The sequence below is a fragment of the Ramlibacter rhizophilus genome, assembly GCF_004681965.1.
GTDB classification, from domain to species: domain Bacteria; phylum Pseudomonadota; class Gammaproteobacteria; order Burkholderiales; family Burkholderiaceae_C; genus Ramlibacter; species Ramlibacter rhizophilus.
Map to the genome: position 1 here is coordinate 226,207 of NZ_SMLL01000007.1, position 53,642 is coordinate 279,848.

Here is a 53,642-nt window from a genome sequence, read left to right on the forward strand (position 1 = left end):
ATCAACGGCGCCTGCTTCGCCGCCGGCTTCGAGATCATGCTGGGCACCGACATCCGCATCGCGGCCGCGCATGCGAGCTTCTGCCTGCCCGAGGTCAAGCGCGCGGTCATCCCCTTTGCCGGATCCATGGCGCGGCTGCCGAGGCAGGTGCCCTACGCGCTGGCCATGGAGCTGATGCTCACGGGCGACCCCATCACCGCCGCGCGAGCGCAATCGATGGGGCTGGTCAACGAGGTGCTCCCCGGCCCCGAGGTGCTGCCGCGGGCCCTGGACATCGCGCGGCGCATCGCACGCAATGGGCCGCTGGCCGTGCAGCAGCTCAAGCGCACGGTGGCCGAATGCAGCGGTCGCCCGCTGGAGGAGGCCTTCCGCATCGAGGACGAGACGCGGCGCGTGGTGCTCGCGAGCGAGGACGCCCGCGAAGGCCCGCGGGCCTTCATGGAAAAACGAGAGCCGAACTACCAGGGGCGCTGAGCCATCGACATGAAAGCGATCGATCTGAACGGCCAGGTGGCCGTCGTCACCGGCAGCGGCCGCGGCCTGGGACTGGCCTTCGCCCATGCGCTGGCCCGCGCGGGCGCGCGGGTGGTCGTCAACGACATCGACGCCGACACCGCGCAGGCGGCGGCGCAGGCCATCGTCGCCGAAGGCGGCGAGGCGGTCTGCGAAGTCGCCGCCGTCGGCAGCACCGACGCCGCCGAGCGCCTGGTCGCCCGCGCGGTGGACACCTGGGGCCGCCTGGACGTGATGTGCGCCAACGCCGGCATCCTGCGCGACAAGGTGCTGTGGAACATGAGCGACGAGGACTTCGACGCCGTGATCCACACCCACCTGCGCGGCACCTTCACCTGCGCCCGCGCCGCGGTGCGGCAGATGCGCGCGCAGGGGCAGGGCGGCCGGCTGGTGCTGGTGGCCTCGCCGGCGGGCCAGCGCGGCAACTTCGGCCAGGGCAACTACGCGGCGGCCAAGGCGGGCATCGCGGCCATGGCGCGGACCTGGGCGATGGAGTGCGCGAAAAGCGCCATCACCGTCAACGCGATGGTCCCGGTCGCCTGGACGCAGATGGTCGCCAGCATCCCGGCGCTGGCGCCGGTGGCCGAGGCCCTCGCGCGCGGCGAGCCCTTGCCGGCGGACGTGCGCCAGCGCCTGGGCATGGGAACGCCCGAGGACGTCGCACCCTTGCTGGTGTTCCTGGCCTCGCGGCAGGCGGTCGACGTCACCGGCCAGTGCATCGGCATCGGCGGCGACAAGCTGGCGCTGTGGTCGCATCCGCAGGAGGCGGCCGTGGCGTACCGCGAGGGCGGCTGGACGGCCGAGGCCATCGCCGCCCACTGGCGCGGCGCCGTGGGCCTGCATCCGCAGAGCATCGGCATGCCGCCGTTCTGAAGCCGTGTAGGCGTCGGCTGACGCGCCGGTAGGCTGATGTCCGATAGTCGCGTCGGAGACAGTCGCTATCGTCTCATCCATGAACAAGGAATCCGTCCCCCTGGCCCAGATGATCGGCGAAAGCTTTGTGGACCGCGCCGGCCAGCGCTGGTGGATCAAGGGCCGCCGTCCGCAGTCCAGCGACCAGTTCGTGGTCGAGGCGGAGGTCAAGGGCAGCTACCCCCGGGTGGACCTGTACGTGATGACGGAGCGCGAGTTCCAGGCCCGCGCGCGCAGCGAGAACCTGCGGCCCGATCGGCCGAGGTAAAGGCTCCCCCCGAAGCGGCCTGCGGCCGCTCCCCCCTCAAGGGGGCGCCACCAGCGGCCCGGCAAAGCCGGTTCCGCGGTGGCCGCTGAAACAAGCCCGGTCTCCGGCCGCATGGGGGGCGGCACCAGCGGCCCGGCGAAGCCGGTTCCGCGGTGGCCCTGGACTAAGCACTTCGCTCGCGGGTGTCCTCAGTTCGCTGCCTGAAATCCCGTTTGCTTCACCAGGCGGGCCCAGCGGGCTGTTTCCTTGTTGATCGTCTCGGCGAAGGCCTGGCCGGATTCCTGGGGGACGTCGAAGCCCTGGGCCTGGAGTTTCTTCTGCAGTTCCGGGGCGGCCTGGGCCTTGAGGGTGGCCTGGGTGATGGCGTCCAGCACCGGCTTGGGCGTGGCGGCGGGGGCGGCCAGGCCGAACCAGACGGTGCTGCTCAGGTCCGCGTGGCCCAGCTCGGCGAGCGTGGGGACGTTCGGGAGGAAGGGGGAGCGCTGCGGCCCGGTCACCGCCAGGGCCTTGAGCTTGCCGGACTCCACGTGCTGCAGTGCGGCCTGCTGCTGCGTGAAGCCCAGTGGCACCTGGCCGCCGAGCAGGTCGGTGATCTGCGGTGCGGATCCCTTGTAGGGCACGTGCACCATGTCCAGCTTGAAGCGTTCGTTGAACTGGAAGCCCAGGAAGTGCGAGGGCGTGCCGGGGCTGAAGGAGGCGTACGAGACGCTGCCCGGCTTGCCCTGCACCCACTTGACCAGCTCGGGCACGGTGTTCGCCGGCACGGACGGGTGGGCCACCAGCACCAGGGGGCTTTCGATGCCCTTGGCGATGGGAACGAAGTCGCTCTGCTTCCAGCGCAGGGCGGGGTAGGCCGAGGGGTTGATGGTGAACATGGCCTGCGTGGTGATCCACAGGGTGTGGCCATCCGGCGCGGACTTGAGCACGTGTTCGGCGCTGATGTTGCCGTTGGCGCCGGCCTTGTTGTCCACCAGGAAGGTGCCGCCGGTCTGCTTGGCGAGCTGGTCGGCCAGCGCGCGGGCGTAGGCATCGACCGAGCCACCGGGGGGCGTTCCGACCACCAGCGTCACCGGCTTGGCCGGCCAGGTCTGTGCAAAGGCGGGGGCGAAGGCGGCGACCGCCGCGAGAGCGGTCAGGCCGGCGGCGAACTGGCGGCGATGGACGGGCATGCTTGTCTCCTGGGCGCCCGGCGGGCGCATGGCATGCCGGTCACTGTAGGCAGCCCGGATTGCTTCACCAAAACAAGTTTTCTCAGGGATTTCCCCGCCTCGGGGCGCCACCGGCGGCCGCGCGGCTGCGGTTGGCCTTGGGCAGCGCGAGGTCGGCGCGCCAGGAGCCCAGGTGGGCCTCCAGCTGGTCGAACAGCGCTTGGAAGTCCTGGCGCTGCTGCGGCGAGAACACGCCCAGCAGGCGCTCGTCCAGCGCGAGCACGGTGGGGTGGAGCTCGTCGAAGATCGCGCGTCCGCGCTCGGTCAGGCGGATCTCCACGCGCCGGCGGTCGTTCGGACGCGGTGCGCGAACGACCAGCCCCTTTTCCGCCAGCACGGTGACCGCGCGCGAGGTGCGCGCCGGCTCGATGCGTGCGCGTTCGGCGAGCTGGGTGGACAGCATGGGCCCGCCGAGCCCCAGGGTGAGGATCAGGCGCCACTCGCGGCGGGTGATCCCGTGGCGGCCTTCGCACAGGCGCACCAGGGGTTGTCCGGCCAAGGCGGCCATGCGGTGCAGCCTGAAGAGGAAGAGGTCGTTCATGGAAGGGCCGGTCGGTTGGGAAATTCTAGTGAGCGCACCCGTGCGGGCCTCGTCGCATCCGGGCGGCAGAATCGGCCCATGACCTCTTCCGAGCCACTGCGGCCCATCGACCTGCTGGCCATCGCCGCCGTGGTGCTGATCTGGGGCTTGAACTTCGTGGTCATGAAGTTCGGCCTGCAGTACTTCACGCCCTTCCAGCTCGGCGCCGGGCGCTTCGCCTTCGCCTGCCTGCCGCTGCTGCTGTTCATCCGGCCGCCGGCGGTGCGCGCGCGCTGGCTGATCGCCTTCGGGCTGACGCAGGGCGTGGGCCAGTTCGGCGCCCTGTTCCTGGCCCTGCAGGTGGGCATGACGGCCGCGCTCGCCTCGGTGCTGATGCAGACCCAGGTCTTCTTCACGGCCCTGTTCGGCGTGCTGCTGCTGCGCGAGCGCATCGGCGGGCCGCTGAAGGCGGGAATGGCCTTCGCTGCGGTGGGCCTGTCCTGCTTCGCCGCCCAGATCCTGATGGCGCAGGGCGCGGGCGCGGTGACGGCCTGGGGCCTGGCGCTGAACCTGCTGGCGGCGGCCTTGTGGGCCGCTTCGAACATCCTGGTGCGCCAGGCCCAGCGCGAGGCCGTTCACTTCGATCCCCTGGCTTTCGTGGTCTGGGGCAGCGCCGTCGCGCCGCTGCCCTTCCTGGCCTTGAGCCTGCTGGTCGATCCGCCGGGCGCCCGGGCGAACTGGGTCGCCGCACCGTGGGCGGCGTGGGCCGCACTGGCGGTGCTCGGCTGGCTGGCCACCACCCTGGCCTATGGCGCCTGGGCGGCGCTGCTGCGGCGCTACCCGGCCAGCCGCGTGGCGCCCTTCAGCCTGGCCGTGCCGCTGGTGGGCCTGTCGGCCGGGGTCCTGCTCCTGGGGGAGCAGGTCACGGCCCTGCAGTGGATCGGGGCGGCTTTCGTCCTGGGGGCCTTGCTCTCGGTGCTCTTCGGCGCCAGGCTGGGCGCCCTGGTCGCGGACCCGGCGCGGGCCCGCCGGTGGGGCGAGTGATGCGCGCTCAGTGCCCCAGGCTCACGAGCCACGCCACCGCGCCGCCACAGGCGCCCAGCAGCAGCGCGGCCAGCGTGCGCGTGGCCGCGTCGTCGCGGGAGGCCGGCACGGGCGTGGCGACCGGCTTGTCGCCGGTGAGCATGGGCCGCACCAGCGTCTGCTTCCTGCCCAGCGTGTAGAAGAGGATGGCCGCCAGGTGCAGCGCCACCAGGCCCACCACCAGCCACTGCCCCACGTTCTTGTGCCAGGAGGTCGCGGCCAGGCCCTGGGCCGACGCCACGAAGCGGTTCAGGGGACCGGTGAAGGCGATCTCGTCGTCACCGACGAGGCCCGTCGCCACCTGCGCCAGCAGCGCGATCACCATGGCCAGGATGGCGAGGGCGCCCAGCGGGTTGTGGCCGACCAGGTGGTCGGGGTGCCGCTGGCCGCGCAGGTAGGCCAGCACGGTGCGCGGCGAGCGCACGAAAGCGGAAAAGCGCGACCAGCGCCCGCCGACGAAGCCCCACAGCAGGCGGAACAGCAGCAGCGAGAGCACGGCATAGCCGAAGCGCGCATGCCACAGCATGGCCGCGCCGCCCTGGTAGCCGGTGATGAAGAGGCCCGCCAGGCACGCCACCAGGGCCCAATGGAACACGCGCGTGGGCAGGTCCCAGACGCGAACGAGCTGGCTCATGGCAGGTGCGGGGGCTTGGGAAGGAGGACGCCCGCCGGCCCGTGCGGGCCGGCGGCGCGGTGCATCAGTCGCGACGGAAGTTGTCGTGGCAGGCCTTGCAGGTGCCGGCCGTGGCCGTGAACGCGGCCTTGAGGTTGTCCAGGTTGTTGGTCTTGGCGGCGGCCAGCAGCTTCTGGGTTTCGCCGACCAGCTTTTCGTTGTGCTCGCGGAACTTGGCCTGCTCGGTCCAGATTTCCGGCTTGGCGCGGGTGGGGGACACCTTGTCGTAGCCGGGACCGAAGCCCACCCAGGGCAGGCGGGCCATCTCGGCCACCACCTCGGCGTTCTCCACCGCCACCTTGGCGTCGTAGGGCACGCGGCCATTGGCCATGGCGCCGATGCGACCGAAGTGCTGGCCCATGATGAAGAGGGCGCTCTGGCGGTACTTGAGCGCGTCTTCGGGCTTGGCGAACTGGGCGGCAGCGGGGCTGCAAAGGGCGATGGCCGAGGCGGCCAGGGTGAGGGAGGCGGCGAGCTTCATGAACACGGTGCTCCAGGGATGGTTGCGTTCCGGCCCGGGATCCGGGCCGGCGACGATTCTGTCAGAGCCGGGAATTTTTCGCCCAGGCCCCGGCATGCCGGCGTGGCGCCGGGGCGGCAGAATGCGGCGGCCATGGCCAAGAGCGTTTCCTGCGGTGTTCTCCTGCTGAACGAGCACGGCCAGGTACTGCTCGCCCATGCGAGCGGCCTGCGGCACTGGGACATTCCCAAGGGGCTGCCGGACCCCGGCGAATCGCCGCGGGAGGCGGCCCTGCGCGAGCTGCGCGAGGAGACCGGCGTCGCGCTGCACCCCGAGGCGCTGCGCGAGCTGGGCCTGTTCGCCTACCGGCCGGTGAAGGACCTGCATCTCTTCACGGCGCAGGTCGATGCGTCCTCCGCGGCCGCCGAGCACTGCCGCTGCACCAGCTTCTTCACCGACCGCTTCGGCCGCCAGCGGCCCGAGGTGGACGCCTTCCGCTGGGCCGCGCCCGAAGCGCTGCCGTCGCTGTGCACGCCCCGCATGGCTGGCGTGCTGGCGCAGGCACTTGCGCGACTGGATGCGAGGCCTTAGTCCGCCAGTTCCTCGTGGAACTCGGCCGCGCCGCGCTTCCAGTAGGCGGCGATGCGCGAGGCGGTGCGGGGATGCCCCTTGTCCACCAGCAGGAGCTTGCGCAGCGCGGCCATGTCGGCGGCCTCGCCTGCGCACCAGATGAAGCCGTCGCCGGGCGGCAGCACCACGGCCTCCAAGGCCGCGTACTGCGCCGCCGCGTCATCCGTCCATTCCAGGCAGAGCGAGGCCGCGCTGGCCAGCGGCCGGCGATCCGCCGCATCCACCTGAAGCAGCACCATGGCCCGCGAGCCGGCGGGCAGCTCCTCCAGGCGGCGGTGGATGGCCGGCAGCGCGCTGGCGTCGCCGGCGAGCAGGTGCCAGTCGTAGTCCAGCGGCACCAGCATGGAGCCGCGCGGGCCGGCGACGGTCACGCGCTGGCCGGGGGCGGCCTGCCGGGCCCAGTCGCTGGCGGGGCCCTGTTCGTGCAGCGCGAACTCGATCACGAGCTCGCGCCGCCCGGGGTCGAAGCGGCGCGGCGTGAAGTCGCGGCGCACCGGGTCGGCGCCGCCCGGCGGCGTGAACATGAACTTGAGGTGGTCGTCGAAGCCGGGGGAATGGAAGCCGTCCAGCGCCTCGCCCCCGAGGGTGATGGCGGCGAAGCCGGGGCTGGGCTGCTCGGCGCGGACGACCTCGAGCTCCCGGCGGCGAAGTTCGTGGCGCACACGCTGGATGCGACGGGCGGGCAAAGTGTCTTGCATGGCGGGCAATTGGTTGATACTGTCATCGATCATGCGCAAATCAGTTGATACGGTCAACCACATCGGGGTCAAGACCCCCGGCGACGTGCTGGAATCCGTGCACCAGCTCATGCACCTGGTGCGTGCGCACCGGCAACGCGAGGCGGGCGGCCTCGGGCACATGGAAGGCAAGGTGCTCGCCTACTTCGCGCGGCACCCCGGCAGCACGCAACGCGACCTGGCCGCCCAGATGCAGCGCGACAAGGGGCAGCTCGCCCGGCTGGTGGCGGGCCTGCGCGAGCGCGGCCTGCTGGAGGCCTCGCCCGACCCCGGGGACCGGCGCAGCGTGCTGCTCGCGCCCAGCGACGAGGGCAGGCGCCTGCTGCAGTCCCTGCGCCGCCACGCCGGGCGGCTCTCGGCCGCGGCGGTCCGAGGCCTCGGCGCCGACGAGCAGGAAACCCTGCTGGCGCTGCTCGCGCGGGTGCGCGCCAACCTCGAAGCGGCGGACTGATCAGGCATCCGCTGCCGGGAAGGGTATTCCCGACAAACCAGCCGACGGATTGCGGAACATTCGATTCGCGACGTAATATCGATTTTCCAGCCTGCAGACCCCTTTCGTAAGGACCCCGTCATGCCAGACCTGCACCGCTCCCGCCGGGCGCTCGTGCGCCTTGCCGCCGCCCTGCCCATCGCCCTGTGCGCCTGGGGCGCCGCCGCGCAGTCCTCGTTCCCCAGCCAGCCGATCCGTTTCATCGTCCCCTATGCGGCCGGCGGCCCCGCCGATGCCATTGCCCGCTCGCTGCAGCCCAAGCTGCAGGAGAACCTGGGCCAGCCGGTCATCATCGAGAACAAGCCGGGCGGCTACAGCAACATCGGGCACGAGATGGTGTCCAAGGCCACGCCCGACGGCCACACCATCGTCTACGTGGTGCCCAACGTGGTCACCAACCCGCTCCTGTACAACAACATGGTCGACCCGGTGAAGGACCTCGCCCCGGTGTCGCAGCTCACCTCGCAGGCCTACCTCATGGTCGCCCGGCCGGACTTCCCGGCCAAGACCCTGCCGCAGATCATCGAGCGGGCGAAGAAGCAGGGCGTGAACTGCGCCTCCGGCGGCGGCCTGCCAGCCTTCGGCTGCATGTGGCTGAAGTCGCATACCAAGGCGGACTTCACGCACATCCAGTTCAAGGGCAACGCCCCGGCCATGAACAACCTGCTGGGCGGCCAGGTGGACCTGCTCATCGACCTGTACAACACGGCCCTGCCGCAGGTGAAGGCGGGCAAGGTGCAGCCCATCGCGATCACCGCCAGCAAGCGCGGCATGCCGCTGCCGGACCTGCCCGTCATCAACGAGACCATTCCGGGCTTCGTGCTCGAAGGCTGGCACGGCGTGATGGCCCCGCCCGGAACGCCGGCCCCGGTGCTCGACCGCCTGAGCCAGGCCTTCCGCGCCGCGCTCAAGGACCCGGCCGTGGCCGAGCGCCTGAACGCCAGCTTCATCGAGCCTTCGCCCAGCACGCCGGCCGAGTTCGGCAAGGTCATCAAGGACGACTGGGCCAAGTACTCGCGCATCACCCGCGAGGCCGGGATCAAGCCCGAGTGAGCGGCGTGCTTCGGGCCGACCGCGTGCTGCGCGGCGGCCGCGTGATCACCCTCGCGGGGGGACGCATCGCGCAGGCGCTCGCCCTGCGCGGCGACACGATTCTTGCCGTGGGCGACGACCGCGAGGTCTCCTCGCTCTGCGGTCCGGACACCGCGATCGTCGAACTGCAGGGCCGCAGCGTCATGCCCGGCCTGATCGACGGCCATGCGCACGTCGATCGCGAAGGCCTCAAGGGCCTCCTGCCCTCGCTGTCGGGCTGCCGCTCGGTGGCCGAGGTCGTGGAGCGCGTGCGCGCGCTCGCGCAGGACACGCCGCCGGGCCGCTGGATCGTCACCCTGCCGTTGGGCGAGGCGCCCGAGTTCGCGGTGTCACCCGCGCTCTTTGCGGAAGGGCGCCTGCCCGACCGGCACGACCTGGATGCCGCGACCGGTGCGCACCCGGTCCTGATCCGCTGCGCCTGGGGCTACTGGCCGCCGAGCCTGCCCACGGTCTCCATCGCCAACACCGCCGCGCTGCGGCTGGCGGGCATCGACCGCGACACGCGCTCACCCTCGCCCAAGCTGCAGATCGAGACCGACGCACAGGGCGAGCCCACCGGGCGCTTCTTCGAACAGGCCTTCCAGTCGCTGGCCGAGTTCACGCTGTTCCGCCAAGCACCCAACTTCACCGCCGATGACCGCCTGCGCACGCTGGAGGCTTCCATGCGCGCCTACAACGCCGTCGGCACCACGGGCGTGTTCGAGGGCCACGGGGTGGCAGGCGAGGTGATCGACGCCTGGCGTGCGAGCCGCGCCGCCGGCCGCAGCACGCTGCGCGCGCAGCTCCTGGTCAGCCCGTCCTTCGCGGGCGCGAGCCTGGCCGACGCGGTGCAGTGGGTGCAGCGCGAAGCGCGCCGCCTGCGCGCCGACGCGCAGGGCGACGACTGGCTGCGCCTCCAAGGCCTCTTCGCTGAACCACTGGCCGAACCCACCGAATCGCGCCTGCGCGCGAGTGCCGCGCCCTGCACCGGCTGGGCCGGTTTCAACTTCGACGCCGGCCTGCCGCCCGAGGCCCTGCGTGCCCTGTTGCACGCCGCCGCCTGCGAGGGCCTGCGCGTGGCCGCCATCCAGTCCGCCATGGCCGACGTCTTCCTGGAGGTGGCGCGCGAGACGCCCATCGACGGCCTGCGCTGGGTCATCGCGCACCCGGCCACGCTGGACGCGCGCCAGGTGCGCGGCATCGCGGACCACGGGATCGTGGTCACCACGCACACCAACAACTACCACTGGCGCAGCGCCTCGGCGCTGCTGGCGCGTGTCGGCGCCGCTCGCGAGAACGAGATCAGCCCGATCCGCTCCCTGCTCGATGCCGGCGCCGTGGTGTCCCTGGCCACCGACAACGTGCCGGTGAGCCTGTGGCCCTGCATCTGGCAGGCCTGCGAACGGATCGACCGGAGCACGGGACAAGTCATCGCGCCCGGGCAGCGCATCACGCGCGAGGAGGCGCTGCGCTGTGCCACCACGCACGGCGCCTGGCTGTGCGGCGACGAGGACCGCCGCGGCACGCTGGAGGCGGGGAAGCTGGCGGACCTGATCGTGCTTGTCGACGATCCCCTCTCGGTGTCTTCGGAGCGCCTGCCGGCGCTGGCGCCGCAGCTCACGGTCGTGGGAGGTCGGACCGTGTGGGACGCCGGCGCCTCGGGCCGCTGACTCAGTCGAACAGGCCGCTGTCGTGCACCGGCCGGGCGCCCAGCAGTGTCGCCAGCACCTTCGTCTTCGGAATGTCATCCAGGGGCACCTGCATGATGTCCTGCGACAGCACCACCAGGTCCGCGTACTTGCCCGGTTCCAGCGAGCCGGTCACCTCGTCCCAGAAGGCCGTTCGGGCCCCGTTGAGCGTGTAGGCCCGCAGCGCCTGCGCGCGGGTGAGCCGCTGCGCGGGGTCGCCCAGGGGCTGGCCTGAGACGGCGTCCTGGCGGGCCAGCAACTGCCAGAAAGCGAACATGGGCTCGAAGGGATTGCCGTCGGTCGATTGAGCCACCGGCACGCCGGCCTCCAGCCAGCTCTTGAAGGGAATGGCCTGCTCGGCGAGCTCCTCGCCGAAGGCCTTGCGGTACACGGAGCCGTACATCCAGAGGAAGTTCGTGGTGGTGGTGGGCAGCACGCCCAGGCGCCGGCAGGCGGCCATGTTCTCTGCGGTGGGGAACTGGCAATGCTGGATGGTCCAGCGCTTGCCCTCGATGGGGATGTCGCGGTCCACCTCCTCGTAGGTGCGCAGCACCTTGTCGATGGCGGCGCCCCCGGAGCACTGCACCTGCACGCGCAGCCCCGCCTCGGCGCAGCGCCGGACGATGTCGCGGAAGGTCTCGTCGTCGGCCAGCTGCACGCCGTGCCAGGGGGTGCCGGCGGCGCCCACGTAGGGCTGGCGCATCAGGCAGGCGCCCATGGCGGCGGCGCTGTCGAAGGAAAAGCCCAGCCCGCCGAACTTGAGCAGGTCATCGCCGAAGCCGTTGCCGCCGGCGTAGCGCGCGGTCTGCTCGATCAGCCGCTGGCCCTCGTCGCGGTTCCGGTACAGCGGGATGGGATAGGAGACCACGAAGTAGGTTCGCACGGTGAGCTGCTTGCGCGCCCACAGGTCCATGTAGGCGCGCTGCGGCCCGGTGGGGATGCCGTGGCCTTCGTAGATGGTGGTGATCCCTGCCTGGTTGAAGGCGCGCACGCCCGCCGCGACCGCCGCGAGCGTCTCGGCCTCGCTCAGCTCGGGCATGGCGGGGAACAGCGATTCGCGCGCGCGGAAGGCGCCGTCGCGCACCGGCAGCCACTTGGGGAAGTTGATGTCGCGGAAGACGCCCGTGGGCTCGCCCTGCGCATCGACCTCGATGGTCACGCCCGGTGCCACCGCGCTCTGGCCCGTGATGCCGCACAGGCGGATCGCCGCGCTGTTGGCGAAGGCCATGCCGGGTGCCACGAGCGAGGGCGGCTCGATGTAGACGGGGTTGTCGGGGGAGACCGTGTCCAGGTCGTGGCGGCTGGGCCAGCGGCCTTCGGCCAGGGCGGCCGGGTAGCCGAACACGTCCGGTTCGTGCGCGAGCGGATTGCACACGATCCACTCGCCCGGCTTGCGCCGCGCCACTTCGGCGCGGATGACGTCCAGCACCTCGCCGATGCGCCGGGGGCGGCCGAAGGACGGCTTGGTCAGGCGCAGTCCCACCGTGTCCAGGTGCGGGTGCGCGTCCACGAAGCCGGGCACCACCGCGCGGCCCTGCAGGTCGATGCGGCGGGTGTGCGGCCCGCAATGGCGCTCGGCGTGTTCCAGCGTGCCGACGGCGAGGATCCTGCCGTTCGCAATGGCCACCGCCTGGGCCACCGAATCGCTGGCATCGACGGTGTAGATGCTGGCGTTGTGGATCAACAGGTCGGCGAGTGGGCCGGGGGCGGTGTCACTGGGCATGCGTGTGTCTCCTCGCGTTTTCGGTCAGGGCTGCACCCATCCGTTCGCCCTGAGCTTGTCGAAGGGCTTGCGTGATCGCCTCGCTAGGGGCTTCGACAGGCTCAGCCCGAACGGTGGTAGGGGGCGATCCGGACACATCCGTTCGCCCTGAGCCTGTCGAGGGGCCTGCGCCGGCCTACCTCAAGCTGCTCCACTTCTGCCCTTTGGCCTGAAGCACGGTGGGGACCAGCACGGCGTCACCCTGCTCGTTGAAGCGGATCGGCCCGGTGATGCCGTCGTGCGCCGGCATCTTCTCCAGGCAGCCGCGGATCTTCTCGCGGTCGGCGGCCAGATCGGATTCCTTGTTGGTCACGCCGGTGGACTCGATGCACTTCTTGAGGATGAAGACCGTGTCGTACATCAGCGAGTCGGTGTTGTTCGGCGTGGTGCCGGCGCGCGCGCGGTAGTCCTTGACCCAGCTGGCGATGCGCGCCTCCGGGTTCTCGGGCCAGAAGGGCATCACCACCATGGTGCCTTCGGAGGCCGGTCCGGCGATCTCCAGGAACTTGGGCTCTGACATGCCCAGTGCGCCCACCACGGGCTGCTTGAGGCCCTGCTTGCGGATCTCCCGCACCACGTTCCCGCCTTCGTTGTACAGGCCCGCGACGACGATTCCATCCGGGTTCAGCTGCTTGGCCTTGGTGACCTGCGCGGCGTAGTCGATGTCGGCGGTCTGGAAGGAGATGTTGTCCAGCACCTTGATCCCGCGTTCCTTCAGGATGGCCGGGAACACCGCGGTGCCGTCGATCTTGGTGAAGGCGTCCTTCACGTCCGTGAGGATCACCACCGACTTCACCTCCGGATGCTGCTTGAGCCAGGCGTCGATCAGCTTGCCGTTCATCTGGTCGGAGGCCAGCGCGTTGCGGAAGGCCCAGGGCCGGTTCTTCGCCGCGATGCCGGGCTTGGCGGCCGATGCCGTGATGATCGGCGTCTTGCCCTGCACGGCGATCGGGAAGGCCACCTCGGTCTCGGCGCTGAAGAAGGGGCCGATGACGGCCAGCACCTTGTCACTGTGGATGAGTTTGCGCGTCAGGCTGATGGCCTCGGCGTTCTCCCCCCGCGTGTCGTAGGTGATGAACTGCACTTTCTCGCCCTTGATCCCGCCGGACTTCTCCAGCTGCTCCTGGGCCATCTTCAGGGCCACCTCCTGGTGCTGCCCGTAGGAAGCGCCCTTGCCGCTCAGCGGCATGAGCACGCCGATCTTCACGTCGGCCCAGGCGCTGCCCGCAAGCAGCGCGGATGCCGCGGCGACGATGCCGCAGGCGACGTTCAGGCGCCGCATGCGGCGCGTCGTGGCAATCGAAGGGAATGGCATGGAAGCACCTCCTGGAGTTGCGGTGGTTGGAAAACGGGGAAGGCGGTTCAGGCCAGCAGCGAGGCGTGGCCCTCGGCCAGCGTCACCTCGATGAAGGCGGTTCCCTCGCGCCGGCCGCTCGGGTGGCGCGTGAACAGTTCGATGTCGTGGCCCGGCACCAGGCGCTTGAGGTCCTCGCCGGCAACGGCCTTCATCTTCTGGAACTCGCGGATCATGTTCCAGCTGTTGCCCTGCGTGTACCCGGGCGGCCACATGCGCTCCAGGTTGAAGTAGGTGTAGCAGCAGTCGCCGGCGATCGCGTAGGCGCCGCGGGGCGTGCGCACCTCCAGCCACTGGCTGCCGAAGGTGTGGGTGTCGCGCGCGAGCCGGCACCACAGGCCGGGCGCGACTTCGGCGTCACCGTCCAGGAACTCGACGCGGCCTTGCGCCATCGCGCGCTCCAGCGCATCGAAGTCCGGCACGTTCAGCGAGGAGAAGGCCCAGTGGTCCTTGGACTGCGGCTGGCCGCCGAATTCGGCGATCACCTCTTTCCAGGCCTCGTACTCGTAGCGCTGCAGGTAGATGCGGGCGTTCGGGAACGCGTCCAGGTTCCCCGCATGGTCAAAGTGCATGTGCGTGAGCACCAGGGTGCGGATGTCGGCCGGGTCGGTGCCGAAGCGGCGCAGCAGTTCGTCGCTGCGCACGAAGTCGTCGAAGCGGCGGCCGGTCATGGACTCGCCGGCGGCGAAACCGGTGTCCACCAGCACCTGCTCGCCGTCGGAGGACTTCAGCAGGCTCACGATCATCGGCACCGGCACCGTCCCCTTGTTGCTGCTCACGGGCGAGCCGCTCAGGAAGTCGTAGGGCAGCCGGCCGGTGGCGTAGCAGAAACTCCAGATGCTCCAGTCGTTCATGTCCTGATTCCTTCAAACGCCCAGATAGGCTTGGCGCACGCGCTCGTCCCGTGCGAGATCGGGGCCCTCGAGCACCACGCGGCCCGTCTCCATGACGTAGGCGCGGTGCGAGAGCTTGAGGGCCTGCCGTGCGTTCTGTTCGACCAGCAGGATGGTCAGCCCCTCGCGATTGAGTTCGCGGATCAGGCGGAAGATGTCCGCCACCACCAGGGGGGCGAGCCCGAGCGAGGGCTCGTCGAGCATCAGCAGGCGCGGACGCATGAGCAGCGCGCGGGCGATCACCAGCATCTGCTGCTCGCCGCCCGAGAGCGTGCCGGCCGCCTGCTTCAGGCGCTTCTTCAAGGCCGGGAAGCGACCCACCATGCGCTCGACGTCGGCCTCGAAGCCGGCGCGATCGGAACGCATGTAGCCGCCCAGCACCAGGTTCTCCTGCACCGTCATGTGCTTGAAGGTGGAGCGCCCCTCCAGCACCATCGCGATGCCGCGCCGCGCGACTTCGGGCGCGGCAAGGTTGTGCACCGGCGCGCCCTCGAAATGGATGCTGCCGGCCTGCACCCGGTTCAGGCCGGCGATGGCCCGCAGCAGCGAACTCTTGCCGGCGCCGTTCAGGCCGATCAGGGACACCACCTCGCCCGCGTTCACCGCCAGGTCCACGCCCTGCACCGCGCGCACCTTGCCGTAGGCGATCTCCACGCCGCGCACCTGGAGCATCACTGCAGCACCTCCTCGCGCGACGATTCGTCCTCGTCATCCTCGCGGCCGAGGTAGGCCTCCAGCACCAGCGGATCCTCGCGCACTTCGCGCGGGCTGCCTTCCGCAATGCGGCGGCCGTGGTTCAGGACGGTGATGCGGTCGGAAATGGCCATCACCAGACTCATGTGGTGTTCCGTGAGCAGGACCGTGATGCCGCTGTCGCGGATGCGGCCGATCAGCTGCGCGGCCTCGTTCACTTCCACGGGGTTCATGCCCGCCACGGGCTCGTCCAGCAGCAGCAGGCGCGGCTCGGTGGCGAGCGCCCGGGCGATCTCCAGCCGGCGCTGGTCGGCCAGCGCCAGGTCGCTGGCGCGCGCGGCGTGCTGGCCGGCCAGGCCCACCATGTCGAGCAGCTCCATGGCCCGCCGGCGCGTGGCACCCTCCTGGCGCGACTCGCGGAAGGGCAATCGCAGGAACATGGCAGCCAGGTCGCTGCGCGTGCGGATGAAGCGACCCGTCTGCACGTTCTCCAGCACGCTCATGGCGCCGAAGAGCCGCACGCCCTGGAAGGTGCGCACCAGCCCCAGGCGGGCGATGCGGTCCGGCCGCAGCCCGGTGAGTTCGCGGCCCTGCAGCCGCACGCGGCCGGCGCTGGGCGGCAGCACACCGCTGACGATGTTGAACAGGGTCGTCTTGCCGGCGCCGTTGGGGCCGATGACGGCATGGATGGTGCCTGGCTGCACCTGCAGGCTCACCTCGCTCACGGCCTGGTAGCCGCCGAAGCTCCTGGAGAGGTCCTGCACTTCCAGCAGGGCAGGCGCGTGCGTCATCGGCGCGCCCCCACCAGGCCCCATGGCCGCACGATCATCATGACGACCAGCAGGCTGCCGAAGAAGACCATGCGCCAGTCCTCCAGGCCCCGCAGCAGCTCGGGCAGCAGCGTGACGGTCACGGCCCCCACCGTGGCGCCGATGAAGTTCCCCATGCCGCCCAGCAGCACCATGATGAAGATCTCCGCGGAGCGGTGGAATCCGAACTGCGCCGGATCGATGAAGGAGGCGAAGTGCGCGTACAGCCCGCCACCCAGCCCGGCGATGGCGCCGCCGATGGCGAACAAGGCCACCTTCACGCGCGTGAGGTTCACGCCGATGATCTCGGCCGCAAGCTCGTCTTCGCGCACGGCGGCGATGGCGCGCCCGATGCGCGAGCGGCGCAGCTGCCAGAACCCCAGAAGCAGGAGGGCGACCACCGCGGCCAGCAGCGGCAGGGTGGTGTGCATGGGGATGCCGCCCAGCCCCGAGGCGGCTCCGGTCGGCTCGAAGTTCAGGAAGAACACCCGCACGATCTCCCCGAAGCCCATGGTCAGGATGATCAGGTACACGCCCCGGATGCGAAGCGCGGGAAAGCCCACGAGGGCCCCCACCACCGCGGCGGCCGCGCTACCCGCCGCCAGCGCGGGAAGAAAAGGCCAGGCCGCCTCGACCGTGAGCCAGGCCGAGGTGTAGGCCCCGATGGCCATGAAGCCGCCCTGGCCCAGCGACAGCAGCCCCGCAGAGACCGGCAGGTACAGGCTCAGGGCCAGGATGATGTTGATGCCCATGAACACCAGCACCGATTGCGCGTACGGGTCCAGCAGCATGTCCATTCAGCCCTCCACGTGGTGCGTGGAGCCGAAGATGCCGCGCGGTCGCAGCAGCAGCACGGCGATCATGATCAAGAAGGCGAAGGCGTCGCGATAGGAGGATGCGAGGTAGGCCACGCTCAGCACTTCGGCCAGGCCGATGATGAGTCCACCCAGCATCGCGCCGTAGATGTTGCCGAGGCCGCCCAGCAGCATGGCGGCCAGGCCCTTGATGCCCATGTCGATGCCCATGAAGGGCGAGATCGCGTTGAAGGACAGGCCCACCAGCACGCCGGCCGCACCGCCCAGCGCCGAAGCGACGACGAAGGTGAGGAGCACGATGCGCTCGGAGCGGATGCCCAGCGTGTGCGCGATGCTGGCGTTCTCCGCCGTCGCGCGCATGGCCATGCCGGCGCGCGTGCGGGTGACGAACAGGTGCAGCGCCACCATCAGCACCACGGACACGCCCAGGATCACGAGCTGCACGGCCGTCACCGTGACGCTGCCGATCTGCCAGGAGGTGGCGCTCATGCCGTGCGGGAAGCCGACCTGCTCGGCGCCGAAGGCATGCGCCACCAGTTCCTGCAGCACGATGCCGGCGCCGATGGTGCTGATCATGGGGGCGAGCTCGTGGCCCTTGCGCTGGCGGATCGGCCGCACGGCCAGCAGATGCACCAGTGCACCCACCAGCGCCGCCGCCAGCATGCCGAAGAAGATCGCGAGGAACATGTTGCCACCGGCCAGGCCCACGGCCGCCAGGCCGGCGAAGGCGCCCACCATGAACACCTCGCCATGGGCCAGGTGAACGAGGTGGAGCACGCCGAAGACCAGGGTGTAGCCGATCGCGATGAGCGCGTAGGTGCTCCCCAGCATCAACCCGTTCAGGAGCTGCTGTTCCAGCATGGGCGCTCAGGCCTGCTTCTGCGCGTCGCGCGCCTTCAGCAGGTCCAGCGCGACGTCCACGATCATGTCCTCCTGTCCGCCCACCATCTTGCGGCGGCCCAGCTCCACCAGGATGTCCACGGTCTTGAGGTCGTAGCGCTTGGCCGCGGCCTCGGCGTGGCGCAGGAAGCTGGAGTACACGCCGGCGTAACCCAGCGCCAGCGTCTCGCGGTCCACGCGCACGGGGCGGTCCTGCAGCGGGCGCACGATGTCGTCGGCCGCGTCCATCAGCTTGTACAGGTCGGTGCCGTGCTTCCAGCCCAGGCGGTCGATGGCGGCGATGAACACCTCCAGCGGTGCGTTGCCCGCGCCCGCGCCCATGCCGGCCAGGCTGGCATCGACGCGATCGCAGCCTTCTTCCACCGCGATGATGCTGTTGGCCACGCCCAGGCTCAGGTTGTGGTGCGCGTGGATGCCGGTCTCGGTCTCGGGCTTGAGCACCTCCTTGAAGGCGCGGAAGCGCTCGCGCACGTCGCGCATGCCCAGGGCGCCGCCGGAGTCGACCACGTAGATGCAGGTCGCGCCGTAGCTTTCCATCAGCCTGGCCTGCTGCGCCAGCGCGTGCGGCGGCGTCATGTGGCTCATCATGAGGAAGCCCACGGTGTCCATGCCCAGCTCGCGCGCGTACTCGATGTGCTGCCGGGACACGTCGGCCTCGGTGCAGTGCGTGGCCACGCGCACGATGCGCGCCCCCGCGTCGTAGGCGTTGCGCAGGTCGTGGATGGTGCCGATGCCCGGCAGCAGCAGCGTGGCCACCTTGGCCGTCTTCACCGTCTCGGCCACCGCGCCGATCCACTCCAGGTCGGTGTGGGCGCCGAAGCCGTAGTTGAAGCTGGAGCCCTCCAGGCCATCGCCGTGGGCGACCTCGATGCTGTCCACCCCGGCCGCGTCGAGCGCGGCGGCGATGGCGCGCACCTGCGGCACGCTGTACTGGTGGCGGATGGCGTGGCTGCCGTCGCGCAGCGTCACGTCGGAGATGTAGATTTTCTGGTCCTTCATCATGCTGCGCTCCTGTCGGCCCGCGTGGCCTTCTGTTCGATGCGGCGGCGCGCGATCCGTTCGCCGCAGGCGAGGGCCGCCGAGGTCATGATGTCCAGGTTGCCGGCGTAGGACGGCAGGTAGTGCGCCGCGCCCTCCACCTCCAGGAAGATGGAGGTCTTCAGGCCGCTGCGCGGGCCCACCTTGGGAACGTTCAGCGGCGCGCTCTCGGGGATCACCTCGAACTGCACCTTCTGCTTGAGGCGGTAGCCCGGCACGTAGCCCTGCACGGCCTTGACCATGCGCTCGATGCTCGCCTCGACGGCGGCCTGGTCGGCCGCCTCGGACAGCACGAACACGGTGTCGCGCATGATGAGCGGCGGCTCGGCCGGGTTCAGGATGATCACGGCCTTGCCGCGCTCGGCCCCGCCCAGCTTCTCGATGGCCAGGCGGGTCGTCTCGGTGAACTCGTCGATGTTGGCGCGGGTGCCCGGGCCGGCCGATTTGCTGGCGATGGAGGCGACGATCTCGCCGTAGTGCACCTTGGCCACCTGCGACACGGCCGCCACCATGGGAATGGTGGCCTGGCCGCCGCAGGTGACCATGTTGATGTTGGGTGCGTCCACCTCGTCCAGGTTGATGGACGGGATGACGTAGGGTCCGATGGCCGCGGGCGTGAGGTCGATCACCTGCACGCCGTGCGGTCGCAGCACCTCCTCGTGCTTGTGGTGCGCGGCCGCCGAGGTGGCGTCGAAGACCACGTCGATCTCCTTGAACACCGGCAGCTTCAGGAGCCCGCCGATGCCTTCGGCGGTGGTGGCCACGCCCAGGCGCGCGGCCCGGGCCAGGCCGTCGGAGGCGGGATCGACCCCGACCATGGCACCCATCTCCAGGTGTTTCGCGTTGCGCATCACCTTGATCATCAGGTCGGTGCCGATGTTGCCCGAGCCGATGATGGCGACCTTGAGCTTGCGTTGCGCGTTCATGCTCATTCCCCCATGTGGAAGCCGCAGCCGCCCAGGCCTTCCATCTCCAGCGAGACGTACTGCCCGGGCTTGATCCATTCGGCGGCGGTGGCGCCGCCGGCCATGACCACCCAGCCGGCCTGCAGCGGCTCGCCCGCGGCGGCCGACAGGCGCGCGGCGGCGACCAGCGAGCGCAGCGGGTGGGCCAGGATGGCCGCGGTGGAGCCCACCTGGACCACGCGCCCGTCGATGGACAGGGTCAGGCCCAGGTTGGCGAAGTCCTGGTGCGGGTCGCACCAGGGGCCGATCACGAAGCCGCTGGACGAGGCGTTGTCGGCGATGACGTCCGGCAGCGTGAACTTGAAGTCCTTGTAGCGCGAGTCGATGATCTCGATGGCCGGCGCAACGGCTTCGACGGCGGCCAGTGCCTCGACGGCCGTCACCGCGCCGTCCAGCGGCTTCTTCAGCACGAAGGCGATCTCCGGCTCGGCGCGCGGATGCACGTAGCGCGAGAACGAGGTCTTGCCGCCTTCCTCCACGCGCATGCCGTCGGTCAGGCGCCCCCAGATCACGTCGGACAGGCCCATCTGGACCATCTTGGCGCGGCTGGTGAAACCCATCTTCACGCCCACGCGCTTCTCGCCGCGTTCCAGGCGTCGCGCGATGGAGGCCTGCTGCACGCGGTAGGCGTCCTCGAGCGACATCTCGCTCTTGGGGTCGATCTGGTCCACCTCAGTGGCGGTGCGCGCCGCCTCGTCGAGCAGGCGGGCGAATTCGGTGATGTTGCTCATGCCTTGGCTCCCTCGAACACGGCCTTGACGGTGCCCAGCCCGTTGATGCGGGTCTCGAAGATGTCGCCGGGCTTGACCGGCGCCATCGGCCCCAGCGCGCCGGAGAGCACGAGGTCGCCCGCCTTGAGGGGCGAGCCCAGGCGCGCCATGGTGCGCGCCAGCCAGAGCACGGCGTTGAGCGGGTTGCCCAGGCAGGCCGCGCCCGCGCCGGTGGAGACCGGCTCTCCCCGCTGCAGCATGGCCATGCCGCACAGGCGCACATCGAACTGCGACAGCTTGCGCGGCGAGCTGCCCAGCACGTACGCGGCCGAGGAGGCGTTGTCCGCCACCGTGTCCACGAACTTGATGTTCCAGCCGGCGATGCGGCTGCCCACGATCTCCATGGCCGGAAGCGCGTAGTCGATGGCGCGCAGCACGTCCACGCCCGTGGGCTCGGCGGCTTCGATGTCGCGGCCCAGCACGAAGGCGATCTCGGCCTCGATCTTGGGCTGCTGCAGCATGGACAGCGGCACCGGCTCGCCGTCGCCGAAGCCCATGTCGTCGAACAGGCTGCCGAAGTCGGGCTGGTCCACGCCCAGCTGCGCCTGCACGGCGCGGGCCGTGAGTCCGATCTTGCGGCCCACGATGCGCCGGCCCTCGGCCACGCGCTGCTCGGTGTTGATCTTCTGGATGGCGTAGGCCCCTGCGTTGTCGAGTCCGGGGTAGGTCTCGCGCAGCGGTGGGATCCATTGGCCAGTCTTCGCGGCCTCGCGCAGGGCGCGAGCCGCTTCCTGGAGTTGCTGGTGGTTCATGGGGTGCGTGTCTCTCTCTTTGTTGAACAGCGAAGCGCGCAGCTTAGCGGGCGAGGCGCGCCGCGATCGCGTCGGCGGCGATGGCCGCGGCCGACTTCAGTGTGCGCCGGCCCTCGTCCGCGCTCGCGGCGGCCGGGTCGCCGAAGTAACCCAGCGGCGTGGTGCGGCGCGCATCCTCGAAGCCCTTGCGCCAGACGGCGAGGTCCTCCGGGCCCAGGTCGGTGGACCGGAGCGTGCGGCGCACCTCGTCGCGCACCAGGCCGGCGCAGCTCGCCAGCATCATGGAGGACTCCCAGCGTCCGGCGTGCACGTCGATGTAGCGCGGCGGTGCTTCGCCCGCCTCGGGTGCCGAGGGCGAGGACGAGTTCACCTGGAAGAAGCGGATGCCCCCGGCCGGCTTCTCCTCCCCGGGCGGCAGCGTCAGGTGCGGGTCGTCCAGCGGGATGGACAGGCGCGTGGCGAGCGCGGCGTCGATGACGAAGCTCAGGTCCAGCTTCGTGCGGCTCGCCCCCAGGCGGATGCCCTCGTGGATGGTGCGGTTGTGGAGCGCATCGCCGTGGCCGGAGAAGCAGAACACGCGTTGGAAGCCGTCGCCCTCCAGGCTCTGGAACACGTCGGCCATCAGCTCGCGGATGATCTCGGGCCGCACGCGGTACGAGGCGGGAAAGGCCCCCGAGACCACGTTCACGCCCCAGTAGTAGGGCGGCACGATGAGCGCGGGGATGCCGCGCTCCTTCAGTTCGCGCTTGACCTCGCGCAGGCGCGCCTGCGGGATGTACACGTCGGTGCCGGTGGGCAGGTGCGGCCCGTGCTGCTCGATCACCCCGAAGGCCCACAGCAGCACGGCGCCGTCACGCGCGGCCTGCTCGACCTCGTACCAGGTCATCTCGGCGAGCGTCTCGGAGAAGATGTCGGTGCTCATGGCGACCCTGTCCAATTCGTTCACGGTTTCCTAGAGCTTGATGCAGACGTTGCGCAGCTCGGTGTAGAACTCCAGCGAGTGCACGCCGCCCTCGCGGCCGATGCCCGACTGCTTGCTGCCGCCGAAGGGCGTGCGCAGGTCGCGCAGGAACCAGGCGTTGATCCAGCAGATGCCCACCTCCAGCTGCGCGCCGACGCGGTGCGCCCGCGCGAGGTTGGTGGTGTGCAGCGCGGCGGCCAGGCCGTAGGGCGTGTCATTGGCCAGGCGAATGGCCTCTTCCTCGGTGTCGAAGGGCCGCACGTGGCAGCAGGGGCCGAAGATTTCCTCCCGCACCACCGCGCTGGTCTCGGGCAGGCCGGTCCACACGGTGGGCTCGATCCATGCGCCCTCGGCCAGTTCGCCCGGCATCTGCGGCACGCTGCCGCCGGCAACGAGGGTCGCGCCCTCGGCCTTGGCCTTCTCGTAGTAGGAGAGCACCTTGCGCCGGTGCTCGTGCGAGATCAGCGGCCCGATCTTCGTGGCCGGGTCGTCGGGGCGGCCGGGCTTCATGGACCGGGCCGCCTCGCCCAGGCGGCGCACGAACTCGTCGAAGATCGGCCGCTCCACGTAGATGCGCTCGGTGCCAAGGCAGACCTGGCCGCAGTTGGCGAAGGCCGAGCGGGTGGTGGTCTCTATGGCCTGGTCCATGTCGCAGTCGGCGAAGACCAGCGCGGCGTTCTTGCCGCCCAGCTCCATGGAGGTGGACTTGATGCCGTCGGCCGCCGCCTTCAGGATGGCCGCGCCGGTGCGCGTCTCGCCGGTGAAGGTGATGGCGTTCACGTCCGGGTGGGTGGTGAGGAACTCGCCGGCCGAGTCCGGCCCGAAGCCGTGCACCACGTTGTAGACGCCGGGCGGGATGCCCACGGCGTTCATCACCTCGCCCAGCAGCGTGGCGGTGGAGGGCGTCTCTTCCGAGGGCTTGACCACCACCGTGTTGCCGCAGGCGAGCGCCGGCGCGACCTTCCAGGTCATGAGCAGCAGCGGCAGGTTCCAGGGGCAGATGGCGGCGACCACGCCCTTGGGCACGCGCAGCGCATAGTTGATGGCGCCCTTGCCGTCCGGCGTGGGCGTCTCGAAGAATTCCGTGGCCACGCCCTTGATCGTGTCCGCGAAGATCTTGAAGTTCGCCGCGCCGCGCGGGATGTCGATATGGGAGGCGAGCGACACGGGCTTGCCGGTGTCGGCGATCTCGGCCTGCAGGAACTCGTCGAAGCGGCGGTTGATCTCGTCGGCCACCGCGTGCAGCAGCTGCGCGCGCTCGTCCGCGGTCATGCGGCCCCAGGGACCGGTGAGGGCGGCGCGCGCGGCGCGCACGGCCGCATCGACCTCGGCGCGGCCGGCCTCGTGCACGCGCGAGACCAGGCGGTTGTCCAGCGGGCTGCGGTTGTCGAACAGGCGGCCGCTCTGGCCACCGACGAACTGGCCGTTGATGAAGTGCAGGGTTTCCCGGGTCATGGCGCGGCTCCCGTGGTGCCCGCTTCCTCTTCCTCGCGCGCGGCGATGTTCGCCAGCAGCTCGGCGCCGCGGTTGGCGGCCGAGAGGCCGCGGAACAGGAAGCAGAGGTTGACCGTGTCCTGCATCTCCAGCCAGCTCGCGCCGGCGCGGCGGGCCGCGATGCCGTGCAGGACGGCGGCGTCGCTGCCGTCCATCAGCAGCATGCCGAACAGCATGAGCTGTGCGGTCTTGACGTCGAAGCTGCGCGGGTACATGGCGTGCTCGCGCATCTGCTCCTGCAGGTCCACCATCTTGGGGTCGAGGGCGCCGGTGACGTTCAGGCGGGCTTCGATGCGCGGCGGCACGAAGCCGATCAATTCTTCATAGATCTTGCCGCGCTGCTCGACGCTCTCGTTCGCGTCCGCATACGGGCCGATGCGCTTGCGGACCGCGGTGAGGTTGATTCGTTTGGGCAGCATGGTGTGTCTCCTAGCGGGAAGGGGCTCGTGAGTCGGTGTTTGAAGGGGCCTGCCAGGCCGAGAGCACCTCGGCGCTGCTGCAGACGTCCCCGAAGAGAAAGCGCACGTTGTCCAGCGTGGCCGCGTGCAGGGCCGGTGTGTGCGAGCCCACCGCGTCCTGCACGGCGAAGCAGAAGTAGCCGTGGGCGTGCGCATCCCGCAGCGTGGACTCGACGCAGACCTGCGTCTGCACGCCGCAGAACACCAGCGTTCTGCGGCCCAGCCGCGCCAGCTGCGCCTGCATGTCGGTGCCGATGAAGCCCGAGTAGCTGTGCTTGGTCACCACGGCTTCCTCCGCCTGCGGCGAGAGGCCCCCGAACCAGTCGAAGCCCCAGGTGCCGGGCTTGCAGCATTCGGCCTCGATGCCGCGGGCGGCGAGCTTCAGGGCCATGGAGTCGGGGATGCGGTCGTGCGAATAGTCCGCCCGCAGCCACAGCACCGGAACGCCCGCCTCGCGCGCGCCGCGCACCAGCGCCTGCACCTGCGGCAGGATGGCCGCGCCGGCGGACACGTCCTTGCCCATGGTGCGGTCGATGTAGCCGCCTTCGGCGCAGAAATCGTTCTGCATGTCCACCACCACCAGGACGCTGCGGGCAGGCGACAGGCGCTCGGGCAGCCCGAGCGGAAGCGCGCGGCCGGCCAGGCTCATGAGAGGTCCCAGTAGGAGCCGCCCATGCCGCAGCGCATGGGAACGGAGGGCACGTAGAACACGCTCTCGGCCTTCGGGCGGCCCAGCTCGGCGGCGGCGCCCATGGCCACCACCCAGGACAGCAGCTCGCCTGCGCCACCGTCGCCGCCGGAGAGCAGCTTGTCCATGGTCAGCTCCCGGCCCGCGCGCTCGGTGTCGCCGCTTTCCATCAGTGCCATGAACCAGCGGTCGAAGTCCTCGTGCACGGTGAAATAGTCCGGGCCGCCGGGATCGTGCGAGAGCCCGCCCGTTCCCATGAGCACCACGCGCTCGTCGCCGGGGAAGGCCTGCACGATGCGCGCGATCTGCCGGCCCACCTCCAGGCACTTCGCGGCGCTGGGCACCGGGGGCACGATCGGGTTCATGTGGATGGGAACGAAGCGCACGTCGTAGCGCGGGAAGAGGAACTTCAGCGGCACCGACCAGTTGTCGTCGAAGAGCAGTTCCTCGGCGAAGGCATGGTTGATGCCGGCGCGGGCCGATTCGCGCACCAGGGCGCGCGCGAGCGGCCGGTGCCCGCCGATGCGGTAGTCCGGCACGTTGAGCCAGTCACGGAACCACGGCGCCGGGCCGGCCCACTCGTCGCCTATGCCCACGCAGAAGTCCGGGATGTTGTCCATGGAGAAGTTCAGCAGGTGGTCGTTGGCCACGCCGATCACCACGTCGGGCTTGAGCTCGTCCATGCGGCGGCCGAACTCCGCATAGCCGGCCAGCACCGCCTCCTGCTCGTGCGGCGGGGCCTTGTCGATCCAGCCGGTGACGCCGGGGGCGTGCGCGATGCCGATCGATGCGATCAGTCTTGCCATGGCTTGTCCTTGTGCAGCGGGTTGGCGGTTCAGCGGGCGGCGGCGCCGCTGGCGATCTTCATCTTCTCGGCGTACAGCCGAGCCGCTTCGCTGTCGTTGTGGTTGTAGCCCCCGCCCTTGAAGAGGCGCGAGACCTGGGGCAGGAAGTAGGGGTGCAGGCCGAGGCGGGCCAGGGTGGCGAGGTCCACCTCGCGCCAGGCCTGCTTCTCCTCGTCGCTGAGCTTGAAGCGGGCCATGCTGGCCTCGAGGTCGCGGCGGAAGAGGTCGTAGGCTTCGGGGTCGCGGCGCAGCTCGAAGACCATGCGGTTGGACGGCAAGGTGCGGTCGGTGTCTCGGATTCCCATGGCTTGTCTCCCATGCCGGTTCGGCTAAGCAATCGAAAAAGCAACGAAAATCGATTGTAGGCGTTGGGAGCGAGCAGGCAAGGGGGCGATCCGGGCGCCCCTGCGCGCCGTGGTGCCGGGTTCGACCAGCTCAGCAGCGTGGACCGCAGGTTGCGCCCTGTGCGGTCCAGGTGCCGGCGCGGCCGCGCGAACGCTCGCCGTGTCCGGCCGGACCACAGCACTGCCGACCCTGGCGCCCTCCGTCCGCCTGGAGCCGAGGGCGTCCAGTCAAGCTCACCGGTGGCGGTCGTTTCGGGGCGGATACCCACGGCGCTTGACAGTCCGGGGGTAGAAATCGATGATTTAAAACCAACTCGATTAACCGAGATAAAACGATGACTGCTCGCGCGGTGACTGGCCCCGCGGCCTGGACGGCCGAGGACATGCGGCGCGACCCGCGGTGGGTGGTGCCGCTGACCGAAGCGGAGCAGGCCGAGCTCCGGGCGGCGGCGGCCGGCCTGGCCGGTCGTGGCCCAGGGCTTGCATTCGGCGCTCGCGAGTTTCCCCTGCCCCTGCTGGGGCCACGCCTGGCCCGCATGCGCGAGGAGCTGGAGGACGGCCGCGGCGTGGTCCTGCTGCGGGGCGTGCCGGTCGAAGGCTGGGACCTTCCGACCGTCGAGCAGGTCTACTGGGGAATCGGCGCCCACCTGGGAACTGCGCTTGCGCAGACGCCCCGCGGGGAGCTGCTGGTGCGCGTCGAGGACCGGGGCGGCGACCAGTACCGCGACCCGACGGCGCGCGGCTTCCACACCGCGCGGCGGCTTCCCTTCCACAACGACCAGGGCGACGTCGTGGGCCTGCTGTGCGTGCGCACTTCTCTTTCCGGCGGTGCGAGCTGCATCGCCAGCGCCGCCGCCGTGCACAACGAGATCCTGCGGACCCGGGCGGACCTGCTGGAAGTCCTCTACGGACCGTGGTGGTGCGACATCCGCGGCGAGCAGCCGCCAGGCCGCCCGCCCTTCTATGTCGAGCCGCGCTTTTCTCAGTTCAACGGGCGCCTTTTCACCCAGCACGGGCGAACCTACATCGACAGTGCCCAGCGCTTTGCCGAGGTGCCTCGCCTGACGGACGCCCAGCTCGAGGCGATGACCCTGGTAGACGCGCTGTGCGCCAGCGACCGCTTCCGCCTCGACATGGACTTCCAGCCCGGTGACATCCAGTTCCTCAACAATCGCGTGGTGCTGCATTCGCGCACCGATTTCGTGGACCACGAGGAGCCCGGGCGTAAACGACTGCTGCTGCGCCTGTGGCTGCGCACGCCCGGCTACGAGGTGCTGCCGGAGTACTTCCGGCCGCGCTTCGAGGACATGGACTACTGGCTGCGCCACCCCGTGCCGCAGGCCACCTGAGTGCCCACCCGCCACCGAAGGAGATCGATGTGATCAAGCAACTTGCCCGCGCGCTGCTCGTCGGCGCAGCCCTCGCGGTCGCCAGCCTGGCCGGCGCGCAGGACTGGCCGGATCGTCCGCTCAAGCTCGTCGTTCCCTACACCGCCGGCGGGCAGTTCGACGTCGTCGCGCGCATGGTCGCCGAGCGCATGCAGCGCACGCTCGGCCAGCCGGTCGTGGTCGAGAACAAGCCGGGCGGCGCGACGCTGCTGGGGGCGGACTACGTGGCCAAGTCCAAGCCCGACGGCTACACGCTCTTCTACGCCGGCGCCAACGCTTTCGCGATCGCGCCCCACCTGTTTGCCAAGGTGCCATTCCAGCGCGGCGACTTCGAGACGATCTCGCTGGTGAGCGAACTGCCCATGGGACTGGTGGTGAGCGGCCAGTTGCCGGTCCGCACGCTGGAGGAGTTCGTCGCCTACGCCAAGGCGAATCCGGGCAAGGTGAATTTCGGGACGTCCGGCTCGGGCGGGGCGCAGCACCTGCTTTGCGAGCTGGTGAAGGACCGCGCCGGTATCGACATGGTCCACGTGGGCTACAAGGGCACCTCGCAGGTGCTGCAGGACCTGCTGCCTGGCCGGGTCAGCGCTGCCTGCGACGGGCTGCTGGCGTACGCGCCGCATGCCAAGGCAGGCGCGGTGCGCATCCTGGCGGTCTCCAGCGCCAAGCGCCTGCCCGCGCTGCCGGACGTGCCGACCTTCGCCGAAAAAGGCCTGCCGGATGCGACGGTCGCGTCCTGGGGCGGCATCATGGTCCCTGCAGGCGTGCCGGCGCCCGTGCGCGCCAGGCTGGTCGAGGCGGTTACGGCGGCGGCGAGCGCTCCGGAGGTCCAGCAGCGGATCGCGTCCGATGCGGCCGTGCCGCGCACCACCACGCCGGAGGAATTCGATGCGGTGATCCGGGCGGACCACGAGAAGTGGGGTGACGTCATCCGGAAGTTGGGCCTTGCGGGCTCCAAGTAGTTGAAATGAGTCAACTTGCTGGTTCGGCCTAGGGCGATCCCTATAATCGATAATCCTCCGCCCATCGATAAACTCATGGACCTCGCCCAGCTAGCCGAGCAGAACGGCCAGACGCTCTCCACCGCCATTGCCAGCACGCTGCGGGCCGCCATCTCCAATGGAGAACTGGCGCCGGGCTGCAAGCTGCGGCTGGACGAACTGCGCGCGACCTTCGGTGTCAGCCTGAGCCCGCTGCGCGAGGCGCTGTCGCGCCTGTCCGCCGAGGGGTTCGTGGTGATGGAGGACCAGCGCGGCTACCGCGTGGCCCCCATTTCCGAAGCGAACCTGGTCGAGGTCACCAAGCTGCGCGCGATGGTCGAGACCTTCGCGCTGCGCGAGGCCATCGCCCAAGGCGACGACCGCTGGGAAGGCGAGGTGGTCGCGAGCCTGTACCGGCTCAACAAGCTCGAGCGCGTCGACATGCCGGCCGACTCGGGGGCCTGGGAGGCCGCGCACCGCGACCTGCACCACCGCCTCATCAGCGCCTGCAAGATGCCGCTGCTGCTGTCGTTCAGCGCCACCTTGCACGACCTGAACGACCGCTACCGGCGCCTCTTCCTGACCTCCCGGCCGTTCGATCGGGCCGTGCGGCGCGAGCACACCGACATCGCCAACGCGGCCATCGAGCGCAACGCCGACCTGGCCTGCGAGATCCTGCGCGAGCACATCGAGCGCACCGGCACCAACATCCGCAAGGCGCTGCTGAAGAACGAAGCGGCGCCCGCCAAGCAGGCTGCCTGAACGGGCGCCTGAGCGGCGCGCCCCATCGCCCGGCCGCGCTGCGCGCGGCTCGCCTCCTGCCCGACCCATCGCCGAGCGCATGCGCAGCGCTCCGGCACCTGCGGGGCCGCTTGCCCGGCGGCTTTCGCTTCGGGCATTCCCTCGGTTCAGTTGACAGCTCGCAGACCCCGGTCTAAATTGGCCATGGCAGATCGATAGCGCCAGCAATAATCGATTTATTTTTCCCGCCTTCCGCCCACGGCGCAAGCGCGCCCAGGACCCGCCATGCCCAAGACCCTCATCCACAGCGACAAGGCGCCGGTGACCGGCTTCACCGACAAGTCTCGGCCCTCGCCCCTGGCCCAGGCCATCCGCGCCGGCGACTTCATCTTCGTTTCCGGCCAGGGGCCGCTGGACCCGGTGACGCGTGAGGTGGTGAGCGAGGACATCGCGGTGCAGACGCGGCAGGTGCTGGGCAACATCCAGGCCGTGCTGGAGGCCGGCGGCGCCACGATGGCGCAGGTGGTGAACATGCGCGTGAGCCTGCGCAACACCAGCGACTTCCCCGCCTTCAACGAGGCCTTCCGCGACTTCATGGCCGGCGAGAAGGTCACGCGCACCTGCGTGGCCGCCTCGCCGCACCGCACGGGCGTGCTGGTCGAGATCGACTGCGTCGCCTGGCTGGGATGAGCATGCAGCTGGCTCCCGCCGAGGTCGATGCGCTGCAGGCGGCCGAGCCGCGCGCGCCCTACCTGCGCCTGCAGGGGATCCGCAAGAACTTCGGCGCCGGCGACAGCCAGACGCTCGCCATCGATGGCGTGGACCTGGACGTGCGCGAGGGAGAGTTCCTGGCCGTGATCGGCCCCTCGGGCTGCGGGAAGTCCACGCTGCTGCAGATCGCCGCGGGCCTGGCGGCGCCGAGCGAAGGCGTGGTGAGCTTCGAGGGCAATGCAGTGCTCGCGCCACCCCCGGGCATCGTGTACCTCTTCCAGCAGTACGGCAAGTCACTCTTCCCCTGGCGCACCGTCATCGACAACGTGGCCTTCGCCATCGAGCACCGGCCCGGCATGAACCGCGAGCGCGCGCACGCGGAGAGCCGTCGCTACCTGCAGATGGTCGGCCTGGGCGACTCCGAGCGCAAATACCCCTGGCAGCTCTCGGGCGGCATGCAGCAGCGCGTGACCATCGCGCGCGCGCTGGCCGCGCAGCCGCGCGTGCTGCTGCTGGACGAGCCCTTCAGCTCGGTCGATGCGCTGACGCGGCTGGAGCTGCACGCCCTGGTGCTGGAGCTGTGGCAGCAGCAGCGCTTCACCGCGGTGCTCGTCACGCACGACGTGGACGAGGCCGTGTTCCTCGCCGACCGCGTCGCGGTGCTGTCGCGGCGGCCCTCGCAGGTGGTGGAAGTGGTGGAGACGGAGTTGCCGCGCCCGCGAGACAACATCGCCACGCGGGAATTGCCGCGCTTCATCGAGCTGCGGCACCACCTGCTGTCGCAACTGCTGCGGCGCGAGGCATGAGCGCCACCGCCTTCTCGCGCCGGCGGCCCGAGCGCTACCTCGGCCTGGCCACCGTGCTCGCGCTGGTGCTGGCGCTGGAGGGCTGCGTCCGATCGGGTTCGGTCAACGCGGCCATCGTGCCGCCGCCCAGCGTGGTGATCGCGAAGCTCGGGGGCATCCTCACCGGCGGGGACTTCGCGCAGCCGCTGGCCGAGACCCTGTACCTGCTCTTCGCCTCCTATGCCATCGGCTGCGCCCTGGCCGTCGGGCTGGGCCTGCTGATGGGGCGCTACGCCTTCGTGCACGGCCTCTTCGAGCCGCTGGTGGAGTTCCTGCGGCCGCTGCCCAAGCCGGCGCTGCTGCCGCCGCTCATCCTGTTCCTGGGACTGGGCGACGCCATGAAGATGACGGCAGTCGCCCTGGGCGTTTTCTTCCCGGTCCTGATCAACACTGTGCAGGGCGTGCGCGGCACCGACCCGGTGCTGCTGGACGTGGCGCGCACCTTCGGCCACAAGCCCACCGCGGCCGTGTTCAAGGTGGTGCTGCCCTCGGCCCTGCCGCTGATCCTGGCCGGCATGCGCGTGAGCCTGGGCCTGGGCCTGGTGCTGGTGATAGTGGCCGAGATGATGGCGGGCACGGGCGGCATCGGCTTTCTCGTCATCGACATGCAGCGCTCCTTCCGCAGCGCCGACATGTACGCCTGGATCGTCATCCTCGCCGTCCTCGGCTATGGACTGAACGCGCTCTTCGTGCGCCTGGAGCGCCGCCTCATCCACTGGTCCCTGTCGTCAACCGATTGAAGGAGAACCCCATGCCTTTCCATGCGCTTTCCCGCCGGGTCTTCGGCCTGGCCACGGCCTTGCTGGTGGCGGCCGGCCTGGCCGCGCCCGCCGTCGCGCAGCAGACGACCAAGCTGCGCGTGAGCACCATTCCCATCATCGACACGGCGCCGCTGCAGATCGCGCGTGCCAAGGGTTTCTTCGCGCAGGAGGGCCTGGAGGTGGACACCACGCCGACGGCGGGTGGCGCCGCCGGCCTTCCGGCGCTGGCCGCCGGGCAGGTGCAGATCGCCTTCAGCAACATCATCTCCATCGTGCTGGGGGCCAAGCAGAACCTGGGCTTCCAGATCGTCGCGGCGGGCAGCGGCACCGGCGGCGAGCCGCCGGACCTGGCGGGCCTCATCGCCAAGAAGGACGCCAAGCTCAAGACCGGCAAGGACTTCGAGGGCAAGCGCGTGGCCGTCAACACCCGCAACAACATCATCTGGCTGTACGCGCGCGAATGGGTGCGCGCCACCGGCGGTGACCCGGACAAGGTCACCTACCTGGAGGTGCCCTTCCCGCAGATGATCGACGCCGTGCGGGGCGACCGCGTCGATGCCGCCTTCGTGGTGGAACCCTTCCTCTCGGCCGGCCTGTCGGCCGACAACATGACCCTGGTGGGCTGGCCCTACAACACGGTGCGAAAGTACATCCCCGTGGGCCAGTACGCCACGACCAAGGGGTACCTGGAGCAGAACCCGGTGGTGATCGAGAAGTTCGTGCGCGCCTACAACAAGGGCGTGGACTGGGCCAACGCCAACAAGGGCTCGGAGGAGTGGTCCAAGATCATCTCGGAGTACACCAAGCTGCCGCCCGAGAAGATCAAGACGCTGAACCTGCCGCCTTTCGAGAAGACCGTCGATCCGGCCGGCGTCGATGCGGTGGTGGACCTCATGCGCAAGAACAACATGCTCGAGGGCGCCTTCGACAGCAAGGCCCTGCTGTATCGCACGGCGACGCAGCCCCCGCGCTGAGACGGGCGAGGCCGCATGCAGATCGAAGCGAAGGCGCGCGTCGTCGAGGGCGACATCGTCACCATGGACCCGGCGCGCCCGCGCGCGCAGGCCCTGGCGGTGCGCGGCGGCCGCCTCCTGGCGGTGGGCAGCCGCCAGGAGGCGGAAGCCGCCGCGGGCCCAGGCCACGAGCGGCTGCGCTGGGATCGCGGCACGATCGTGCCGGGCCTGATCGACACCCACAACCACATGCACTGGACCGGAATCCAGTCGCGCCTGGTGGACCTGGCCGGTGCCCGCTCCATCGCGGACATCCAGCGCAGCGTGCGCGAGTGGGCCGCCCGCCATCCCGAGGCGCCCTGGGTCACCAGCGGCACCGGCTGGCACGTGGCCAACCTCGCCGAGCAGCGCTATCCCACGCGGCAGGAGCTCGACGCCGCCTGCGCGGAGCGGCCGGTGTACCTGCCGCGCGTGGGCCATGCGGCGGTGGTCAATTCCCGGGCGCTTCAACTGGCCGGCATCGGCGCGGGCACGCCCGACCCGGAGGGCGGCAAGATCGAGCGCGACGCGCAGGGCCTGCCCAATGGCGTGCTGCTGGAGCCGCCGGCCTTCGAGCCGGTGGCGCGCCTGGTGCCGCCGCCCAGCCTGGCCGACCAGGAAGGTGCGCTGCGCGACGTGCAGGCCACCTACCATGCCGCGGGCCTGACCGGCATCGTCGACCCCGGCGTGACGCCGGAGATCATGGCCGTCTACCAGAACCTCTGGGCGCGCGGCGAGCTCAGCATGCGTTCGGTGATCATGCCGCTGGCCGACTCCAGCCTGCCGCTGGAGGAGAACCTCGCGCGGCTGCGCAACGCGGGCCTGCGCACCGGCTTCGGCGACGCACGCCTGAAGCTCGGCGGCGTCAAGCTGTTCCTGGACGGCGGCGCCTCGCTGGGGACCTCGCTCATGCGCGAGCCCTACCCGGACGAACGCTGCAACTGCGGCATCCAGGTCACCCCCACCGAGACCTTCCGCCAGATCGCCTGGCAGTGCGCGCGCCAGGGCTGGTCGCTGGGTGTCCACGTGGTGGGCGGCAAGGCCATCGACATCGCGCTGGACGTCTTCGCGGAGATCGACCGCGAGATCCCGCTCGCGCCGCTGCGCTTCTGCCTCATCCACGCCTACCTCTGGCCCGAGGCGCGCAACATCCGCGAGGCCCGGCGCATGGGCATCACCGTGGCCACGCAGTGTTCCATGCAGTACACCTTCGGGCCGCTGCTGGTCAAGCGCTTCGGCACCGCGCTCATGGCCACGGCCACGCCGGTGCGCAGCTGGCTGGATGGCGGCGTGGTGGTGGGCGGTGGCTCCGATTCGCCGGTCACGCGCTTCGAACCGCTGCTGGGCCTGTGGCAGGCGCGCACGCGCAGGATCGCAGGCACCGACGAGCCCATCGGCAAGCTGCAGGCCGTGAGCGGCGAGGAGGCGCTGGCCATGTACACGCGTGACGCCGCCTACGTGGCTTTTTCCGAGCACGAACGCGGCATGCTGCGCCCCGGCCTGCTGGCCGACTGGACAGTGCTCTCGGTGGACCCCACGACGTGCGAGGCCGAGGCGCTGGCCGACGCGCAGGTGCTGGCCACCGCCGTGGGTGGGGAGCTGGTGCATGGCCGCTGAAGGACGCGTGCGCTCGCAGCGCGTGTGGGGCTTCGTGCTCATCGCCGCACTGCTGGTGCTGTGGGAAGTCTCCGCACGCACCTGGGTCAGCAGCAACAACTGGCCGCCGATCTCCCGCATCGTCGTGGCGGGCGCGCAGGCGCTGGCCGCCGGCGAGCTGCCGCAGGTCTTCGGCTCCAGCCTGTGGCGCATGCTCGCTGGCTACGCGGCTGGTGCCGGGCTGGGTGTGCTGGTGGGCGTTCTCATGGGGCGCTTCCGCCTGGTCAACGCCGCGCTGGACACGCTGGTGGAACTGGTGCGGCCCATCCCCATTCCGGCCATCGTGCCGCCGCTCATCCTGCTGCTGGGCATCGACGCGACCATGAAGATCTTCATCGTCGCCTTCGCCAGCTTCTTCCCGGTGCTGGTCAACACGATCGCCGGCGTTCGTTCGGTGGACCGTGTGTCGCTGGACGTGGCCCGCACCTTCCACGTCTCCCCGGCGCGAACGCTCTGGCGCGTGGTGCTGCCGGCCAGCATGCCCTTCATCATGGTCGGCCTGCGCACCAGCCTGGCGCTGGCGCTGATCGTCACCGTGATCGCGGAGATGATCGCCGGCTCCGAAGGCATCGGCTACTACCTCATGACCATGCAGTACGCCATGCGTTCGGGCGAGATGTACGCCGCCATCCTGCTGCTGGCGCTGATGGGCTATCTCCTGAACCTGTGCATGCTGGGCGTGGAGCGGCGCGTGCTGCACTGGTTCCAGCGCGGGAGCTAAGAGAAGCTGTGAACGAATTCGCCACATCCGCCTCGGCCTCCAGAAAGCGCCCCCTCGGCGTTGCAAATGCTCGCCATAGCCCGAGCTATGCCTGCGCTTTGCGCCTTGATGGGCCACTTTCTGGCGGCCGCTTCGGACGCGCCGAATCCATTCACAGCTTCTGACCATGTCCAAGAACCTCAGCTGGAAGATCGGCGATGCGACCGTCACCCGCATCGAGGAGCAGCTCGGCCCCGGCAGCTTCTCGCCCGACCAGTACTTCATCGGCTTCGAGCCGCAGCTGCTGGACCGGCACCTGTCCTGGCTGGCGCCGAACCACTACCTGCCCGGGACCAACGAGCTGGTCACCAGCGTGCATTCCTGGCTGGTGCGCACCCGCCATCACACCATCCTGGTGGACGCCTGCTCGGGCAACCACAAGGACCGCCACTGGTGGCCCCGCTTCCACCAGCTGCAGACGCCCTACCTGGAGCGCCTGGCCGCCGCGGGCGTGGCGCCGGAACAGGTGGACATGGTCATGTGCACGCACCTGCACGCCGACCACATCGGCTGGAACACGCAGCTCAAGGATGGCCGCTGGGTGCCGACCTTCCCGAATGCGCGCTACCTCTTCTCGCGCAAGGAGTGCGAGCACTGGGACCCCGAGCGCAACCCGGCCGGCGCCGACGACCCGCATCGGCGCATCGCCTACCAGGACAGCGTCCTGCCGGTCATCGAGGCGGGCCTGGCCGAGCTCGTCTCGGGCCCGCATGTCATCGACGACGAGCTGCTGATCGAGGACGCGCCGGGCCACACGCCCGGGCACATCCTGCTGAAGCTGCGGCACCCCTCGGGTGGTGGCGTCTTCTGCGGCGACGTGATCCACCATCCGCTGCAGGTCTATGCGCCGCACTGGGTGATGCGCTTCTGCGAGGACCACGAGCAGTCCCGGGCCACGCGCCGCCGCGTGCTGGAGCACTGCGCGGACACGGGCGCGCTGCTGCTGCCCACGCACTTCGGTGCGCCGCACGTGGCGGCGATCCGCAGGACCGCGGAGGCGTTCGAGGCGCGGTGGGTGGCGCCCGGGGATTGAAAGGGATTTCCTCCTTCCCCCTTTGGGGGAAGGCTGGGATGGGGGCCCGCGTGAAAGACCCTTGTCGGGGCGCGCGGCCCCCACCCCTGCCCTCCCCCAGAGGGGGAGGGGGGTCATCCCCCTGACGCGACCCGACGTATCTCCTCCAGCAACTCCCGCGCCCCCGGCGACGCGTGCTCCGGCGCGCGCCGCAGCACGCCGATCGGCCGCTCGGTACCGGGCAGGGCCACCGGCAGGGTCACCAGCGCGCCGGCCTGCAGCTCGTGCAGGAACAGCTGGCGCGAGGCGGCGGTGAGCATGTCGGTTTCCAGCAGCAGGCCGCGGATCACCGAGATGTCCGAGGACTCCACCGCCACCCGCGGCGATCCCAGCCCCGCGTCGGCAAAGCACGCATCGAGCGCGGTGCGCGAGGGCGTCCCCGACGGCGGCAGCACCCAGGGCACGGCGAGCAGGTCCGCGAGGGTGAGCGCGTCGCGCCCGGCCAGGGGGTGGTCGCTGCGGGCGAGCGGCTCCATGGCGAGCTCGGCGAGCTGCTCCAGCATCAGCCCGTGCCCGGGCGGCTCGGCCGGCAGCGCGCCCACCAGGAAATCCACGTCGCCCAGGGCGAGCGCGGAGACCAGGCCGTCCAGCGGGCCTTCCACCGTGCGCACGTGAAGGCGCGGATGCCGCGCGAGCACGCGGCCGATGGCGGCGGGCAGCACGTAGGGCCGGCTGAAGGGCAGGGCGCCGATCACCACCTGGCCTTCGACCACGCCGCGCAGCGCCGAGATCTCGTCGGCCGCGAGGCGCAGCTGCGCGAGCGCGCGCTTGAGATGCACGACCAGCAGCTCGCCGGACTCGGTGAGCGCCACGCCGGCATGCGTGCGGTCGAACAGCGGCACCCCGGCGGCCGCCTCCATCTCGTGCAGCGCCATGCTGGCAGCCGGTTGTGTCACTCCCACGAGCGCAGCCGCCGACGCGATGGGGCGCCGCGCCGTGAAGGCGAAGAGCAAGGCCAGGCGCCGCTCGTGGACGCCCAGGGAGAAGAAGGGGGCATGGCGGATGCGGCCGGCCAGGCCCGGGTGCCTTCGGCACAGGGCCTCGCAGGCCGCCTCCAGTTGCGCGAAGGCGGCCTCGGCGTGGTGCAGCAGCAAGCGCCCGGCGGGGGTGGGCAGCCACCGCCCGGGATGGCGTTCGAACAGGGGCGCGCCCAGCGCCGCTTCCAGCTCCTGCACCGAACGCGAGACGGCCGAAGGCGCGCGGTGCAAGGCTTGCGCCGCGCGGGCGATGCTGCCCTCGCGGGCCACGCAGAGGAAGGGGCGGATGTGTTTGGTGTGCACGGTCCGGACGGCGGCGCGCCCGGGGCCGCGCGCTTCAGGCGGCGGCCGGGTGGACGCCGAGCAAGCGTATCAGCTCGGGCGAATCGACCACCGCGCCGAAGTTCACCCGCACCGTGGCCAGCGTGCCTTCATGCCCGGCGCGGTTGCCGCTGCCCACGCAGTCCTGCGCGAGCACCACGTGGTAGCCCAGGAAGAAGCCGTGCCGCAGGGTGGAGTCCACGCACACGTTGGTGGCCACGCCGCACAGCACCAGCGTGCGGATGCCGCGCGCCTGGAGCTGGGCATGCAGTTCGGTGTCGTGGAAGCCGCTGAAGGTGTGTTTGGTGATCACCAGGTCGGCGGGCTCGGGCCGGATGCGGAACCAGTCGGCGCCCCAGCTGCCTTCCAGGCACAGCCCTTCCTGCTCCTTGCGCTGAACGATGTGGGCTGGCGCGAGGTAACGGAAGTCGTAGAGCGAGCGCAGCCAGGCCACCGTGGCGCCGCCCTCGCGCGCCGCCGCGGCGAGGCGCTCGATGCGCTGCGCGATGCGCGCGTTCTCCTCGGCCTCGATGGTGTGCCGCCCGCTGGCCGCGCGCGCGCGGGCGAGAAAACCGTCCGCGTCGCAGAAGTCGTTCTGCATGTCCACGACCAGCAGCGCCGTGTGCGCCGGCCGCAGCTGCGCTTCGAGCGTGCGCAGCAGGGTGTCCGCCGGCATCACTTGTCGGGCATGACCGTGCCGCACTGCTTGCAGGTGCGAGCGTCCATGTTGCTCCAGAAGCGGTCGTAGGCGCGCGAGACGGGGTCGGCGCCGTAGTCGGCCACCACGAAGGTCTCCTCGTGCAGGAAGTGGTCGCAGGACGGGCAGAACCAGTGGAAGCGGTCCACCTCGCCGGGGCGGCGCTTGCGCTCGATCACCAGCTGGAAGGCCTCGGGGCCGAAGCGCGGCGAGTGGGGCACCAGCGGCGGCTGGTACAGGCAGCTGCCCTCGGGGACGTGGGAGATGTGCACCTTGTTCTCGGCATCGCGCCAGTGCAGGTGCAGGTCGCCCTTGAGCGAGTACTGCATCTCGAAGCTGGGATTCAGGTGGAACTCGCTGCGGTACTCGCGGCCGCGCGCGATGAAGGCCAGGCAATCGTCTTCCTGCCACAGCGGGTAGGTGCGGCGCTTGTCGGTCTTGCTCAGCATGTCCATGACTTCCTGGAAGTCGATCTGCGGCATGCGCTGCTGGAGGGTGGGAAAGAGCACGTTCATGTTCATGGGGTTGTCCTTGTCCAGGAAAGTTCAGGCCTCCAGCGGCGGCGCCTCGAAGCCGCGCCAGCCGGCCTCCAGCAGTTGCGCCAGCGCGATGCAGCTCAGGTCGCCATAGACCGGGCCGATGATCTGCACGCCGATGGGCAGGCCCGCACGCGAGCGGCCGGCCGGTGCCACGGTGGCCGGCAGGTAGGCCAGGCCCGCGAGGCCGGCCCAGAAGACCTGGTCGATGGACGGCCGCTCGCGGCCGTTGACCGTCACCAGGCGTTCATGGCGCGGCTGCGAGTGGTCGTGCGCGAACGCGGGGGTGGCCGCCGCCGGGCACAGCAGCACGTCCCAGCGGGAGAAGAACTGCTCCCAGGCGCGCTGCATGGCGTGCCGCCGCGCGTGCGCCTGCAGCCAGTCGCGGTGCGTGGCGGCGATGCCGCGCGCGAAGCGGGCCGGGTAGCTGTCGTCCTGCGGCGAGAGCGCGGCGCGTTCCTGCTGGAAGCGCTCGTAGTCCGCGAGCGGCATGCGGCCACTGGTCGTGGCGCGGATCATGAGCGTGGCGTCGCGCGAGACGGCCTCGAAGTCGATGTCCGGCCGCGCGTCCCAGGACACCTGTGCGCCCTCGGCGGCCAGGAAGCGCGCCACTGCGTCCACCGCCTCGCGCACCTCGGCGTCCACCTCGCACACCGGCGTGTCCAGCAGCACGGCGACGCGCCAGCCGCGGATGTCCGCGTGGGGGCAGGGCGGCAGCTTCAGTTCCCAGGCCCGCGCCTCGGCGCCGTCGGGTCCGGCGGTGAGCGCCAGGCCGAGCTGCAGGTCCGCGGCGCTGCGGCCCATGGGGCCGACCACCGAGATGTCGGTGCGCGGGCCCGGCGTGACCCAATGGCCGGCCGGCGGCACGATGCCCCAGGTCGGCTTGTGGGCGTAGATGCCGCAGAAGTGCGCCGGAATGCGCAGCGACCCCCCGATGTCGCTGCCGAACTCGAAGCCGGTGAGCCCCGCGGCCAGCGCCGCGGCCGAGCCGCCGGAGGACCCACCTGGCGTGCGCGAAAGATCCCAGGGATTGGCGGTGGTGCCGTGGAGCTCGTTGTAGCTTTGCCAGTCGGCCAGCATCAGCGGCACGTTGGTCTTGCCGAACACGATGGCGCCGGCGTCCTGCAGCCGGCGCACGGCTTCGGCCGTGCCGGCGGCGATGTTGTCGCGGTTCGCGGGCGCGCCCCAGGTGGTGGGCAGGCCGGCGAGGTCGAAGGACTCCTTCACGGTCATGGGCACGCCGTGCAGCGGCCCGCGCACCTGGCCGCGCGCGAGGGCGGTGTCGGCCGCGTCGGCCGCGGCGCGGGCGCGCTCGACGTCGCGCACCACCACCGCATTGATCGCGCCGTCCAGCGCCTCGATGCGGCGCAGGTACATCTCCAGCAGCTCGCGGCTGCCGAAGCGGCGCGCGCGCAGGCCAGCGGCGAGTTCGGTGGCACTGGCGAAGGCGAGGTTCATAAGGCGGCTCCGTGCAAGGCACGTTGTTGATCGAGATGGCGCGGCCAGTCCAGCGTGGCCCCGCGGGCCATGAACCTGCGTGCGCCGGCGACCCCGCGGCGGGTCGACCATTTTTGGGCAGGGTCGGCGCCACTCTTGTATCAAAACGCTGAGGCGGGTGTCGAATCTGCTGATAGATGAGCGCGTCGCGCAGGCCGGGCACATTACCGACAATGCGCCAGCCCCTCGGTCCGAAGGACAGCGCCCTTGAAACCCATCCCCACACGACTCGAACTCGACGAGCTCCAGTTCCGCTTCGGCCCCATGCACGAGGCCAGCCGCCGTGAACTTGAGGTGCCCTGGTCGGTGCGCGACGATCGACTGGCCCGGCTGCTGGACCTGGTGCGCAGCCACGCGGACGACTTTGCGCGGGCCATCTCGGCCGACTTCGGCCAGCGGCCGGCGCAGGAGACGCGCATGCTGGAGGTCTTCCCCGCGCTGGAGGCGATCCGCCATGCGCGCCGGCACGGCGCCGGCTGGATGAAGCCGAGGCGCCGCTCGCCGGGCCGCTGGTTTCGCGGCAGCGCGCGCGTCCTGCCGCAGCCCCTGGGCGTGGTGGGCGTCATCGCGCCCTGGAACTACCCGCTGCTGCTGGCCGTCTCGCCCCTGGCCGGTGCGCTCGCGGCCGGCAACCGGGCCATGGTGAAGATGTCCGAGCATGCGCCGCGCACGGCCCGTCTGCTGGCCGAGTGCGTGGCCCGGCGCTTCGAGCCCGAGGAACTGTGGGTCACGACGGGCGACGCGCAAACCGGCGCGCAGTTCGCCGGCCTGGGTTTCGACCACCTGCTCTTCACCGGCTCCGGCGCGGTCGGCCGCGAGGTGATGCGCGCGGCCGCCGCGCGGCTCACGCCGGTGACACTGGAGCTGGGCGGCAAGTCGCCGGCCATCGTGGCGCCCGGCTATCCGCTGGGCCATGCGGTCGAACGCATCCTCGCGGGCAAGCTGATGAACGCGGGGCAGACCTGCATCGCGCCCGACTACGTGCTGCTGCCCGCGGGGCAGGAGGCCGCCTTCGTCGAGGCCGCGCGGCGCGTGGTGGGACGCTTCTATCCGGCGCTGGCCGGCAACCCGGACTACTGCAGCATCGCCTCGGACCACCATTTCGACCGCCTCCTGGACCTGCTGGACGACGCCGAGCGCTTCGGCGCCCGTGCGCACGAGCTGTCCCCCGCCGCGGCGGACGCACAGAGCCGGCGACTGCCGCCGCTGGTGCTCACGGGGGTGGAGGACGGGATGCGCGTGATGCAGGAGGAGATCTTCGGGCCCGTCCTGCCGCTGGTGACGTACCGCGATCTCGGCGAGGCACTCGCCTATGTCAATGCCCGTCCGCGGCCCCTGGCCCTGTACCTGTTCGACCGCGACCGCCGCCGCGTCCAGCACGTTCTGCGACACACCGTGGCCGGCGGGGTGACCGTCAACGACACCCTGCTGCACGCCGGCCCGAGCGAGCTGCCTTTCGGCGGCGTGGGCGCGAGCGGCATGGGCCACTACCACGGCGAAGCCGGCTTCCTCACCTTCTCCAAGTCCAAGCCGGTGCTGGTCGCCTCGCGCTTGAGCGGCGTGTCGCTGCTCAACCCGCCGTATGGACGGCTGGCGCGGGGGCTCGCCCGCCTGCTGGCACGTTGATCCGCTCGCCGCATGCCCCAAGCCCGGCCGGGACTTGGGCCGCCGGCCGTTCCATGGGAGACTGCGCACTCCTTGCGCCTGCCGCGCCTGCCGCAGTACCTCCATGTTCCGGCCTCGACAACTCCTGGACGGCGTGCCGCCCCGCCCCACGGGGGTCGGGGTGCTGCGCCTGCTCCTGGTGCTGTGCGTGACCGTTCCGCTGCTGCTGCTGGCGGCTTTCTCGGCCTACCGCCTGCGGCAGATGGAAGCCGAGGCCGAGTTGCGGCTGAACCGGTCGCTGGCCATCGCGCACGAGCACGCCCTGCGCACCCTGGCCATCAACCAGACTCTCCTGCAGCACGTGCGCGACATCGCGCCGCGCGCAGGGCCCGTGGGCGAGCAGCAGCGCGCCCGGCTGCACCTGCAGCTGGCCGAACTGGCAGGCGACCAGCCGCAGGTCCATGCGCTGTGGGTGCAGGGCGCCGACGGCTCGCTGATCGCGTCCAGCCTTCCGGCGCCGTTTCCCGCCCCTGCGGTGCACGCGGCCGGCGAGCGCGCGCGGGCCCACCGCGACGGCTACATGGGCCTGCACCTCTCCCCGCCCCAGCCGTACTCGTCCGACGGGCGCGTCTTCGACATGAGCATGGGCCGCTATGACGACACGGGCGCCTTCGCCGGCGTGGTCGCGCTGAGCATGCAGCCGTCCTACTTCGCGCGCTTCCACCAGACCCTGGCGGCCGAGGAGCCGGGCGTGGCCGTGACCGTGTTCCGCGAGGACGGCGTGGTGTACTCGCGCTGGCCGCCCCTGCCGACTGCGCCCGAGCGCATGTCGCCCCAGGGCGAGGTGCTCTCTCGCGTGCTGGCGGGCGAGACCGAGGGCTTCGTGCGCAACGTGTCCTCGCTGGACCAGCGCAAGCGGCTGATCATCTTCCGCAAGCTGGGGGACTACCCCGTCTACATCGGCGTGGGCCGCGAACTGGGCGCGGTGCGCGCGGAGCTGCGCAAGGAAGTCGCGCAGCTGGCCGCCTTCGGTGCCGTGCCGGTGCTGGGCGTCCTGCTCACGGCCTGGCTGGCGATGCGGCGCACGCGCGAGTCGCTGGTGGCGGCGGACCGCCTGCGCCAGGAGTCCGAGGCGCGGCGCGAGGCCGAGGAGGCACTGTTCCAGGCGCAGAAGATGGAAGCGCTGGGACGGCTCACGGGCGGCGTCGCGCACGACTTCAACAACGCGCTGATGGTCATCAGCGGCCATGCGCACATGCTGCGGCGCAAGGGACCCGAGGCGCTGCAGCGCCACCTGGACGCGATCGGCCGCGCCGTGGAGTCGTCCACCCATCTGACCCGCCAGCTGCTGGCGTTCTCGCGCCGGCAGGCCCTGAGCCCGACGACGCTGCGCCTGCAGGACAGCCTGCCGGCGATGCGCGACCTGATCGCGCCCACGCTGGGCAGCCGCATCGCCTTGTCCATCGAGGTCGATCCCGCCACCGCGCCCATCCACCTGGACGGGGCCGAACTGGAGCTGGCCCTCATCAACCTGGCCGTGAATGCGCGCGACGCCATGGGCGGGGTGGGCCACTTCACGCTGCGCGCCGGCCCGGTGGAGGCGCCCGATGGCGGGTCTGCGGCCTGGGTCCTGCTGGAGGCGCAGGACAGCGGCCCGGGCATGCCGCCCGAGGTGGCCGCGCGCGCCTTCGAGCCCTTCTTCACGACCAAGCCCGCGGGCAAGGGCACCGGGCTGGGACTGAGCCAGGTCTATGGCCTGTGCCAGCATGCGGGTGGCCAGGTGGACATCCTCAGCGCGCCCGGCCAGGGCACCACGGTGCGCATGCGCTTTCCGCCCACGACGCAGCCGCAGCTGCCGGCCGCGACGCCGGTGGACCAGCTGCCCACGGTGTGCCGCACGGTCCTGCTGGTCGAAGACAACCTGGAGGTGGCGCAGGTCGTGCAACCGACGCTGGAGGCGCTGGGCTGCACCGTCACGCACGCGAGCACCGCCGCCCTCGCCCTGGCCGCGCTGGCGCGCGGTGACGCCTTCGACGTGCTGCTGAGCGACGTGGTCATGCCCGGCGGCATGGACGGCGTGGCCCTGGCCATGGCCGTGCGCGAGCGGTATCCGCAGGTGGCGGTGCTGCTCATGACCGGCTACTCGGAACAGATCCGGGCCATCGCCGACATGGGCCTGCCGGTGCTGCCCAAGCCCTTCACGCCCGAGGCCCTGGCGCAGGCGCTGGCCCGCCTGGACGGCGCTCAGGGCGCGGGCGACTCGCCCCCGTCCAGCATGTAGCCCGCGCCGGTGATGAAGCGCGTCGCGTCGCCGCACAGCGAGGCGACGAAGCGCCCGAAGTCGTCCGGGCGGCCGATCACCTTGTCCTTCACGCCGAGCTGGCGTGCCCGGTCGGTGTCGTGGGGCCCCGCGAAGAGGGCGTTGATCGTGATGCCCTGGGCATAGAGTTCAGGCGCTGCGCTCTTGGCCCAGGCCCACAGCGCGCTGCGCGCGGCGGCCGAGAGGCACAGGAAGGGCTTGGGCGCCTTCACGCTGGTGGACGAGACGATGACGATGCGGCCCCAGCGCGCGGCCTTCATCGCCTCGGCCGCGGCGCGCACCTGGCGCCAGGCCGGATAGAAGGTGCTGTCGAAGGCGGCGGCGAAGTCCGGCTCGCCGGCCTCCAGCGGCAGGAGCGGCTTCGGGCCCGGCGTGTTCACTACGGCGATGTCCAGCCGGCCGAAGCGCCGCAGCGCTTCCTGGACGGCCTGCCCCGGCAGCGAAGGGTCCAGCAGGTCGCCCTCGAAGGCCACGCACCGGTCCGGGTGCTGCGCGGCCAGCGAAGCCAGTGCCTCGCTCGCGCGCGCCACCGCCACCACCTTCGCGCCTTCGGCCAGCAGCGCCTGCGCCGTGGCGCGGCCCAGGCCGCGCGAGGCGCCGGCCACCACGGCCACCCGATCCTTCAGTCCGAGATCCATTCGTGTATCCCCCGGGGCCGCGCCCGTAGAATGTTGCATACCAGCGGCGGCCGTCCGCAGGCCACCACCCACTCACCGCGATGTCATCGCTGCCCAGCCTGGTCCGTTCCGAAAGCCTCGCGCAACAGGCCTGGCACACCATCCGCCGCGCCATCCGCGACGGCAAGCTGGCCCGGGGCCAGTTCTTCTCCGAAACCACGCTGGCCGAGTCGCTGGGCGTGTCGCGCACGCCGGTGCGCGAGGCGCTCCTGAACCTGTTCCGCGACGGCGTGGTCGAGATCGTGCCCAAGCGCGGCTACCGGCTGGTCGAACTCGACGACGAGGCCATCAGCGAGATCCGGCTGCTGCGCGTGGCCCTGGAGCAGCTGGTGGTGGCCCGCCTGTGCGAAACCGCCACGCCGGCGGACATCCGCGAGCTGCGCACCATCCTCAAGGGCAAGGGGCGCAGCCAGGAGGACATGTACACCATCGACGAGGCCTTCCACATCCGGATGGCGGAGCTGGCGCGCCTGTTCCACATCCGGCGCGAGCTCCTGGGCGTGCGCGGCAAGATGTACCTGATCGCCAGCGGCACGCGCGTCACGGCGCTGCGCAACGAGAAGGTGGTGGCCGAGCACGCCGAGCTGCTCGACGCGCTGGAAGCGCGCGACTGCCGGCGCGCGCGCCGCGTGGTCACCGAGCATGTGGAGCGCTCGGTGGATGCGTTCGTGGCGGCGCGTGACCAGTTGCGCCAGCAGGAGCGCCTCCAGCGCCTGGCGTGAGCTGCGCCTGCGCGAGGCAGGCGTAATAGCGCTCGTTGTCCCAGCCGCTGGCGCGCGCGAAGTACAGCAGGGCCATGGGGTGCGCCCCCGCCTGCCACAGCGCCGCCATGTCCTGGCGGCGCACCGCCTCGCGCAACGCGGCGGACAGGGGCGCGTCCGCGAGCACCGCCTCGGCATCGGCCGCGAAGTCCGCCCGGCGATGGCCGCGCGTGATGTCCACCAGGAACTGCGTGAGGGCGCCCGCGCTCATGCGGCCTCCCACAGGAGCTGGTGCACGCCGCTGTCCCAGCCCGGCGCGTAGGCGATCGAGGTGACCACGGTGGGCCGGCGCGCCTGCGCCGCGCCGGCCGCCGCGACCCAGTTGCGGATCTCGTGCGTGCCGTTGCCGATGCGGTCCAGCATCGCGTCCGGGTACGCGCAGGCGCGCTCCAGTTCGCCGGCCACCAGCGCCTGCACGAAGTCGGCGTCGAAGTCCGGGTCGTTGCGCTCCATGCCGGGCGCGCCGACGATGTGCGAGAGCCCGCCGGTGGCCAGCACGCCCACGCGCCGGCCGAGCGCCGAGCGGCCCACGATGTCCGCCACGGCCCCGCCCAGCGCGCGGCAGCGCGCGAGCGGCGGCAGGGGCGCGAAGAGGCTGTTGATGATCACGGGAATCACCGCCGCGTCCGGTGCGATCCCGAGCTGCGCGAGCGGCAGCGTGGTGCCGTGGTCCAGGCGCAGCTCGATGGAATGCGCGGGATCGAAGCCACGCGCGTACAGCCCGCTGACGATCTCCTGCGCGAGCGCCGGATCGCCCGGTCGCGCCTGCGGCGCGAGCTTGAACTGCGGCTCGGGAAAGGCGGCGTGGCGCTCGCCCACGCCGACGACGAAGGGCGGCGCCATCCGGGGCTGCAGGTTGACGATGTGCTCGCTCGTGAAGACCACCAGGGTGTCGATGCCCGCATCGGCGATGGCCTGGCCCAGGCGCCGGAAGCCGGCTTCGGTGGCGGCGCGATGCCCGGCCGAGGCGCGCTCGGGCCAGGCGGTCATGTAGGGGAAGTGGACGGTTGCGGCGACCAGCACGGAGGCACCTTTCAGAAGAACACGCTCAGGCCCTGCTTGCCCACCGACTGGCGGTCCAGCACCACGCGCCGGTGGCGCAGGCGCAGTCCGCCGTCGGTCGGCACCAGCGTGTCGGTGCGGTCGCCGCTGAACTGCTGCTCCATGTTCCAGCGGTACTGCAGCAAGAGCAGGTTGCTGCGCACGACGAGGCTTGCGCCATCTTCCTCGGACACGTCGATGACCTGCACGAAGTAGCGCAGTCGCGAGGGCGGCTGTTCCACCCAGGACTGCCGGCTTTCCAGCTTGTCCACGCGCGCGCTCAGCAGCGTGAAGTCCTCGTCGTAGTAGCCCAGCTCGTTTTCGCGCGTGACCAGGCCCTGCAGGGTGGAGGTGGTCACGGGCACGTGGTAACGCACGGCCGGGTCCATGAGGCCCAGCCACTCGCGGTAGCGGCGGTCCTGCAGCAGCAGGATCTCGCGCCGGTAGAAGCCTTCGACGGCTCGCCAGTGGCTCTCGCCCGGGATCTCTGACATGGCCTCAGTCCTGCATGAGTTTCGCGTAGTGCCGGTAGAAGGCCCGCTGGTTGGCCTCCGTCATCAGGATGTCGCTGCAGCTGCCGGGGAAAGGCGTGCCGTAGCGTTCGGACGTGGGCGCCTCGCGGCCCAGGCCCATCTGGTAGTTGAAGCGGCCCTGCCGGCCGATGTGCCCGCGCAGCGCGTCCTGCACGCTCTGCCAGATGTCGCCGTCGTCCTGCTCGAAGATGCCCCCCGGCCCGAAGGCCAGCGAGTAGCGCTGTCGCACCGCGGCCTTGAGTTCGGCCGGCATGGACTTGTCCACGATGCACCAGGAGTGCACCTCGATCTTGTCGACGCCGCGTGGATGCCAGACCCGGAAGGAGCGAAAGCGCGCGCTGTCCAGGAAGGAGAAGTTGGGAAACAGCGTGCCCACGCCGATGGGCACGAAGGCTTCGGCGTCCTGCCCGTAGCGCGCGGCGAACTCGGCGCGCATGCGGGCCATGAAGGCGTCGTACTCGGTGGGCACGGCCGTGCCCTGCTGCGCGCCGCCACGTTCACTGCCGATGGAGTGGCCGTTGCCGGTCTGGATGCAGTAGCCGTGGTTGGTGAGCTGGCTGCGGTAGCCCATCTCGACGCCGGCGCCGTGCGTGGAGGGCACGTGGTAGTGGTCGCCCGCGAAGTTCTCGGAAGGAATCTTCCAGTTCACGTCGATGGTCCACTTGTGCACGCCGCCGATCTGCTCGGTGCCGCCGTCCATGCGCGTGAGCATCAGCTCCAGGTAGAAGGCCATGTCGCCCAGGTACTCGCGCAGGCTGGGTGCCGCGGGATCCCAGCTGGCGAAGATCATGCCGCTGAAGCTCTCCACCTTCGGCACTTCGCGCAGGCCGTGGCGGCTGCGGTCCAGCGTGCTGCCGTAGACCGCGTCCTGGCGCGGCACGCCCACGAGCTGGCCCTCGGTGCTGAAGGTCCAGGAGTGGTAGGGGCAGCGGAAGGCGCCGGTCACGCCCGAGTCCACCCGGCACACCTTGGCGCCCCGGTGGCTGCAGCTGTTGAGGAAGGCGCGCAGTCGTCCCTCGGCCTTGTCGCGCAGCACGATCACCGGGTCTTCGCCCATGGTGGTGGTGAAGAAGGCGCCGCGCACCGGCAGCTCGCTTTCGTGGCCCAGGTACAGCCAGCAGCGCGCGAAGATGCGCTCCTGCTCCAGGCGGTACAGGTGCTCGTCCACGAAGATGCGCCGGTCCACGGCCGAGCCGTCGGCGGCGAAGAGCTCGCCGGCGCGGTAGGGGCCGATGCCGGCGTCGGCCGCGATGGGGGGCGGCAGCGGGGGAGTGGCTTCGTTCATGTCGCGTGTCCTGGTCGGTCTGTCGCTCGCCCTAGCCGGTGGGCCCCGGCGCATCCCACGAGGCGGGCCTCGGCCCGCGCACGGCGGTGCCCGCGTCGAGCGCCAGCACGGTGCCGGTGGCGGTCCGCGCGCTGGCGTCCGAGGCGAGGAAGACATAGGCGGCCGCGTAGTCCTGCGGCTGCGCAATCGCCTGCAGGGGCATGTCCGCGGGGGTCGGCCCGCCGCTGCCCTGGCCCTGGGCGAGGCACTCGATGCCGGAAAGCCCCGTGGGCACGAAGCCCGGCGCCACGGCATTGACGCGCACGTGGGGCGCGAGCTCCAGCGCCAGCTGGCGCGTGAGGCCATTGACCGCGTGCTTGGCCGCGATGTAGAGCACGCCGCCGAAGCCCGCGTGCGTGCCCGAGACGGAACTGGTGAAGACGATGCAGCCGCGCGTGGCCGTCAGTGCATCGAGCGCGGCGCGCGCGCCCAGCAGGTAGCCCTTGACGTCCACCGCGAACAGCTCGTCGAAGGCGCGGTCCAGCTCGGCGGGCGAGAAGCCGCGGAAGCTGCGCCGGTTGTCGTAGATGCCGGCATTGCCCACGAAGACGTCCAGCCGGCCGAAGCGCGACAGCGCATGCGCCACCGCGCGCTCGTTGTCGGCGGGGCTGCGCACATCGCCCGTGACGGCCGCCCAGGCCTCGGGCTTTCCGGCCAGGGTGGCTTCCCTGCGGTCGAAGGCGAGCACGCGGGCGCCTTCGGCCAGGAAGCGTTCGGCCACCGCGCGACCGATGCCGCCGGCCGCTCCGGTCACGAGGGCCACCTTGCCGTCGAGCTGAGGCGCCATGGGTGTGCACTCCTTGTCTGCTGGCGGACCGGCGTCCGGTCCGAACGTCGCCCGCGCATGTTGACGCGTCCGGGCGGTGCTCGCTAGTATTCTACGGTAGTATGCTACGACGTCGAGCCCGACGCTGCTCTCTTGCGCGGCAAGCCCGCCGCAAGCCAAGCCTGTGCCAAGGAAAGGAATTCGCATGAAGAAGACCCTGATCGGCCTGATGGTCGCCGGTGCGTCGGGGGCCCTGTGGGCCGAGATCGTGGTGGGCGTGTCCGCCAGCACCACCGGCCCGGGCGCCTCGCTCGGCCTGCACGTGGCCAACGCGGTGGCCATCCTGCCCAAGACCATCGCGGGCGAGCCGGTGCGCTACGTGATGCTCGACGACGGCAGCGACCCGACGCTGGGCGCCAAGAACGTGCGCCGCTTGGTGAGCGAGGACAAGGTGGACGTGATCATCGGCTCCAGCACGGTGCCGGTGGCGCTGTCGCAGGGCGCCGTGGCCAACGAAAGCCGCGTGGCTTTCCTCGCGCTGTGCCCCATTCCCATCGATCCGGCCAAGCAGTCCTACCTGTACGCCGTGCCGCAGCCCATTCCCCTGATGCTGGATGCGGTCGTCGAGCACATGCAGGCCAACAAGGTGAAGAAGGTCGGCTACATCGGCTTCGCCGATTCCTGGGGCGACCTGAACTTGAGGAGCCTCAAGGGCCTGGGCGAGAAGAACGGCATCGAGGTCACGACCGACGAGCGCTACGCGCGCCCGGACACCTCCGTGACCGCCCAGATGCTCAAGGTGCTGTCCACCAGCCCCGACGCCGTCTTCGTGGGCGCCTCGGGCACGCCCGCCGCGCTGCCGCAGATCGCCGCCGCGGACCGCGGCTACCGAAAGCCCATGTATCACACGCACGGCGTGGTCAACAACGACTTCATCCGCGTGGGCGGCAAGCGGGCCGAAGGCGCCATCGCACCCACCGGGCCGGTGGTCGTGGCCGAGCAGCTGCCGGCGGACAACCCGCTCAAGGCGCCGGGCCTGGAGTTCCTCAAGAAGTACGAGGGGGCCTACGGCGCGGGCAGCCGCAACGCCTTCGCGGCCTACGCCTGGGACGCCGGCGCCATCATCCAGGCGGCGGTGCCGGTGGCGCTCAAGAAGGCCAAGCCGGGTACGCCCGAGTTCCGCCAGGCGATGCGCGACGCCATCGAGAGCAACAACAACGTGCTGGGCACGCACGCGGTCTACAACATGAGCCCCACCGACCACTACGGCGTCGACAAGCGCGCGCGCGTCCTGGTGCGCGTGCAGGACGGCGAGTGGAAGCTGCTGCGGTGAGGGCGGGAGCCTGAAGATGGATGGATTCCGAGTCACGCGCTTCGACGAGGCGCCCCTGGTCACCTACGGGCCGCAAAGCGATCTTCGCGTGCTGGTGGGCGACGACGACAAGAGCACCCCGATCCGCGCTGCGCTGCAGACCTGCCAGCCCGGCTACGACGTGCCTTTCCACAGCCACCCCTATATCGAGTACCTCATCGTGCTCGAAGGCTCGGCGGTGTTCCGCATCGAGGGCGAGGAGATGCGCACCGTCGAATTGGGCAAGGGGGACACGGTGGAACTGCATGCGGGGGTGTGGCATGCCTTCACCACCAGCCCGAGCGAGGTCACGCGCCTGCTGGGCGTTCACATTTCCGCCGAACGCATCGTGAACTACAAGCCCGGCGTGAAGACCGACGCGCGGGGCTTTCGCGTGGAGGTTTGAGAAGTCGCATGAGGAAAGCCCCTTGCGGGCATCGCGCTCGCAAGGGGCTTCGTGGCGTTCGAGGGCTGCGGCCGAAGCCGCAGGCGCTCAGAACTGGTTGGCGGCGGGCGAACCGGCCAGCGTATTGGCGGGCACGCTGCGACCGGCTTGCTGCGACAGGTAGGCCGAGCCGCTGTCCTCGGCGCCCATGGCGGAGACGCGCTCGCGGTCGGCCAGGTAGCCGGCACGCACCTGCTCGCGGTCCTGCGTGCTGCGCGCGACGGCCAGCGGGTTGTAGCGGATGGACCAGGGGTTCACGCCGCTTTGCTTGAAGGCGGCCAGTTCGTTCAGGACTTCGGCGCGGCTCTTGACCGACTGCACCGGCTCGGCGTACTGGCCTGCGGGATCGGCTTCACCGGCGAAGCTGGCGACGGAGGCCAGGGTGGCGACGGCGGCGACGAGGAGGGACTTGCGGTTCATGATGATTGCCTTTCAGTGACGGGTTGAATGGGCGGTCGCTGCAATCGGTTCGTTGGTTTGCATCGGCCGTGTGGTCACTGTAGGAGGGGGTCATTAGCCGGCCCTTAGCGGTTTCTTAGGTGCGGGTTAGGTCGGAGACGATGCAACTCCCTCCCCCGTTGGGGGAGGGCAGGGGTGGGGGCCGCGCCACCGACTGCGCTGCTTCGCGCGTGCCCCCATCCCAGCCTTCCCCCAGAGGGGGAAGGTGCCGGGGCCCGCACGGACGTCAGTGCCCCAGTCCGGCTCACTCCGGAAACTTGATCACCGGTCCCTGGGGCGCCTTGCCCGGGGGCAGGTACTCGGGCGCAGGATCACCCGCCGGGCCGAGGTGGCGCACGAAGCGGTGGATCGAGGCGAGGTCCTGGTCGGTCATGTCGCGCAAAGCGAACCAGGGCATGGGCGGGCGCATCTCGTGCGTCTTCGCGTACTTGATCCATTCGGCCTGCGACATGCGCTGCATCAAGAGGCGCAGGTTGGCCGGGTAGGTGGTGCCCCAGGGGCCCTGGAAGCCGAGCTTGTCGCCGACCAGCCATTGCGCTTCGGGCACCTTGCCGCCGGCCTGCGCATAGCCGGGCGTGTGGCAGTCGTTGCAGCCGGCGATCTTCGCGAGGTAGCGGCCGCGCTCGACCGAGCCCTGCGCGGGCTTGGCCGCTTGCTGGGCGAACGCGGTGGACAAGGCACAGGCACCCGCGAGCGCGATGAAGGCGCTGCGCAGGAACGAAGACGGACGCTGGGGCATGGCATTCCTTCGCAACCGGCCGCACCGGGACCGGACGACGCCAAGGTAGCCGGACGGCCGGCGAATGCAAGCCATCCGGTATCCAGATGCACGCCAGAGCAGCCGGGGCTCAGGCCAGTTCGAGCCGCGCCACCAGGCCCTGCGCGTCGCTGCGGTTGCGCAGCACGATGCGCAGGCCGCAGCGCTGGGCGGCGGCATGGGCGATGGACAGGCCCAGGCCGCTGCCACCGGCGCGGCTGCCGGGGACGCGGTAGAAGCGGTCGAAGACCCGCTCCAGCAGCTCGGGCGGGATGCCCGGGCCGGTGTCGATGACCTCGATCACGGGCCGGCCGTCCGAGACCTCCAGGTGCACGTCCACCACGCCGCCTTCGGGCGTGTAGCGCAGCGCGTTCTCGATCAGGTTGTCCAGCGCGCTGCGCAGGTCCGAGGGCGCGCAGCGCAGGTGCACCGGCGCACGCGCCTGGCCGGTGACGCCGATGTCGATGCCGCGCTGGTCCGCCAGCGCGATGAGGGCGTTGACGCTCTCGCGCACCTGCGCCTGCAGGTCCACCAGCACCGGCGCCTCGGGCACGGCGGCGGTCTGGCGTGAGAGCTTGAGCAGCTGGTCCACCGTGCGGCTGGCACGCTGCACGCCCAGCGAGAGCTGGCCCAGGCTCTCCTGGCAGGCGCCGGCCGGCATGTCGCGGCACACGTTCTCCAGCTGCAGGGCCACCGCCGTGATGGGCGTGCGCAGCTCGTGCGCGGCGTCCTGCACCAGGCGGCGCTGGGCGGCGAAGGCATCGCGCAGGCGCGTGAGCAGGCTGTTGAAGGAGGCCACCATGGGCTTGAGTTCGGCCGGCACGCGGTCCAGCGGGATCTCCTGGATGCTGTTCTCGTCCTGGTTCGCCGCCTGCGCGCCGATGTCCTCCACCGCGCGCGACATGGCGCCCGAGAAGAACCAGAGCACGGCCAGGGCCAGCGGCAGCAGCACCAGCACCGGCACCACGGCCGCACCGGCGCGCTCGAAGGCCAGGTGGGCGCGGAAGCGCCCGCTCTGGAACACCTGCACGCGCTCGCCGTCGGCCTTGGGCGGAGCCGCATAGACCCGCCAGCGCTGGCCGTCCACGCGGACGTCCTCGAAGCCGGGCGCCGGCAGCAGGCCCGCGCGCAGCGGCGGCCAGGAGCTGGCGCGCAGGCGCCCGTTCGCGTCGTAGACCTGCACCACGTAGTCGCCCCACTCGTGCACCCGCTCTGCGCTGCTGGACAGGGGCATGGCGCCGCCTTCCTGCCAGGCCGCGGACGCGCCGAGCTGCTCCATCTGGTTGTCCATGAACTGCCGCACCATGGTGGTGTAGCTCCAGTAGGCCGAGGCGGCCGAGATCAGCGCCACCACGACGAAGACCGGCAGCAGCCAGAGCAGCAGTGCGCGGCGCAGCGAGCACAGGCGCCCGCGCGGGAAGACGTGGAACTTCCAGCGGCCGGGGCCGGACGCCTCGGGGAACCAGGCGGGGGCGGTGCGCGCGTCGTCGGTGTTCATGCGGTGGAGGAGTGGGTCGAGGACGCCGCGGCGATGCGCCAGCCCAGCCCCCTGACGTTGCGGATGGCGTCGGGGCCGAGCTTGCGGCGCATGCCGTGGATCAGGACATCGACGGCGTTGCTGCTGACTTCCTCGCCCCAGCCGTAGATGCGGTTCTCCAGCTGCTCACGCGAGAGGATGGCGCCGGGCCGCTCCAGCAGCGCGTGCAGCAGCGCGAATTCACGCGCGGACAGCTGCGTGCGCTCGCCGGCCACCAGCACCTCGCGCGTGGTGAGGTCCAGCTGCAGCGAGGGCGCGCCGATGACCGAATGCGCGCTGCCGTCGCGGCGCCGGATGATGGCGCGCATGCGGGCCAGCAGCTCGCGCAGCTCGTAGGG

The 53,642-nt window shown here is 70.8% G+C and carries 59 protein-coding genes (2 of these 59 only partly in view); 23 read left to right on the top strand and 36 right to left on the bottom strand.

From position 1 onward, the window contains the following. The 3 genes from EZ242_RS17935 to EZ242_RS22105 all read left to right on the top strand — a co-directional run. Positions 1-474 carry the 3' portion of an enoyl-CoA hydratase/isomerase family protein gene (locus EZ242_RS17935; protein ID WP_135286572.1) on the top strand. Its footprint begins 336 nt before the window's first position, so 474 of the gene's 810 nt are visible here — the last part of the coding sequence; its start codon lies beyond the left edge, outside the window; it ends in the stop codon at positions 472-474. A 9-nt stretch (positions 475-483) separates the two neighbouring features. Continuing rightward, entirely contained in the window at positions 484-1,386 is a 903-nt protein-coding gene (locus EZ242_RS17940) for an SDR family NAD(P)-dependent oxidoreductase (protein WP_135286573.1), read from the top strand. 79 nt (positions 1,387-1,465) lie between these two features. Next, on the top strand, positions 1,466-1,693 hold the full coding sequence (locus EZ242_RS22105) for a hypothetical protein (protein ID WP_167784840.1): 228 nt from the start codon (positions 1,466-1,468) through the stop codon (positions 1,691-1,693). A 188-nt stretch (positions 1,694-1,881) separates the two neighbouring features. On the opposite strand, the gene EZ242_RS17950 is transcribed toward EZ242_RS22105, so the two are convergent. Further along, positions 1,882-2,862, bottom strand: a complete 981-nt coding sequence (locus tag EZ242_RS17950; protein ID WP_167784842.1) for a Bug family tripartite tricarboxylate transporter substrate binding protein — start codon at positions 2,860-2,862, stop codon at positions 1,882-1,884. Positions 2,863-2,944: 82 nt separating this feature from the next. Then, positions 2,945-3,442: a MarR family winged helix-turn-helix transcriptional regulator gene (locus EZ242_RS17955; protein WP_135286576.1), complete on the bottom strand. Its 498-nt coding sequence runs from the start codon at positions 3,440-3,442 to the stop codon at positions 2,945-2,947. 78 nt (positions 3,443-3,520) lie between these two features. On the opposite strand from EZ242_RS17955, the gene EZ242_RS17960 reads away from it, so the two are divergent. After that, the gene (locus EZ242_RS17960; protein ID WP_135286577.1) at positions 3,521-4,465 is read left to right on the top strand and encodes an EamA family transporter; all 945 of its coding nucleotides are present in this window, start codon (positions 3,521-3,523) and stop codon (positions 4,463-4,465) included. Positions 4,466-4,472: 7 nt separating this feature from the next. Here EZ242_RS17960 and EZ242_RS17965 read toward each other — a convergent pair whose 3' ends face one another. Together EZ242_RS17965 and EZ242_RS17970 are read right to left on the bottom strand one after the other, a co-directional pair. After that, positions 4,473-5,138 carry a cytochrome b/b6 domain-containing protein gene (locus tag EZ242_RS17965; RefSeq protein ID WP_135286578.1) on the bottom strand — a complete coding sequence of 222 codons (666 nt, stop codon included), beginning with the start codon at positions 5,136-5,138 and terminating at the stop codon, positions 4,473-4,475. Between the two features lie 64 nt (positions 5,139-5,202). Next, positions 5,203-5,658 carry a c-type cytochrome gene (locus EZ242_RS17970; RefSeq protein ID WP_135286579.1) on the bottom strand — a complete coding sequence of 152 codons (456 nt, stop codon included), beginning with the start codon at positions 5,656-5,658 and terminating at the stop codon, positions 5,203-5,205. 132 nt (positions 5,659-5,790) lie between these two features. Here EZ242_RS17970 and EZ242_RS17975 point away from each other — a divergent pair, with 132 nt between their 5' ends. Next, positions 5,791-6,228, top strand: coding sequence for an NUDIX hydrolase (locus tag EZ242_RS17975; RefSeq protein ID WP_135286580.1), 438 nt, complete (start codon positions 5,791-5,793; stop codon positions 6,226-6,228). Here EZ242_RS17975 and EZ242_RS17980 read toward each other — a convergent pair. After that, complete coding sequence (locus EZ242_RS17980; protein ID WP_135286581.1) at positions 6,225-6,965, bottom strand: siderophore-interacting protein; 741 nt, start codon at positions 6,963-6,965, stop codon at positions 6,225-6,227. The two genes, EZ242_RS17975 and EZ242_RS17980, sit on opposite strands and share 4 nt — an antisense overlap. 31 nt (positions 6,966-6,996) lie before the next feature. On the opposite strand from EZ242_RS17980, the gene EZ242_RS17985 reads away from it, so the two are divergent. The 3 genes from EZ242_RS17985 to EZ242_RS17995 all read left to right on the top strand — a co-directional run bounded on the left by EZ242_RS17985 (position 6,997) and on the right by EZ242_RS17995 (position 10,235). Further along, entirely contained in the window at positions 6,997-7,455 is a 459-nt protein-coding gene (locus EZ242_RS17985; RefSeq protein ID WP_135286582.1) for a MarR family winged helix-turn-helix transcriptional regulator, read from the top strand. 120 nt (positions 7,456-7,575) lie between these two features. Next, on the top strand, positions 7,576-8,547 hold the full coding sequence (locus tag EZ242_RS17990) for a Bug family tripartite tricarboxylate transporter substrate binding protein (protein WP_135286583.1): 972 nt from the start codon (positions 7,576-7,578) through the stop codon (positions 8,545-8,547). After that, the gene (locus tag EZ242_RS17995) at positions 8,544-10,235 is read left to right on the top strand and encodes an amidohydrolase (RefSeq protein ID WP_135286584.1); all 1,692 of its coding nucleotides are present in this window, start codon (positions 8,544-8,546) and stop codon (positions 10,233-10,235) included. The genes EZ242_RS17990 and EZ242_RS17995 overlap by 4 nt, the downstream gene beginning before the upstream one ends. A gap of 1 nt (position 10,236) precedes the next feature. On the opposite strand, the gene EZ242_RS18000 is transcribed toward EZ242_RS17995, so the two are convergent. The 17 genes from EZ242_RS18000 to EZ242_RS18080 form a co-directional block, all read right to left on the bottom strand. Beyond that, positions 10,237-11,976 (bottom strand): amidohydrolase, encoded by a 1,740-nt coding sequence (locus tag EZ242_RS18000; protein WP_135286585.1) that lies wholly within the window; start codon positions 11,974-11,976, stop codon positions 10,237-10,239. A gap of 175 nt (positions 11,977-12,151) precedes the next feature. Further along, entirely contained in the window at positions 12,152-13,330 is a 1,179-nt protein-coding gene (locus EZ242_RS18005) for an ABC transporter substrate-binding protein (RefSeq protein ID WP_135286586.1), read from the bottom strand. Positions 13,331-13,377: 47 nt separating this feature from the next. Beyond that, on the bottom strand, positions 13,378-14,223 hold the full coding sequence (locus EZ242_RS18010) for an N-acyl homoserine lactonase family protein (RefSeq protein WP_135286587.1): 846 nt from the start codon (positions 14,221-14,223) through the stop codon (positions 13,378-13,380). Between the two features lie 12 nt (positions 14,224-14,235). Further along, entirely contained in the window at positions 14,236-14,934 is a 699-nt protein-coding gene (locus EZ242_RS18015) for an ABC transporter ATP-binding protein (protein ID WP_135286588.1), read from the bottom strand. Next, positions 14,934-15,746, bottom strand: a complete 813-nt coding sequence (locus tag EZ242_RS18020) for an ABC transporter ATP-binding protein (protein WP_135286589.1) — start codon at positions 15,744-15,746, stop codon at positions 14,934-14,936. The genes EZ242_RS18015 and EZ242_RS18020 overlap by 1 nt, the downstream gene beginning before the upstream one ends. After that, positions 15,743-16,561: a branched-chain amino acid ABC transporter permease gene (locus EZ242_RS18025; protein ID WP_205960679.1), complete on the bottom strand. Its 819-nt coding sequence runs from the start codon at positions 16,559-16,561 to the stop codon at positions 15,743-15,745. Before EZ242_RS18025 ends, EZ242_RS18020 begins: the two co-directional genes overlap by 4 nt. Continuing rightward, a complete protein-coding gene (locus EZ242_RS18030) occupies positions 16,562-17,440 on the bottom strand; it encodes a branched-chain amino acid ABC transporter permease (RefSeq protein ID WP_135286590.1) in 879 nt (292 codons plus the stop codon). It abuts the gene before it with no gap. 6 nt (positions 17,441-17,446) lie between these two features. Beyond that, a complete protein-coding gene (gene dmpG, locus EZ242_RS18035) occupies positions 17,447-18,478 on the bottom strand; it encodes a 4-hydroxy-2-oxovalerate aldolase (RefSeq protein ID WP_420821260.1) in 1,032 nt (343 codons plus the stop codon). After that, a complete protein-coding gene (locus tag EZ242_RS18040) occupies positions 18,478-19,443 on the bottom strand; it encodes an acetaldehyde dehydrogenase (acetylating) (RefSeq protein ID WP_135286592.1) in 966 nt (321 codons plus the stop codon). The genes dmpG and EZ242_RS18040 overlap by 1 nt, the downstream gene beginning before the upstream one ends. Positions 19,444-19,445: 2 nt before the next feature. Then, a complete protein-coding gene (locus EZ242_RS18045) occupies positions 19,446-20,213 on the bottom strand; it encodes a 2-keto-4-pentenoate hydratase (RefSeq protein WP_135286593.1) in 768 nt (255 codons plus the stop codon). Then, positions 20,210-21,004 carry a 2-keto-4-pentenoate hydratase gene (mhpD, locus tag EZ242_RS18050; protein ID WP_135286594.1) on the bottom strand — a complete coding sequence of 265 codons (795 nt, stop codon included), beginning with the start codon at positions 21,002-21,004 and terminating at the stop codon, positions 20,210-20,212. Before mhpD ends, EZ242_RS18045 begins: the two co-directional genes overlap by 4 nt. A 43-nt stretch (positions 21,005-21,047) precedes the next feature. Further along, positions 21,048-21,926, bottom strand: a complete 879-nt coding sequence (locus tag EZ242_RS18055; protein WP_135286595.1) for a creatininase family protein — start codon at positions 21,924-21,926, stop codon at positions 21,048-21,050. A 30-nt stretch (positions 21,927-21,956) separates the two neighbouring features. Beyond that, positions 21,957-23,420, bottom strand: a complete 1,464-nt coding sequence (locus EZ242_RS18060; RefSeq protein ID WP_135286596.1) for a 2-hydroxymuconic semialdehyde dehydrogenase — start codon at positions 23,418-23,420, stop codon at positions 21,957-21,959. After that, complete coding sequence (locus EZ242_RS18065) at positions 23,417-23,878, bottom strand: carboxymuconolactone decarboxylase family protein (RefSeq protein WP_135286597.1); 462 nt, start codon at positions 23,876-23,878, stop codon at positions 23,417-23,419. The genes EZ242_RS18060 and EZ242_RS18065 overlap by 4 nt, the downstream gene beginning before the upstream one ends. Positions 23,879-23,888: 10 nt before the next feature. After that, a complete protein-coding gene (locus tag EZ242_RS18070; RefSeq protein WP_135286598.1) occupies positions 23,889-24,566 on the bottom strand; it encodes a cysteine hydrolase family protein in 678 nt (225 codons plus the stop codon). Then, the gene (locus EZ242_RS18075) at positions 24,563-25,411 is read right to left on the bottom strand and encodes a DODA-type extradiol aromatic ring-opening family dioxygenase (RefSeq protein ID WP_135286599.1); all 849 of its coding nucleotides are present in this window, start codon (positions 25,409-25,411) and stop codon (positions 24,563-24,565) included. The genes EZ242_RS18070 and EZ242_RS18075 overlap by 4 nt, the downstream gene beginning before the upstream one ends. A 29-nt stretch (positions 25,412-25,440) precedes the next feature. Beyond that, positions 25,441-25,755: a hypothetical protein gene (locus tag EZ242_RS18080; protein WP_135286600.1), complete on the bottom strand. Its 315-nt coding sequence runs from the start codon at positions 25,753-25,755 to the stop codon at positions 25,441-25,443. A 389-nt stretch (positions 25,756-26,144) separates the two neighbouring features. On the opposite strand from EZ242_RS18080, the gene EZ242_RS18085 reads away from it, so the two are divergent. From EZ242_RS18085 to EZ242_RS18130, 10 genes are all read left to right on the top strand, one after another. Further along, positions 26,145-27,143 (top strand): TauD/TfdA family dioxygenase, encoded by a 999-nt coding sequence (locus EZ242_RS18085; RefSeq protein WP_167784843.1) that lies wholly within the window; start codon positions 26,145-26,147, stop codon positions 27,141-27,143. 29 nt (positions 27,144-27,172) lie between these two features. Further along, a complete protein-coding gene (locus EZ242_RS18090; protein WP_135286602.1) occupies positions 27,173-28,144 on the top strand; it encodes a Bug family tripartite tricarboxylate transporter substrate binding protein in 972 nt (323 codons plus the stop codon). A gap of 75 nt (positions 28,145-28,219) precedes the next feature. Further along, positions 28,220-28,924, top strand: coding sequence for a GntR family transcriptional regulator (locus EZ242_RS18095; RefSeq protein ID WP_135286603.1), 705 nt, complete (start codon positions 28,220-28,222; stop codon positions 28,922-28,924). 264 nt (positions 28,925-29,188) lie between these two features. Then, positions 29,189-29,593, top strand: coding sequence for a RidA family protein (locus EZ242_RS18100; RefSeq protein WP_135286604.1), 405 nt, complete (start codon positions 29,189-29,191; stop codon positions 29,591-29,593). A 2-nt stretch (positions 29,594-29,595) separates the two neighbouring features. Beyond that, positions 29,596-30,420, top strand: a complete 825-nt coding sequence (locus tag EZ242_RS18105; RefSeq protein ID WP_135286724.1) for an ABC transporter ATP-binding protein — start codon at positions 29,596-29,598, stop codon at positions 30,418-30,420. Beyond that, entirely contained in the window at positions 30,417-31,199 is a 783-nt protein-coding gene (locus tag EZ242_RS18110; protein ID WP_135286605.1) for an ABC transporter permease, read from the top strand. Before EZ242_RS18105 ends, EZ242_RS18110 begins: the two co-directional genes overlap by 4 nt. A gap of 11 nt (positions 31,200-31,210) precedes the next feature. Then, complete coding sequence (locus EZ242_RS18115) at positions 31,211-32,194, top strand: ABC transporter substrate-binding protein (RefSeq protein ID WP_135286606.1); 984 nt, start codon at positions 31,211-31,213, stop codon at positions 32,192-32,194. Positions 32,195-32,209: 15 nt separating this feature from the next. Next, positions 32,210-33,829, top strand: a complete 1,620-nt coding sequence (locus EZ242_RS18120) for an amidohydrolase (protein WP_135286607.1) — start codon at positions 32,210-32,212, stop codon at positions 33,827-33,829. Then, positions 33,819-34,589 (top strand): ABC transporter permease, encoded by a 771-nt coding sequence (locus EZ242_RS18125; RefSeq protein WP_135286608.1) that lies wholly within the window; start codon positions 33,819-33,821, stop codon positions 34,587-34,589. The genes EZ242_RS18120 and EZ242_RS18125 overlap by 11 nt, the downstream gene beginning before the upstream one ends. A 166-nt stretch (positions 34,590-34,755) precedes the next feature. Then, positions 34,756-35,661: an MBL fold metallo-hydrolase gene (locus EZ242_RS18130; protein WP_135286609.1), complete on the top strand. Its 906-nt coding sequence runs from the start codon at positions 34,756-34,758 to the stop codon at positions 35,659-35,661. A gap of 113 nt (positions 35,662-35,774) precedes the next feature. Here EZ242_RS18130 and EZ242_RS18135 read toward each other — a convergent pair whose 3' ends face one another. The 4 genes from EZ242_RS18135 to EZ242_RS18150 are packed head-to-tail and all read right to left on the bottom strand — an operon-like array spanning position 35,775 to position 39,689. Next, positions 35,775-36,980, bottom strand: a complete 1,206-nt coding sequence (locus EZ242_RS18135) for a LysR substrate-binding domain-containing protein (RefSeq protein WP_135286610.1) — start codon at positions 36,978-36,980, stop codon at positions 35,775-35,777. Between the two features lie 34 nt (positions 36,981-37,014). Continuing rightward, the gene (locus tag EZ242_RS18140) at positions 37,015-37,674 is read right to left on the bottom strand and encodes a cysteine hydrolase family protein (RefSeq protein WP_135286611.1); all 660 of its coding nucleotides are present in this window, start codon (positions 37,672-37,674) and stop codon (positions 37,015-37,017) included. Continuing rightward, the gene (locus EZ242_RS18145) at positions 37,674-38,216 is read right to left on the bottom strand and encodes a 3-hydroxyanthranilate 3,4-dioxygenase (RefSeq protein WP_240787146.1); all 543 of its coding nucleotides are present in this window, start codon (positions 38,214-38,216) and stop codon (positions 37,674-37,676) included. Before EZ242_RS18145 ends, EZ242_RS18140 begins: the two co-directional genes overlap by 1 nt. Positions 38,217-38,240: 24 nt before the next feature. Beyond that, the gene (locus EZ242_RS18150; protein ID WP_135286612.1) at positions 38,241-39,689 is read right to left on the bottom strand and encodes an amidase; all 1,449 of its coding nucleotides are present in this window, start codon (positions 39,687-39,689) and stop codon (positions 38,241-38,243) included. 303 nt (positions 39,690-39,992) lie between these two features. Between EZ242_RS18150 and EZ242_RS18155 the strand changes: the two genes are divergently transcribed. Both EZ242_RS18155 and EZ242_RS18160 read left to right on the top strand, forming a co-directional pair. Then, entirely contained in the window at positions 39,993-41,354 is a 1,362-nt protein-coding gene (locus EZ242_RS18155) for a coniferyl aldehyde dehydrogenase (protein WP_135286726.1), read from the top strand. Between the two features lie 103 nt (positions 41,355-41,457). Then, on the top strand, positions 41,458-43,614 hold the full coding sequence (locus tag EZ242_RS18160) for a hybrid sensor histidine kinase/response regulator (RefSeq protein WP_135286613.1): 2,157 nt from the start codon (positions 41,458-41,460) through the stop codon (positions 43,612-43,614). Here the strand turns inward: EZ242_RS18160 and EZ242_RS18165 are convergent. After that, positions 43,578-44,291, bottom strand: a complete 714-nt coding sequence (locus EZ242_RS18165) for an SDR family NAD(P)-dependent oxidoreductase (protein WP_167784845.1) — start codon at positions 44,289-44,291, stop codon at positions 43,578-43,580. The genes EZ242_RS18160 and EZ242_RS18165 overlap by 37 nt on opposite strands. Positions 44,292-44,371: 80 nt before the next feature. On the opposite strand from EZ242_RS18165, the gene EZ242_RS18170 reads away from it, so the two are divergent. Continuing rightward, positions 44,372-45,052, top strand: a complete 681-nt coding sequence (locus EZ242_RS18170; protein WP_135286615.1) for a GntR family transcriptional regulator — start codon at positions 44,372-44,374, stop codon at positions 45,050-45,052. Here the strand turns inward: EZ242_RS18170 and EZ242_RS18175 are convergent. Genes EZ242_RS18175 through EZ242_RS18195 form a run of 5 tightly spaced genes read right to left on the bottom strand, consistent with a single transcriptional unit; the run spans position 44,964 to position 48,776 of the window. Continuing rightward, the gene (locus tag EZ242_RS18175; protein WP_135286616.1) at positions 44,964-45,302 is read right to left on the bottom strand and encodes a hypothetical protein; all 339 of its coding nucleotides are present in this window, start codon (positions 45,300-45,302) and stop codon (positions 44,964-44,966) included. The genes EZ242_RS18170 and EZ242_RS18175 overlap by 89 nt on opposite strands. Next, positions 45,299-46,114, bottom strand: a complete 816-nt coding sequence (locus EZ242_RS18180) for a DODA-type extradiol aromatic ring-opening family dioxygenase (protein WP_135286617.1) — start codon at positions 46,112-46,114, stop codon at positions 45,299-45,301. Before EZ242_RS18180 ends, EZ242_RS18175 begins: the two co-directional genes overlap by 4 nt. Positions 46,115-46,125: 11 nt before the next feature. After that, positions 46,126-46,626 (bottom strand): aromatic-ring-hydroxylating dioxygenase subunit beta, encoded by a 501-nt coding sequence (locus tag EZ242_RS18185; RefSeq protein ID WP_135286618.1) that lies wholly within the window; start codon positions 46,624-46,626, stop codon positions 46,126-46,128. Between the two features lie 4 nt (positions 46,627-46,630). Beyond that, positions 46,631-47,950 (bottom strand): aromatic ring-hydroxylating dioxygenase subunit alpha, encoded by a 1,320-nt coding sequence (locus EZ242_RS18190; protein WP_135286619.1) that lies wholly within the window; start codon positions 47,948-47,950, stop codon positions 46,631-46,633. Positions 47,951-47,981: 31 nt separating this feature from the next. Then, positions 47,982-48,776, bottom strand: coding sequence for an SDR family NAD(P)-dependent oxidoreductase (locus EZ242_RS18195; RefSeq protein WP_135286620.1), 795 nt, complete (start codon positions 48,774-48,776; stop codon positions 47,982-47,984). A gap of 184 nt (positions 48,777-48,960) precedes the next feature. On the opposite strand from EZ242_RS18195, the gene EZ242_RS18200 reads away from it, so the two are divergent. Continuing rightward, on the top strand, positions 48,961-50,088 hold the full coding sequence (locus EZ242_RS18200; protein ID WP_240787148.1) for an ABC transporter substrate-binding protein: 1,128 nt from the start codon (positions 48,961-48,963) through the stop codon (positions 50,086-50,088). A 16-nt stretch (positions 50,089-50,104) separates the two neighbouring features. Then, entirely contained in the window at positions 50,105-50,512 is a 408-nt protein-coding gene (locus EZ242_RS18205; protein WP_135286621.1) for a cupin domain-containing protein, read from the top strand. 87 nt (positions 50,513-50,599) lie between these two features. Here EZ242_RS18205 and EZ242_RS18210 read toward each other — a convergent pair whose 3' ends face one another. From EZ242_RS18210 to EZ242_RS18225, 4 genes are all read right to left on the bottom strand, one after another. Next, complete coding sequence (locus EZ242_RS18210) at positions 50,600-50,971, bottom strand: DUF4148 domain-containing protein (RefSeq protein ID WP_135286622.1); 372 nt, start codon at positions 50,969-50,971, stop codon at positions 50,600-50,602. Positions 50,972-51,254: 283 nt separating this feature from the next. Next, positions 51,255-51,749 carry a c-type cytochrome gene (locus EZ242_RS18215; RefSeq protein WP_135286623.1) on the bottom strand — a complete coding sequence of 165 codons (495 nt, stop codon included), beginning with the start codon at positions 51,747-51,749 and terminating at the stop codon, positions 51,255-51,257. Positions 51,750-51,858: 109 nt separating this feature from the next. Continuing rightward, a complete protein-coding gene (locus EZ242_RS18220; protein ID WP_135286624.1) occupies positions 51,859-53,265 on the bottom strand; it encodes a sensor histidine kinase in 1,407 nt (468 codons plus the stop codon). Then, positions 53,262-53,642, bottom strand: partial view of a response regulator gene (locus tag EZ242_RS18225; protein WP_135286625.1) — the 3' portion only. Its footprint extends 303 nt past the window's final position; the window shows 381 of its 684 coding nt (coding positions 304-684); its start codon lies off the right edge, out of view; it ends in the stop codon at positions 53,262-53,264. The genes EZ242_RS18220 and EZ242_RS18225 overlap by 4 nt, the downstream gene beginning before the upstream one ends.

Bases quoted from the DNA above. Each gene is read 5' to 3' on its own strand.
- EZ242_RS18165 (WP_167784845.1), bottom strand. From the start codon at position 44,291: ATGGATCTCGGACTGAAGGATCGGGTGGCCGTGGTGGCCGGCGCCTCG.
- EZ242_RS18010 (WP_135286587.1), bottom strand. From the start codon at position 14,223: ATGAACGACTGGAGCATCTGGAGTTTCTGCTACGCCACCGGCCGGCTG.
- EZ242_RS18220 (WP_135286624.1), bottom strand. From the start codon at position 53,265: ATGAACACCGACGACGCGCGCACCGCCCCCGCCTGGTTCCCCGAGGCG.
- EZ242_RS18190 (WP_135286619.1), bottom strand. From the start codon at position 47,950: ATGAACGAAGCCACTCCCCCGCTGCCGCCCCCCATCGCGGCCGACGCC.
- EZ242_RS18150 (WP_135286612.1), bottom strand. From the start codon at position 39,689: ATGAACCTCGCCTTCGCCAGTGCCACCGAACTCGCCGCTGGCCTGCGC.
- EZ242_RS17950 (WP_167784842.1), bottom strand. From the start codon at position 2,862: ATGCCCGTCCATCGCCGCCAGTTCGCCGCCGGCCTGACCGCTCTCGCG.
- EZ242_RS18185 (WP_135286618.1), bottom strand. From the start codon at position 46,626: ATGTCAGAGATCCCGGGCGAGAGCCACTGGCGAGCCGTCGAAGGCTTC.
- EZ242_RS18065 (WP_135286597.1), bottom strand. From the start codon at position 23,878: ATGCTGCCCAAACGAATCAACCTCACCGCGGTCCGCAAGCGCATCGGC.
- EZ242_RS17985 (WP_135286582.1), top strand. From the start codon at position 6,997: ATGCGCAAATCAGTTGATACGGTCAACCACATCGGGGTCAAGACCCCC.
- EZ242_RS18075 (WP_135286599.1), bottom strand. From the start codon at position 25,411: ATGGCAAGACTGATCGCATCGATCGGCATCGCGCACGCCCCCGGCGTC.
- EZ242_RS17960 (WP_135286577.1), top strand. From the start codon at position 3,521: ATGACCTCTTCCGAGCCACTGCGGCCCATCGACCTGCTGGCCATCGCC.
- EZ242_RS18205 (WP_135286621.1), top strand. From the start codon at position 50,105: ATGGATGGATTCCGAGTCACGCGCTTCGACGAGGCGCCCCTGGTCACC.
- mhpD (WP_135286594.1), bottom strand. From the start codon at position 21,004: ATGAACCACCAGCAACTCCAGGAAGCGGCTCGCGCCCTGCGCGAGGCC.
- EZ242_RS18095 (WP_135286603.1), top strand. From the start codon at position 28,220: ATGGACCTCGCCCAGCTAGCCGAGCAGAACGGCCAGACGCTCTCCACC.
- EZ242_RS18070 (WP_135286598.1), bottom strand. From the start codon at position 24,566: ATGAGCCTGGCCGGCCGCGCGCTTCCGCTCGGGCTGCCCGAGCGCCTG.
- EZ242_RS18025 (WP_205960679.1), bottom strand. From the start codon at position 16,561: ATGGACATGCTGCTGGACCCGTACGCGCAATCGGTGCTGGTGTTCATG.
- EZ242_RS22105 (WP_167784840.1), top strand. From the start codon at position 1,466: ATGAACAAGGAATCCGTCCCCCTGGCCCAGATGATCGGCGAAAGCTTT.
- EZ242_RS18045 (WP_135286593.1), bottom strand. From the start codon at position 20,213: ATGAGCAACATCACCGAATTCGCCCGCCTGCTCGACGAGGCGGCGCGC.
- EZ242_RS17980 (WP_135286581.1), bottom strand. From the start codon at position 6,965: ATGCAAGACACTTTGCCCGCCCGTCGCATCCAGCGTGTGCGCCACGAA.
- EZ242_RS17940 (WP_135286573.1), top strand. From the start codon at position 484: ATGAAAGCGATCGATCTGAACGGCCAGGTGGCCGTCGTCACCGGCAGC.
- EZ242_RS18170 (WP_135286615.1), top strand. From the start codon at position 44,372: ATGTCATCGCTGCCCAGCCTGGTCCGTTCCGAAAGCCTCGCGCAACAG.
- EZ242_RS18130 (WP_135286609.1), top strand. From the start codon at position 34,756: ATGTCCAAGAACCTCAGCTGGAAGATCGGCGATGCGACCGTCACCCGC.
- EZ242_RS17975 (WP_135286580.1), top strand. From the start codon at position 5,791: ATGGCCAAGAGCGTTTCCTGCGGTGTTCTCCTGCTGAACGAGCACGGC.
- EZ242_RS18140 (WP_135286611.1), bottom strand. From the start codon at position 37,674: ATGCCGGCGGACACCCTGCTGCGCACGCTCGAAGCGCAGCTGCGGCCG.
- EZ242_RS18105 (WP_135286724.1), top strand. From the start codon at position 29,596: ATGCAGCTGGCTCCCGCCGAGGTCGATGCGCTGCAGGCGGCCGAGCCG.
- EZ242_RS18175 (WP_135286616.1), bottom strand. From the start codon at position 45,302: ATGAGCGCGGGCGCCCTCACGCAGTTCCTGGTGGACATCACGCGCGGC.
- EZ242_RS18015 (WP_135286588.1), bottom strand. From the start codon at position 14,934: ATGCTCCAGGTGCGCGGCGTGGAGATCGCCTACGGCAAGGTGCGCGCG.
- EZ242_RS18210 (WP_135286622.1), bottom strand. From the start codon at position 50,971: ATGAACCGCAAGTCCCTCCTCGTCGCCGCCGTCGCCACCCTGGCCTCC.
- EZ242_RS18020 (WP_135286589.1), bottom strand. From the start codon at position 15,746: ATGACGCACGCGCCTGCCCTGCTGGAAGTGCAGGACCTCTCCAGGAGC.
- EZ242_RS17955 (WP_135286576.1), bottom strand. From the start codon at position 3,442: ATGAACGACCTCTTCCTCTTCAGGCTGCACCGCATGGCCGCCTTGGCC.
- EZ242_RS18155 (WP_135286726.1), top strand. From the start codon at position 39,993: ATGCACGAGGCCAGCCGCCGTGAACTTGAGGTGCCCTGGTCGGTGCGC.
- EZ242_RS18040 (WP_135286592.1), bottom strand. From the start codon at position 19,443: ATGAACGCGCAACGCAAGCTCAAGGTCGCCATCATCGGCTCGGGCAAC.
- EZ242_RS18125 (WP_135286608.1), top strand. From the start codon at position 33,819: ATGGCCGCTGAAGGACGCGTGCGCTCGCAGCGCGTGTGGGGCTTCGTG.
- EZ242_RS17965 (WP_135286578.1), bottom strand. From the start codon at position 5,138: ATGAGCCAGCTCGTTCGCGTCTGGGACCTGCCCACGCGCGTGTTCCAT.
- EZ242_RS18060 (WP_135286596.1), bottom strand. From the start codon at position 23,420: ATGACCCGGGAAACCCTGCACTTCATCAACGGCCAGTTCGTCGGTGGC.
- EZ242_RS18005 (WP_135286586.1), bottom strand. From the start codon at position 13,330: ATGCCATTCCCTTCGATTGCCACGACGCGCCGCATGCGGCGCCTGAAC.
- EZ242_RS18120 (WP_135286607.1), top strand. From the start codon at position 32,210: ATGCAGATCGAAGCGAAGGCGCGCGTCGTCGAGGGCGACATCGTCACC.
- EZ242_RS18110 (WP_135286605.1), top strand. From the start codon at position 30,417: ATGAGCGCCACCGCCTTCTCGCGCCGGCGGCCCGAGCGCTACCTCGGC.
- EZ242_RS17990 (WP_135286583.1), top strand. From the start codon at position 7,576: ATGCCAGACCTGCACCGCTCCCGCCGGGCGCTCGTGCGCCTTGCCGCC.
- EZ242_RS18195 (WP_135286620.1), bottom strand. From the start codon at position 48,776: ATGGCGCCTCAGCTCGACGGCAAGGTGGCCCTCGTGACCGGAGCGGCC.
- EZ242_RS18030 (WP_135286590.1), bottom strand. From the start codon at position 17,440: ATGCTGGAACAGCAGCTCCTGAACGGGTTGATGCTGGGGAGCACCTAC.
- EZ242_RS18145 (WP_240787146.1), bottom strand. From the start codon at position 38,216: ATGAACATGAACGTGCTCTTTCCCACCCTCCAGCAGCGCATGCCGCAG.
- EZ242_RS17970 (WP_135286579.1), bottom strand. From the start codon at position 5,658: ATGAAGCTCGCCGCCTCCCTCACCCTGGCCGCCTCGGCCATCGCCCTT.
- EZ242_RS18160 (WP_135286613.1), top strand. From the start codon at position 41,458: ATGTTCCGGCCTCGACAACTCCTGGACGGCGTGCCGCCCCGCCCCACG.
- EZ242_RS18100 (WP_135286604.1), top strand. From the start codon at position 29,189: ATGCCCAAGACCCTCATCCACAGCGACAAGGCGCCGGTGACCGGCTTC.
- EZ242_RS18000 (WP_135286585.1), bottom strand. From the start codon at position 11,976: ATGCCCAGTGACACCGCCCCCGGCCCACTCGCCGACCTGTTGATCCAC.
- EZ242_RS18215 (WP_135286623.1), bottom strand. From the start codon at position 51,749: ATGCCCCAGCGTCCGTCTTCGTTCCTGCGCAGCGCCTTCATCGCGCTC.
- EZ242_RS18055 (WP_135286595.1), bottom strand. From the start codon at position 21,926: ATGAGCACCGACATCTTCTCCGAGACGCTCGCCGAGATGACCTGGTAC.
- EZ242_RS18115 (WP_135286606.1), top strand. From the start codon at position 31,211: ATGCCTTTCCATGCGCTTTCCCGCCGGGTCTTCGGCCTGGCCACGGCC.
- dmpG (WP_420821260.1), bottom strand. From the start codon at position 18,478: ATGAAGGACCAGAAAATCTACATCTCCGACGTGACGCTGCGCGACGGC.
- EZ242_RS18080 (WP_135286600.1), bottom strand. From the start codon at position 25,755: ATGGGAATCCGAGACACCGACCGCACCTTGCCGTCCAACCGCATGGTC.
- EZ242_RS18200 (WP_240787148.1), top strand. From the start codon at position 48,961: ATGAAGAAGACCCTGATCGGCCTGATGGTCGCCGGTGCGTCGGGGGCC.